We start from the raw sequence: 54,856 nt of genomic DNA, 5'->3' as shown, positions 1-54,856 counted from the left end.
TCGGTGGCCGGGCAGCCGGAATAGGTTGGGGTGAAGGTCACGCGCCAGCCGCTGTCGTCGCGCACCACGTCGCGCACCATGCCCAAATCGGTGATCGACAGCACCGGCAGTTCGGGATCGCTGATCTGCTGCAGGCAGTGCCAAATCTGCGGGATTTCGGCGGGTTGCAAACGAGTGACGTTCATCGCGGCCTCCTACCACTGACTGTTTGGATAGGCGCGCTGCAGGAACTGCATCTCCGCCAGCAGCGGGCCGAGGTGTTCGCTGTGCTGACCTTGCTTGCCGCCGTGACGGAACGCCTGCTCGGCAGGCAGCGTCAAGGTCGCCTGGCGCAGCGTCTCCGCCACCAGCGCCTGCCAGGGGGCCTGCAGCTCGCGCGGATCGACGGCGATGCCTTGTTCTGCCAACGTCAGCTCCAGCGCGTCGGCATGGAACAGTTCGGCGGTGAAACGCCACAGGTTATCCAGCGACTGTTGGATCTTGCGGTGGCTGATATCGTTGCCGTCACCGAGGCGGATCATCCAGCCGCGGCTGAAACGCAGGTGGTAATCGGCTTCCTTCAACGATTTGGCGGCGATGGCGGCGATCTGCGCATCGCGGCTGCGGCTTAGCGCCTGGTGCAGCTGCACGTGGTAGGCGTCGAGCAGGAATTGGCGCACCAACGTGTCGTTGAAACCGCCGTTCGGCTGTTCCGCCAGCAGCAGGTTATGGAACTGGCGCTCGTCACGGCCGAAGGCCAGGCTGTCTTCGCTGCAGGGCGGGCCGGCCAGTTCGGCGGCGTAGCCCAGGAAGTGGCGCGCCTGGCCGAGCAGATCGAGACCGATGTTGGCCAACGCCAGATCGATCTCCAGCTCGGGCGCGTGGCCGCACCAGGCGCACAGGCGCTGGGCGAGGATCAAAGGCGTGTCGCCCTGGCGGAGCAAATAGCTGATGCGCGGATCGTTAACCGTCATGGTCGCCTCTACATGTTCTTGATGCCGTCAGGGATGGTGTAAAACGTCGGATGACGGTAGATCTTGTCTTCGGACGGATCGAAGAACGCGCCGCGATCTTCCGGCTGCGAGGCGATCAGATGGCGCGATTGCACCACCCAGATCGAGCAGCCTTCGTTGCGGCGCGTGTAGGCGTCGCGGGCGTTTTCCAGCGCCATTTGGTCGTCTGCGGCGTGCAGGCTGCCGACGTGGCGATGCGCCAACCCTTGTTTGCTGCGGATAAACACTTCATACAGCGGCCATTCAACGTGGCTCATGATCTCGGTTCCTTATGTTGGCTATGCGGCGGAAGCGGCGTTTTTCGCGGCGTGGGCCATGGCGCCGTCGCGTACCCAGGCGCCGTCTTCCCAGGCGCGGCGTTTGGCCTGCAGGCGTTCGTGGTTGCATTGGCCGCGTCCTTTGATCACTTCATGCAGTTCGCTCCAGTCGATCTCGCCGAAGCGATAGTGGCCGGCGGCCTCGTCCCAGGTAAGACTCGGGTCCGGCGCCGTCATGCCCAGCGCCTCAAGTTGCGGCACGGTGTTGTCGACGAACTTTTGCCGCAGTTCATCGTTGCTGTGGCGTTTGATTTTCCAGGCCATGCTCTGGGCGCTGTGAGGGGAGTCGGCGTCGCTCGGGCCGAACATCATCAGCACCGGCCACCAGAAGCGATCGATGGCGTCCTGCAACATCGCGCGCTGCGCATCGCTGCCGTGGGCCATCGCCATCACCGCCTCGTAGCCCTGGCGCTGGTGGAAGCTTTCCTCTTTGCAGATTTTCACCATCGCCCGCGCGTAGGGGCCGAAGGACGCGCGGCACAGCGCCACCTGGTTGACGATGGCGGCGCCGTCGACCAGCCAGCCGATCACGCCGATATCCGCCCAGTTGAGCGTGGGGTAATTGAAGATCGAGGAGTACTTCATTTTGCCGTCGAGCATCTTTTGGTAGATGTCCTGGCGCGAACAGCCGAGGGTTTCGGCGGCGCTGTAGAGGTACAGGCCGTGGCCGGCCTCATCCTGCACTTTGGCCAGCAGCACCGCTTTGCGGCGCAGCGTGGGGGCGCGCGTCAACCAGTTGGCTTCCGGCAGCATGCCGATGACTTCCGAATGGGCGTGTTGGCCAATCTGCCGAATCAGGTTCTGACGGTAAGCGTCCGGCATCCAGTCTTTGGCTTCGATAGCGATATCCGCCGCGATCTTGGCGTCGAAATGCTGCTGATACTGTGCTTCAGTTGTCATGCTTGCCTCTTGGTGATTCGTATTTTTCACATTGAATATAAAAATGTGAATCACTTTAACTAACCATAAGGCTACAAACTGATAACAAAAAGATCAAACGAGATTCATGTGGTTTTGCGAGCGCACTCACAAGTGAATTGATTATACTGTTGATTTTACTTGATAAATAAAGTCAACAACTCTGTGTTAACGACAGGGAAAGCGGCTTGAACGCGCTTCTTGTTCTCTTTTTGTTAAAATTGAGTTTGGCGTAAACTGGCATTTATGTGATACGTAATTAAGCTGTAGGGTGAAAATTTATGAATTTTGGAGGGCACATGCAGCAGTTACACAGTTATCTTTCTGGCGCCTGGGTGTATGGGCAGGGAGAGAGCCGCGAGATCCGCCACGCCGTGACCGGCGAGGCGCTGTACCAGGTCTGCTCCGACGGCCTGCCGTTAGCGGCGAGCCTGAGCTATGCCCGCCGCCACGGGGGGCCGGCGCTGGCGCAAATGACGTTCCAGCAGCGCGCCCAGATGCTGAAAGCGGTGGCGAAACACCTGCTGGCGCACAAAGAGGCGCTGTATCAGATTTCCTATCAAACCGGGGCGACGCGCAGCGACGGCTGGGTCGATATCGAAGGCGGCATCGCCACGCTGTTCGCCTATGCCGGCATGGCCGGCCGCGATCTGCCGGATGATACCCTGTGGCCGGAGGATGAGCTGATCCCGTTGTCGAAACAGGCGCAGTTCGCCGCTCGCCACGTATTGACCTCGCGCCCGGGCGTGGCGCTGCATATCAACGCCTTCAACTTCCCTTGCTGGGGCATGCTGGAAAAACTGGCGCCGACCTGGCTGGCGGGCATGCCGGCCATCATCAAGCCGGCCACCGCCACCGCGCAGCTGACGCAGGCGATGGTCAGGCTGATCGTCGACAGCGGGCTGGTGCCGGAAGGGGCGCTGCAGTTGGTATGCGGTGGCGTCGGCGACATGTTTGCGCACCTGGATTATCAGGATGCGGTGACGTTCACCGGTTCGGCGCAGACCGGGCAGCGGCTGCGCGCGCACCCGCGGCTGTTGGAGAAATCGATCGCCTTCACCATGGAGGCGGATTCGCTCAACTGCTGCGTGCTGGCGGAAGACGTAACGCCGGAGATGCCGGAGTTTGCGCTGTTTATCAAAGAGGTGTGCCGTGAAATGACCGCCAAGGCGGGGCAGAAATGCACGGCGATCCGCCGCATCATCGTGCCGGCGGCGCAGGTGGTTGCGGTGCGTCAGGCCTTGTTGCAGCGCCTGGCTGGGGTGACGGTGGGCGACCCGCAGCTGGAGCAGGTGCGCATGGGGGCGTTGGTCAGCCACGAGCAGCGTGATGATGTGCAAAGCAAGGTGGAGTTCCTGCTGCGCAACGGCTGCGAGCCGCTGTGCGGCGCGGCGCTGGATAAGCTGGAAATCCTGGGCGACGGCGCGCGCGGCGGGGCGTTTTATCCGCCGACCTTGCTGTATTGCGCCGATCCGTTCACCCATCAGGCGGTGCACGGCACTGAGGCCTTCGGCCCGGTGGCGACGCTGATGCCGTATGCGGATACCGAGCAGGCGATCGCGTTGGCGTTGCTGGGGCAGGGCAGCCTGGCGGGCTCGCTGGTGACCGCCGATCCGGCATTGGCCAAGCGCTTCATTCGCGCGACGGCGTGCGCCCACGGCCGCATGTTGATTTTGGATGAACAGGCGGCGGCGGAGTCCACCGGCCACGGTTCGCCGCTGCCGATGCTGGTGCATGGCGGCCCGGGGCGCGCCGGCGGCGGTGAAGAGCTGGGCGGATTGCGTGCGGTGAAGCACTATATGCAGCGCACGGCGATCCAGGGCAGCCCGGCAATGCTGGCGGCCATCGGCGGCGAATGGGTGCGCGGCGCGCCGGTCGCCGAGCACCCGGTACATCCGTTCCGGAAATACTTCGAGCAGCTGCAGCTGGGCGACAGCCTGTTGACCGCGCGCCGTACCGTGACCGAAGCGGATATCGTCAACTTCGCCTGCCTGAGCGGCGATCATTTCTACGCGCACATGGACAAGATCGGCGCCGCCGATTCGCTGTTCGGCGAGCGGGTGGCGCACGGTTACTTTGTGGTGTCCGCCGCGGCCGGGCTGTTTGTCGATGCCGCCGTCGGGCCGGTGATCGCCAACTACGGCATGGAGAATCTGCGCTTTATCGAACCGGTGAAGATCGGCGACACCATTCAGGTGCGGTTGACCTGCAAGAAGAAGATCCGCAAGCCGCAGAAAACCGCCGAAGATCGGCCGCACGGCGTGGTGGTGTGGGATGTGCAAGTATTGAATCAGGAACAGCAGCCGGTGGCGCTGTACAGCATCCTGACGTTGGTGGCGCGCCAACAGGGGGACTTCGAGGCGTGATGCGCGCTTGCCGCCGCCGGAGCTGCCGGCGGCGGCAATCTATTCAGATCAGCGGCTGACCGCGCAGCTGTTCCAGCACTTTCAGCGGCGAGCGCTGCGGATCCTGCATCTTGTTCACCGGCAGCAAGAAGGTCTGTTCCAGCATAAACTGGCCGCCCATCGCGGCGTGCGGCGTTTGATCCGAGAAGCAAATCCAGCTGCTGCCCGGCGGAAACGCCAGCGCCAGCTGCGGCCCCTGTTGTTGATAATCGCCATCGGCCTTCATGGCGTCATGCAACTGCAGCATCAGGTGGTCATAATGGCTGCGGCGGGTTTTGGTGATGCGTACCCGGTGCTGCAGCCAGCTGCTGAAGGCGGAGTAGCGCGCCAGATGCGGCATGAAGCGTTGCGCCAGCTCAGGGAACGGTTCGCCGACGCGCCATTGGCGATGTTCACCGTGCGGATTGATGTTGGTGAAAATGCGCAGAATACGTTCACCGTAGTTCGGGCGCGACGGGAAAGCATCGACGTGCAGCCGGCTGTCGTCTTTGCGCCAGGAGCTGCTTGCGCGCCAGGCCGAAACCGGATGCAAACGCAGGCTGCCGGTCGGATGGTGCAGCGCCTCCCGATACTCGGGCAACAGCCCGGCGATCAGCTGGCGGCAAGATTGGTAATAACGTTCCAGCAGTTGCTGAACCTGCTGCCGGCGCTCCGCGACGGCGACGCCGGTCAGCTTGCCGGACAGCGGTTGATAGCTGATGTTTTTGCGCTTCGGATCGACCAGCGCCGGATCCAGCAGCGGCATTTCCTGCTCAGACAGGGTGAAGGCCAGTTCGGGCAGAAACAGCACCTTGCCCTGTTCCAGTTCGCTGACCGCGCTGGATGCTTCCGCTGCCGCCCATTGTCGCAACGGCAGCGTCAGGACGGCCTGTTCACGCATAATATCGCCAGTAGGCATGAGATCTCCTCGCAAATCTATATCGCTTTATTCCCGCCTTTCAGGTTGCCGCGTGGTTGGCTGCACTGGCTTGCGCCGTGGCTGGCTGGAGCGACGCCAAAAGTCTTTGCGTCGGTCGCCCAAATGCAACGTGAAATTTATGGGTTCTATTATGGATGTATCAGCAGGGCGCAGTGCGCCGAAGCGTGCGATGGCTTCCTGATATATAGAATAGTCCTGCTAAGGGTATCACCGGCAATGCCAATGAAAAGTAAACGGAGGCTAAACGAGGTTCGGCGTGGGCACGAATAATCAAAAATGGCACGAATTGTTCGCTGAATAGCGCATTTTTTATCTTATTGAATTGTAATGGAAATAAATATGCTGCTTATTTATTGGCGTTATTTCATTCCGAGAGCGGGGCAAATTGGGGAAATAATGTTTCGGCAGGAAATTATTTCATTTTTGTCGTGGGAATAAATCGGGCCGCCCAATTTTGGTGGCCCGATGAGTGATTAAGCGCCGTAAATGCAGTTTTTGCCTTTTTTCTTGGCCTGATACAGCGCGCTGTCCGCCTCATTGATAAAGCTGATCGGCGTATCGTTATACATATGCGGCACTTTGGCGCAGATGCCGATGCTGATGGTGACGATGCCGTGCGGGTTACCCTGATGCGGGATCTTCAGATCGCGCACCGCCTGGATGACGCGTTCGGCGAAAATCAGCGCGCCCTGCACGTCGGTATCCGGCAGGATAATCCCCATCTCTTCACCGCCGTAGCGCGCCAGAATATCGTTGCTGCGGCACGCCAACCCTTTCAGCGTCTGGCCGATCTGCTGCAGGCACTGGTCGCCGGCGACGTGGCCGTAGCTGTCGTTGTACTGCTTGAAGTAGTCGATATCCAGCATCAGCAGCGCCACGCTGCGGTAGTTGCGCGAGGCGCGCGCCAGCTCGTTCTTCAGCGCAATGTCAAACTGGCGGCGGTTGGCCAGGCCGGTCAGGCTGTCCAGCAGCGCCAGTTCTTCCAGCATCTGGTTGATGCTGGTCAGCTGATCGCGGGTGCGCATCAGCTCGGCTTCGGTTTGCATGCTGTGCTTGATTTGCCGCAGCAGCACCGCGCCCATCGCCAGCAGGATCATCAGCAGAGAGAGGCCGCCGGCGGCGAACAGGCCGGCGTCGGTGCGCCAGTCCGCCAGCGCGTCGCGTTTCGACAGCCCGGCGGCGATCACCAGCGGAAAGCGGTTGACCCGCGAATAGCCGTAGATGCGCTCCACTTTGTCGTACAGCGAGGTGATGGTGGCGTTGCCGAATTCCGAATGCGGCAATATTTCGCTGAACAACACGCCCTTGGCGATATTTTTACCGATCGAGGCCGCCGAGTAAGGGCGGCGGTAGAGGATGGTGCCGTCCGCCAGCAGCAGATTTAGCGAGGCGTCGGTGTTGAGGGCGAAACTGTCGTAAAACTGGCGAAAATAATCGACGTACAGCGTCGCCAGCACCACGCCGCCAAAGCTGCCGTCCGGGTTGTTGAAGCGCCGCGAAACGGGGATGATTAGATCGCCGGTGGTGCGGCTGCGGATCACCTCGCCGATATACAAACCGCCGCCATCGCGGTTTTGGTGATATTTGAAGTAATCGCGATCGGCGTTGTTGGCGTTCTTGATGAATTTGCCCGAGGAGGTCGCCAGCCAGCGGCCGCTCGCATCGTAGATAAACATCCCGTGCAGCTGCGGCAGGTTGCCGACCTGGGTTTGCATCACCCGTTGCAGCCGGGTCAATTGCGAGGGCCCCAGCCCGTCGTTCTGGAGACGTTCGGTCAGATCGAGCAGATTGCCGTCTACCTGCATGAAGGTATCGTCGGCATGCTGCGCCAGCGAACGGGCGAGGTTGGCGGATTCATGCTCGGCGCTGCGCAGATCCCGCTGGTGCGCGTTCCAGATTTGCCAGCTGTTAAAGAGGATCAGCGTGGCGGCAACGATGATGACAAACACGCCGGCCTGAAATAATAATGGGGAGCTTTTAACGCTGCGCGGCGCCGCGGCATCCTGTATGGGTTGCTGCTGAGTCATGTCACCCTTGTTGTTTGATTACTATTCAATTTGAGTTAAGAGCAATCTTATATTTTATGCATAAATGCGCCAGACCTCTAGCCCTTAACGTGGCGATAGGGAGAAAGGCGCCTCGCACCCCGCATTTGCGGCGGTGTGAACGCGAAGGAGTAAAAGAGCCATGTCGGATTACATCATTATCGCTTTACTGACGCTGGCGGTGTATTACCCCCTCACACTGGGGGCGCTGGCGGTGATGATGTTCTTCGCCTGGCGGCGGCGACGGTCGCCTTATTGGCGGTTGGGGCTGGCGCTGTTGACGGTGTTGTTCGTGCTGTTCGCCAAAGCGGCGTATGACTGGCACCGCTACAGCTAGCGGCGCCATGCGGGGTTATTCGACGTTGATCATCCAGTTGACGCCGAATTTGTCGGTCAGCATGCCGAAGCCTTTGGCCCAGAAGGTGGCTTGATAAGGCATCGTCACCTGGCCGCCCTGCGCCAGATTATCGAACAGTTTGCGTCCTTGTTCCGCGTCGCTGGGGTTCAGCGACAGCGAGAAGCCTTTGTGGGAAGCGCCGCCGCTGTCATCCTGCGGACAGCCGTCGGAGGCCATCAGCACGCCGTCGCCAATCAGCAGACGCGCATGCATGATCGCTTCAGGATTGACATCCTGCGGCCCGCCTTGGCGGGCTTCTTCGGGCATGTCTTTAAAACGCATGACCATTTCAATTTTGGCATTCAACTGCTGTACATAGAAGTTAATCGCTTGCTCACAGTTACCGCTGAAGAACAAATAGGGTTGTACCAGCATGACATTGACCTCGGTTGTGGTCCGACAGGCAACGACCGGCCCTCGGGCGGGAAGAAATGATTGCTGGCGGCAATAATTGCCGTCGGTGACTTATTAGTGTAGTCCCCCTGACGTAGAATGCTCGTGCTAGGTGAGCGCCTTCGCCGCCGGCAGGGCGGGCGAAGGCGCGAAGGCGGTTAATACAGCGAAGGTTCGCCGGGTGGGCGGGTTTTAAAGCGGCGGTGCAACCACATGTATTGATCGGGCGCCAGCAGCACCTGTTCTTCCACCACGCGGTTCATCATGGCCGCCGCGCGCGTTTCATCGTCCAGCGGGAAGTCCGTCAGCGGCGGCTGCACGATCAGCTCGTAGCCGCGGGCATTCGGTAGACGGCGCGGCACGAATGGCACGATCGACGGCCGCCCCATACGCGCCAGGATATAGGTGCCGGTCGTCGTGGCGGCGTTTTCCACGGCGAAGAACGGCGCGAACACGCTGCTTTGCGGGCCGTAATCGTGGTCCGGCGCGTACCACAGGATTTCACCCTGCTTCAGGTTGCGGATCATGCCTTTGATATCTTTACGATCGATCATGAATTTATTCGAGCGCAGCCGGCCCCAGGTCTGCACCCATTCCATCAGCTTGTTATTGTGTGGGCGGTGTACGCCGATGCCGGGGTTTTGCATGCCGAAGATGCGCGCGCCCAGCTCCAGAGTGAGGAAATGCAGGCCGATCAGCAGCACGCCTTTCCCGTCCTGACGCGCCAACTGCATGTTTTCCATGCCGCTCACCTTAAACCAACGGGCGATGCGCCAGTCAGGCCAGAACCAGGCCATGCCGACTTCGAACAGGCCCATTCCGACGGACTCAAAATTTTTGACAATCAGCGCCTCTCGTTCGGCGGCGGGCATCTCAGGGAAACAGAGTTCTAAATTACGGCGCGCTATTTTTACCCGGCGTTTCATCAGGGGCATGGCGATTCTGCCAAGGCCGTGTCCAAGCCGATAAATGAGCGGGTAGGGCAATAACACCAATAGATAGAGTATTCCCAGCCCTATCCACAGCAACCAATAACGAGGGCGCAAGAATTCGCGCTCAAAGCGTTGGTTTGAAATCATTTTTTCTGTTCTTCCTTTAATTTCGCAATGGGACCTTAACCCAAATTGTTATGTGCGAAATGATAGAGCATTTTTTGTGAGACCGGGTTTTCCATTCATGCTTTTTTTTACGCTTTATTTAAGCGCAGACGGGAAACGGAACGAAATGAGATTTTTACCGAGGGAAGGGCGGATATTCACCGCTATTTCAACCGGCTGGCGACATTGAAAAATAAGGACACAATTCAGCGCATCGCAAAAGTGACAACCGCTATGTAACCTTAGAGAAACAGCAACGCGGCGGAACCGTCCCAAACGGCAGCCAGCGCATACAGCAGCGCGAGAATCAGGACAAAAGGGGCATTGAACATCGGCGTTTCCTCCAGGAGGATGTGTTTAAAGTTTAGCCTGTCCAGATGACAATGGGATGAAATGCGATCGCTTTTGACGCGGTGAAATTCAGACGGACGGAAATGGGTAAACCGCTGATTTTTTACTATAGTCATAGTGTGATGTTGTGCGTTTGTCGCCGTACGCCCCGTCTTGAACGGCTGTGGGCAGAGTGTCCAGAGCAAGATCGCGGAACGGGCGGCGCCGGACGTGAAACAGGTGACGAAGTTCTCAGAGGGCGGGTCTGTAAGGATTTGACATGTCATATGAAAATGACGATCTAAGCGGTGTTGAGCAACCGAGCGACTACGTTAAAACCACCGCCTGCGAAGTGCGCAGCGGCGTAAAGGCAGCGCTCGAGCAATCATGTGCCTGCATCAAGGATAACCCTTGGGCAGGGGTAGGCGCCGGCGCCGTCGTGGGCCTGGTAATAGGATTTCTGTTAGGCAAAAGGCAATAGGGAGAGTAAAAATGGGCATCATTTCCTGGATCATTTTTGGTTTAATCGCCGGTATCCTGGCTAAATGGATTATGCCGGGCAAAGACGGCGGCGGCTTTATTGTTACCGTTATACTGGGGATCGTGGGCGCCGTCGTCGGCGGCTATATCAGCACCTTCTTCGGTATGGGACGCGTTGACGGTTTTAACCTGGGCAGCTTCGTGGTGGCGGTCATCGGTGCCCTGGTGGTGCTTTTTGTCTACAGGAAGATCAAAGGCTAAGCAGCCGTTGCTCAACAGGGTCGCCGCGGCGGCCCTTTTTCGTGAAATCAATCCGGCTGTGCGGCGCGGGCCGCAGCGGCTGAAAGGGGAATATCATGGGTCTGTTCGATAGCGTATTGGGTAACATTCTGGGCGGCGGCGCCAACGGCAAAGGCATCGACTACATCGCCATTATGCAGTGGGTCGAGCAACAAGGCGCCCTGCAGCATTTTGGACAAGTTCCGCCAGGGGCAGTTCGGCGATATCGTCGGTTCCTGGCTCGGTAACGGCGAAAACCAGCCGATTACCGGCGATCATGTGCAGCAGGCGTTGGGCAGCGATGCGATCAATCAACTGGCTGAAAAGCTGGGCGTCGATCCGGCCCAGGCGTCCAGCACCATTGCACAGTTCTTGCCGACGGTAGCGGATGCCGCTTCGCCAAACGGTGAAGTGCAGCAAGACAGCAATGAACTGGGCGACATGGTCGGCAAACTGTTCAAATAATGATTATGCTCCCGGCGTCTGGCCGGGGGCATTCACTCCGCTAATTCCCTCGATCGCCGTCAACGCCTGTTGCAAATGCGCCACCCAGGCGCGCACTTTCTGCGGAATAAAACGTAAAGCGGGATAGACCGCATGCAGCGCCATGGGCGGGTAGCGGTATTCCGGCAAGACGGGAACCAGCGCGCCCGTCGCCAGCTGTTCGCCGATCAGCGGCCGCTGAGCGCCACCGATGCCGGCCCCGGCCTCGATGGCCGCCAGCAGCGATAAGGTATTGTTGGCGCGAAACGTGGGCCGCAGCGCGACCATCTCGGCGCCGTGGGGGCCGAGCAGGGTGAGCGTATCGCCATCGTTTAGGCCGCTGTAGCGAATGTGCGCATGTTTCACCAGATCCGCCGGCGAACGAGGGGCGCCATGCCTGGCCAGATAGGCCGGCGACGCGACCAGCAGGCGTTGCAGCTCACCCAACCGTTTCGCCACCATGCCGGGCGCATGCAATTCGCCGAAGCGCAGCGCCACGTCGATGCCTTCGCCGATGACGTCGGCGCGGCGATCGTCCAGCAGCAGCTCGATGGTGAGATCCGGATGACGTTTTTGGAACGCGATGGCCAAAGGGGTGATATGCCGTTGTCCGAATCCGGTCGGCGCATGCAGGCGCAAATTGCCCTGCAGCTGGTGGTGCTGGCCGTGCAACGCCTCTTCCGCTTCGTCGACCGCCGCCATAATCGGTTTGAGGCGCTGATAGTAATCATTGCCGGCCTCCGTCAGGGTGACCGCACGCGTGCTGCGAAACAGCAGCTGCGCCCCCAACTGCTGTTCCAGACCGGCGATTTGCTGACTGACCGCCGGCTGCGTCAAACGCAGATCGCGCGCGGCGGCAGACAGGCTGCCCAGCTCCGCCACCCGCATAAAGGTTTTCATTGCGTTCAGCTTATCCATGTCGATTTTGCCTATAGATATTTCTTATTAGTGTTAGTGGAAACCCTCCTCTACCGCAAGCATCGCTAATCAATAACACTCAGGGTATCGATAATCCGAGGGGTGACAAAATGAACGCAAAGCGACAGGCGCTGGTGATCGGCGCCAATGGCGTGATTGGGCGCCGATTGATTGAGGAGCTGATTGACCAAGGTTGGCAAGTGGTGGGCGTCTCGCGCCGGGGCGGCGAACCGGCGCCTGGAGTGCGCCACCTGCAGGTTGACCTGCTGGATGCGGCGGCGACGCGGGACGCGCTGCGGCCGCTGAGCGCGATTAGCCACGTTTTCTATGCCGCCTATCAGGATGCTCCGGATTGGGCGGGGCTGGTGGCGCCGAACCTGCAAATGTTGCAACACGTTGTCGAAGGGCTGGAGCCGATTGCGCCGGCGTTGGAACATATCAGCCTGATGCAGGGCTATAAAGTTTATGGCGCGCATTTGGGGCCGTTTAAAACGCCGGCGCGTGAAAGCGATGCCGGGCATATGCCGCCGGAGTTTAACGTGGCGCAGCAGCAGTATCTGGAGCAGCGCCAAACAGGCAAGCGCTGGCGTTGGAGCGCCATTCGCCCGAGCGTCGTGGGGGGCTTCTCGCTCGGCAACCCGATGAATCTGGCGTTAAGCATCGCGGTTTACGCCTCGATCAGTAAAGCGCTCGGGCTGCCGCTGCGCTTTCCCGGGAAGCCGGGCGCTTACCACAGCCTGTTGGAAATGACCGACGCCGGACTGCTGGCGCGCGCCACGCTCTGGGCGGCGACCGAACCTGCGGCAGCCAATCAGGCGTTTAACATCAACAACGGCGATCTGTTTCGCTGGAGCGAAATGTGGCCGAAAATCGCCGCGTACTTCGGGCTGGAATGTGCGCCGCCGTTGCCGATGACGCTGGAAAACATGATGGCGGACAAAGCGCCGCTGTGGCGTGAGCTGGCGCAACGGCACTCCTTGACCGAGCCCGATTACCGGGCGGTGGCCGGCTGGCGTTTCGCCGATTTCGTCTTTTCCTGGGACTACGACATGTTCGCGGACGGCAGCAAGGCGCGGCGTTTCGGTTTCCATCAGTTTGTCGAAACCGAAGCCATGTTTTTCTCGCTGTTCGATGCATTCCGTCGTCGCCGCATCATTCCCTGAATGCGGCATAAATGTCCCCGCAGCCCCGCTGCGGGGAAAGGTCTCAGAACGTCAGCATGATTTTGCCGATGTGCTCGCTGGATTCCATCAGCGCATGCGCAGCGGCCGCCTCTTCAAGCGGGAAGGTTTTAAAGATTTGCGGTTTCAGCACGCCGCGCTCCAGCAGCGGCCAAACTTTCTCGTGCAGCTCGGCGGCAATCTGCGCTTTGTCCGCGACGCTGCGCGAACGCAGCGTCGAACCGGTATGGGTCAAGCGTTTCAAGAGCAGCGGCATCAGGTTGAGCTCTTTTACCACGCCGTTTTGCGTGCCGATTTGCACGATACGGCCTTCCATCGCTGCGGCCTGATAGTTCTTGGCCACATAGTCGCCGGCGATCAGATCGACGATCACGTCGGCGCCTTTGCCGTTAGTGGCGTCTTTGGTGCGGGCGACAAAGTCTTCGTTGCGGTAATTAATCGCCACGTCGGCGCCCAGCGCCAGGCTCGCCTGACGCTTCTCTTCTGAACCGACGGTGGTGATCACCTGGGCGCAGAAGGCTTTCGCCAGCATGGTGGCGACCGTGCCGATACCCGAGGTGCCGCCGTGGATCAACACGGTCTCGCCGGCTTTGAGGTGACCGCGCTGGAACACGTTGACCCAGACGGTAAAGAAGGTTTCCGGCAGCGCGGCGGCCTCGGTCAGGCTCAGGCCCGCCGGAACCGGCAGCGCATTACTTTCATGCACAGCGCAGTATTGCGCGTAGCCACCGCCGGCGATGAGGGCGCAAACCCGATCGCCGATCGCGAAGCGGGTCACGCCTTCACCGATGGCCACCACTTCGCCGGCAATTTCGAGGCCGGGAATATCCGAGGCGCCGGGCGGTGGCGCATAGTTCCCCTGACGTTGCAGCACGTCGGGGCGGTTAACGCCGGCGGCGGCGATTTTCACCAGAAGTTGGCCCGCTTGCGGAACCGGCACCGGACGTTCGGCGACGACCAGAACCTCGGGGGCGCCGGGTTGGCTGATCTCAATCGCTTTCATCGTGTCGGGCAGCGGTGCATTCGTTGACATGGTTACTCTCCTCATCGTGGCGGACGCGGTTATCAGGTGGCGCGTCCACAATAAAGTCTGCTGTTAGCTTAGCGAAATCGAATGAGGTACGCGTGGTCGAATAGAGCGGTTTTGCGAGGAAGAGGAGGAGACGCCGCCGCGATGGGCGGCTGGGCATCAATCGTTAGGGGGGATGCGGAACCCTTTCAATGAAACGATAAAGTGTTCTTTTCCTTTGGAGATCTTGGCGCCTTTATCGCACCACAGGCTGGCAAGCTGGAAGAAATCGTCGCTGCCGATGTCGTAAGCCAGTTCGATTTTCTTGGCTGTGCCGGCGCGGATGAGCTTTTCTGCTTCCTGGTGGTTTGCAGCTTTAATTATGGTCATGGGCGAAATCCTTGGTGTTAAGCCAGAACGGATAATCGCTAATCATCATATGGCCATATTGTGACAGTTTTGTGATGAAAGGATGACGGTAACCGCAGGCGCGGCGTGCGGCGTGCCGCGCCTTTGCGGTGAAAATGCGTTGTCGGTTACCGATCGTGCGGGCGAACGAATGCGCTTTTCTTCTGAGATTTGAAGTGTTTATAGAGCGCATAGCCCGCAATGCCGGCCAAGACGGCCAGGAGGGCAAGAGATCCTGTGGCCATGAACATCACCTCCGAATAAGAATGGCAAGGAGGCGTATTTGTGACATTCATCACTTTGCAGGGCAATGAGACCAATCTGTAATCGGAAAGGCGAGATGCGAGAAGGGCAAAAAAAAGCGCCTATAGGGAGGCGCATAAAGATTTGCAACACAGCTTGTCATGTTCAACACCAGGAGGAGTGGTGAACTGACGCCATTCTAAGCGGCCGTGATTGCGGGAGGTATAGGTATTCTCCGAAAGCGTCATTACCACTCATAGCCTAACTGAATGTTGTAATCGGGATCCTGGTTGGTGGAATAAGGATCGGATTGGCGGCGGCGATCGGTTTTCTTCACCGGGCCGTCATACGCGGGATAAGGTTTGGTGCGCGGCTTGCTGCAGCCCGGATGATCGCACTCGATGTCGACGCGAAAACCGTTTTTATCTCGCGCCTCTGCCCAGGTGATCGGCGGTTTCTCGGCCTTGGGCGCGGGCCCAGGCGACGTCGGCGGCTTGGGCGCGGGGGCGACGCTGGGATCGGGGGCTTGATAATTCAGCTCCAGCGCGCCAAGCGGGGCGCTGTAAGCGGCAAAGGCCAGCAGGGCGGCGGCGCTGGCGGCCGGTAATGTGAGCCATCTCGGCATGGTGAGTCTCCCTGGATGATTACGCCGGGCAACTATAAAACAGTAAAACGAGAATTACTATCATTTGCCTGCGGCGTAATGGGGATTCAGCTGGCGATCCCGTAGGCAGACGGGGTCAAATCCTGTGCGTTTAGCCGAGATTAACGCCCCTGCACGGCGAAAAAGGTTGCTATTGCCGCTCGCTCGTGAGTTAATGATGTCGGCCTGTGGTACAGACCTATTTATGCACGACATTTTGAGTAAAGTAGTTCAAATTTAAAGCGTTATCCCGGATAGCCCTTCTCTGACGAATTTCCTTTCCAGTGCCTCCATAAGTAACTGATGACCGGCTATCTCGCCCATGGCGGCTAACATTATTATTGAAGGAAATTAGACATGTCCAACATGATCAAAGGTCAAGTGAAGTGGTTCAACGAAGCTAAAGGTTTTGGTTTCATCACCCCAGCAGACGGCAGCAAAGACGTATTCGTACACTTCTCTGCTATCCAGGATCAAGGCTTCAAGACCCTGGCTGAAGGCCAGAACGTACAGTTCTCTATCGAGAACGGTGCGAAAGGTCCATCTGCGGCTAACGTTACCGCTATCTAATTGGCGTCTACCGCTGATTGAATAAAACCCGCCGAGGCGGGTTTTTTATGCCTGCAATTTGACGGCGCATAAAAAAAAGCCCGCAAGTCTGCGGGCAAAAGTTCCTTGTTACTTCTTCATTTGCAAGCGCTTCTCTGGGGGGGAAACGCCTGAAGACAGGTTACGCGAGGCCGGCTTAAGATTCTGCGGTCAAACCGTTAAGAAAGTGAAAATCCAGGCGGCTGCTACGCTGATAGCAGAGACCGGCAGGGCTGGGGCGGTGTCCTTCACCTGGGGTTTTGTAATACACTGATGCCAATCGCAAAGAATGGGGAAGGGTATGCAGGTTAACGATCGAGTGACGGTAAAAACAGATGGCGGCCCACGGCGCGAAGGCGTCATTCTGGCCGTAGAGGTCTTCAACGAAGGTACCATGTATCTGGTGTCTCTTGAGGACTACCCGGCGGGCGTGTGGTTTTTTAATGAAATCGACAGCCGTGACGGCACTTTTGTGGAGCCTTGCGGCGCGCCCGGGCAGTAACTTCGAATAATCTCATTAATTTGCTAACGAAACTGTCTATTTTGAGATTATTTCAATGCGGTAAGAATTTTTTTATCGACGACATAAAAATACCCGTTGCGCTAGCGGGGGATAACGCAGCAGGTATTCTTTTGGTTATCCCAGCGTTTGAGAACCGGATTACGTTATCACCGGAAATTAACGATGGGTAAACAAAGTGGGGGCGTTCTCTACGGTTCAGCGGCTATTGACGAATATTCCACTAGTCAATGTGTCGGTCAAACGGACAACGTGGTAAATGATCTGCTTGTTGTGCGTTTTTATTTTCCGCTTGATGTTTCCCTTGTGGGAAGAGACCGTTTTGGCCTTTATTTGCATCTGGTCTGATATCTGGATGGTGCCTTGCCCTGACATCCACATGCGTAACATGTTCGATTCAGTTTGGCTCAGCGTCACCGGCGTTTGATCCAGAGAGGATTTCTCCACCCGTAGGGATTTTTTCTCGAGATAATGACTAAGTAGCTGATTCATAGTCTCTGGTTTGATGGATTTTGACGATATGATGACGTTCTTGCGAACATATAAATAATCGTCGAAATGTACATTGGTAATAGCCATGAAGATGAAGAATAACGTATCCGGGTGCAGTGAAATCACCCGTTTTATTCGCTCCGTGGCGTTTGCTTCATGGATGAAGCAGTCCTCGTTAATAAACACCAGGCTAGGATTCAACTTACTGCATTTTTCATGCAGGCTGTCAATGTCCTCGATGGCATTAATATGGCGCTTCTTCACGCCATGCGAAGTCAGATAGTCGGTTAACCCCAATCTGGTATAGCTACATGAATCCATGATAATCGTTGGCATATCGCACCCCCACTTAAATCCGTTTTACTGCGGTAATATGAGAAAAAGCCTAAAAAGCCGAAAGGCAAAATGGAACAATAATTCAGTGTAGCGAGTGTTCTATCAATAAACACGACGGCACTCAATGATATTTTCATACTAAACTTATTAATCGCATGAATCTATAAGTTTGGCTTAAGTCAGAGCGATCCGCTACTCGCCCGGCGTCGGCATGATGGGCCTGATTCGCGCTTGGCGCCCGCGCCTGCCGGCATTGTCTGCTGATAATCTGTTCATCATGTCACGAAACAAAATTTTAGTTTGCTAGGAAAAGTCTTAAAAAAAATTCATGTGTCTTTTTTTTGAAGTCTTTTAGCGTGCTTTTTAAGTGCTCAAAAAGCACTCGCTTCTAGGCTCTTCTGTTTTTAATCATAAAAATCATTGCGTTATGATTGTCTTGGCACCTTTCGCTAATGATAAGCGCTTCTGTTTTTATCATAACAACAAACAAAAGTTAACATTATTGCTGGAATGTGTAGCTTAATTGTTGCCATAAATCACCATTTTACAATAGGTTATGTGGATATTTATTTCATATGAAATCATTTGTGTGAATGTTTATCGGTGATTGAGTGATTTTTCTAAACTATCGTCTTGCCAGCCGGTCGGCAGGGGCGGCGGCAGGTCGGAGTTGTTTCTGACCCGCGCCGGTTTTAATTTGCTCTTGCACCTTTCAAAAACAGGATGTCGCGGTGAGACAAAATCAATATGGGCAGCCGATAGGCGATGCCCTCCCTCATTGGCAGCCGGCAGGCATGCCCGGGCAAGCGTTACTGTCAGGGCGGTTTTGCCGCCTGGAACCGCTGAACCTCGAACGCTGGGGCGACGAGCTTTATCAGGCTTATCAAACCGCCGAGGACGACCGCGACTGGACCTATCTGTTTTGGGCGCGGCCGCAGACGCGCGAGGATTTTCAGCATTACCTGCAGGCCCTGGCGTCCAGCGCCGACAGGCGCACGATGGTGGTGATCGATCAGGCGAACGGGCGCGCGGTAGGAACCTGCGCTTTTTTGCGCATCGATCCCGCCAACGGTGCGGCTGAACTGGGCACCATCAACTGGTCCCCGCTGATGAAGCGCAGTGCGCTCGGCAGCGAGGCCATTTTCCTGATGCTGCGCCATTTGTTTGACGATCTGGGTTACCGGCGCTGCGAATGGAAATGCGATAGCCTCAATCTGCCTTCGCGTCAGGCCGCCGAGCGTTTTGGCTTTCGCTATGAGGGCACGTTCCGTCAGGCGGTCGTCGTCAAAGGACGCACGCGCGACACCGACTGGCTGTCGATCATCGATGGAGAATGGCCGGCGCTGCGCTCGGCGTTTGCCGCCTGGCTGTCGCCGGATAACATCGGCGACGACGGGCGGCAAGAACGGCGTTTGCAGGCCTTCCAGCCCGGGTGACGCGCCAGGCGTTTAGGCCGTCTCCGCCAGGCAATGGCGCAGCGAGTCCAGCGTCAGGCGAATGTCCTGTTCCTCCGTCATCCAGTTGACCAGCGCGGCGCGGATCCCCGGCTGGCCGTTATAACGCGTAGGGGTGCAACGCGCCACCCCATGCCGGCTAAGGCGTTCGAGAAAGCGATCGCGCGCCGCTTCGCTGTCGCCCTGTGGATGACTGAGGGCAAAGCACACCACGTTCATATTCACGGGCGCCAACAGATGGAAACCGTCCTCGGCCGCTAACGCCGCTCCCAGCGCCTGCGCCAGTTCGACATTGCGCTCGACGATATCTCGTATGCCGCTGCGGCCATAGGCTTTCAGCGTCAGCCAAAGCGGCAGGGCGCGGAAGCGGCGCGAATTTTCCGGCGTCAGATGCAGATAGTTGTCTGGCCGCAGCGTCGGTGCTTCCAGGTAGGCCGAATGGTTCTGAAATACCTGCATCTGCAGATCCAGATGGCGGGTAAATTGGATCGCGCTGTCATAAGGCACGTTCAGCCATTTGTGCGCATCGACGGTGATGGAATCGGCATGCTGCCAGCCCTCGAGCCTTGGGGCGTAGAGCGGCGAGCAGGCCGCCACGCCGCCGAATGCCGCATCGACATGCAGCCAAAATGGATAACGCTCTCGCAGCGCCAGCAGTTGCGGCAGATCGTCGAAAGCGACGGTATTGACCGTGCCGGCGCTGGCCAGTACCAACGTTGGCTGGCCAGCGCCGGCGGCGAGCTGCCGCTCCAGCGCCGCCATATCCATGGCTTCAGACTCCGGCAGGCTGGCGACGATCGTCAACGCCTCGCGGCCGATACCGAGCATGCTGAGCGCCTTCACGCTGCTGGAATGCGGATTGGCTCCCAGAACCCGGATCGGGCCCAGCGCCGCCAGGCCTTGTTGGGCGATATCCACGCCGCGCTGTTGCCCCAGCCACTGCCGACCAATGGCCAGCCCGGTGAAATTGGCCATGGTCGCGCCGCTGACCAGGCTGCCGCTGAACGTTTCCGGCAGGCCCAGCAGGGATTTCAATTGCGTCACGGCCGCCAGCTCGATTGTGGCTGCGATGGTATCATGGCTGAGCAGGCTATTTTGGTCTGTCACGCTAACCAGCCAGTCCGCTGCGACCGCCGCCGGGGTGCCGCCGCCGGTGACGAAGCCGAAATAACGCGGGCCGGCGCTGGCGGAAATGCCGGCCTGATAACGTTGCCAAAAACGCTCCAGCGCCGCCAGGGCGCCTTCGCCGTTTTCGTCGAGCCGATCGTCGCCCGGTTGCAGCTGCTGATGCTCGAGCGGTGGGCAGACCGAGCGTTGCTGCAGCCCAGCCAGGAAATCTTCCGCCAGTTGGCGGGTGTGATCGAGGATCTGCGGAAACTGTGCGAGGTCCTGTTGTAAACGTGGGTGCATGGCGGCTCCGAAAGCGTCAGGGATGATGGGGTAAACATAGAACATTTGCCTGCCGGTCAAAATCGATAAAAAATAACCTTTTTGGATAGCCTGGTTAACCAATAATGAGTGAACGCATTCCCTTGCATGTCTTGCCGACCTTTGCTATCGCCGCCAGGTTGGAAAATTTGCGCGCTGCGGCGCAACAGGTGCATTTGACGCACGGCGCGGTCAGCCAGCAAATTCAGCTGTTGGAGCAGGCGGTCGGCTCTCCGCTGTTTGAACGGCGCGGGCGCGGCGTGCGCCTGAATGCCGCCGGGCGAGAGTTGCTGGCGGCGGTAGAGCCGGCGCTGCAGGCGCTGCAGCAGGGCGTCGCCCGCGCCCGGCGAGCGGCGGCAAGCCAGACGCTGCGCATCAGCGTGTTGCCGTCTTTTGCCCATTACTGGCTGCTGCCGCGTCTGTCGGCTTTTCATGAGGCCTGTGCCGATATTGCGCTGGATATCGATGCGTCGCTGGCGCTGCAGGATCTGTCGCAGCGGGGGTTCGATGCGGCGATCCGCATCGGCAGCGGTCAATGGGCGGGGCTGCAGGCGCAGCGCATCGCCTCGGGGGACGTGTTGCCTGTCGCTTCGCCGGATATGGCGCGAGAATGGGGGGCGGCTTTCGAGAACGGTGGCGATATTCCGTTACTCGAGCACGACGTCAGTCCCTGGCGCGACTGGTTCAACGCGCAGGGGCGCCCGTTATGCGGGCGGCAACAGGCGTTGTTCAACGATGCCGGATTATTGATTCGCGCAGCGGAGCAAGGGTTTGGCATTGCGTTGGCGAAAAAGCTGCTGGTGCAGGATGCCCTCGACGCGGGAAGGCTGGTGGCCTTGGCCGCGCCCTGTCGCCTGAGCGATGACGACGTTTATCTGGCATGGCCGCAGACCGCCGGGTTGACGCCGGCGGTCACCCGCTTGCTGCAGTGGCTTCAGCAGCAGTTGGCGGCGATTTAGCGGCGTAGCCATTCCGGTTGCGAGGTGCCGAGCGTGGTCGCCGGCAGCGCCCATTGCAGCGCCGTGCCCTGCAGACTCAACGGCGCGCGCAGGCGTTGCGCGGCCCCCCAGTAAGTCAGTTCCGTTTCAGGGTTCTCGTCGGCGCTTCCGGCCGGTGTCAGCGGTTCCGGCCGATAATGCGTCGGGTAGGGATGCGCCAGCAGCAGCTGCGCCGTCCGCGCCAGCGACAAGCGCGCGCGATAGCCGGTGCCGCGGCTCAGACGCTGCGTCATACCGGTCAGCACCGCCGCCGCCATCAAATAGCCGGTGGCGTGATCCAGCGCCTGTACCGGCAGCGGCACCGGCAAACTGGCGCTGCGCCAAACCATGCCCGCCTCCGCCAGCCCGCAGCTCATCTGCACCAGACTGTCGAAACCGCGCCGGGTGCGCCACGGCCCGCTCCAGCCGTAGGCATTCAGGCAGACGTCGATCAGGCCCGGCGCCAGCGCGTGCCTTTCCTCCGCGCCATAGCCCAGTTTCTCCAGCGCGCCGGCGCGGTAGCCGTGCACGATCACGTCGGCGTTTCTCAGCAGGTGCTCAAACGTATGGCGATCGCGCGCATTGGTCAGATTGAGGCGCGCGCTGCGCTTGCCCAACATCACTTCGTGTTCGACCCCGGGCTCATCCCACCCGTAAGGGTCGATACGCAGCACGTCGGCGCCCAAGCCGGCGAGAAAACGCGTGGCGATCGGCCCGGCGAGAATGCGCGTCAGGTCCAGCACCCGCACGCCGTGCAGCGGCCGGGCGACGGGCAGCGTCCAGCCGGGCGATGGCGCTTCCGGCTGCAATGCGGTGTGGATCAGCGGTTCGAGCGCCACGCTTTTACCCTGAATATGTTGTCGCCACGCGGCCGCCGAACGCATTTGGGCTGCGCAGCCGCCGGCCGCGATCACCGCTTCCTCCAGCTCGCTTTTTTTCCAGGCCAGCACACGTTCCGCCAGCGCGCCTTTCTTCGATGCCGGGCCCAGCACCTGTTCCACCGCTCGCCGATGGTGTGGCGCATTGGTATGCAGGCGTATCCAGCCGTCCGCCGTGGCGTAGTCGCCGGCCAGCGCGTCCCAGGCGGCGGGCAGCGTCCAACCAAGCGGGCGTAGCGTCCAGCCGAACCAAAGCGAGGCCAGGCGTTGATCGACCCAAACCTGCTGCGCGGCGGCGCCCTCGCGCCGCAGCAGCTCGGCGCAGGCTAAACCTGCGGCGCTCCAGGCGGCGGTGGCCAATTCGGTCACGGGAAAAGCCGAAGGCAATGCGCCGGTGCCGCTTACGGTGAGGCGATCGGCGGGGGCAGGGCATTGCCCGAGGCTTTGCCAAATCTCGTCGAGCAGAGTGTGGATCAGGGGAGTCATCGGCCGCTCCTTGTGGGTAAACGGAAATATAGCCTAGCGTAGCCCACTGTCGGCGGCCTTGCTAAGGTGCGACGTCGAGAGTGCGGCCGTCGGCCAGTTTGGCGTGTACGCTGTGGGGCGCCACGCCGCCGAAAGGTTGCGCGCTGAAATTGGCGGTCAGGGTCGATCCGTCGCTGAACGTCGTCTGTTGCACCCAGCCGTCCCGATCGAGCCAGCGGAAGTCGGTTAACGCTTTATCCCACAAGGCTTGATGCAGCGGCCGGAAGGCGGCATCGGCGCGTTTTATCGCCGGTAAGCGCGCCGCCAGAGTGGTGCGGCTCAGGTGGAACATCGGCGCGGTGTTGTACAGCTGGCTGAGCAGGCTGCGGGTGGTCTGAACGTCGCTGAACTTCAGATTGTCGTAATTCCAGTGGTGGCTGCTGACGATAGCATCGTGGAAAACGGCCTGGTACAGCGGCAGGCGGTAACGCGGATCGAATTCGACGGTACGGTAGGGCTGTTTCACTTTGGCGGGGCGGAAGAAAAACGCCGGTTGGGCGTTGGGCCACCAAGCGCCGAGATAATAGGGCGAGGATTTATCCTGATTCATCTGTTTATCTCCCCAGCCGAATCCCCAGGTTTCCATGCCGTGGGCGAACATCAGGCTGCGCGCGGTCACTGCGTTGCCGTCCTCTGAGCCCAGCGGCAACTTAAGGGTGGCGCCGAACCAGGCGAGCCGGGCGTTGCGGGCTTCGGCCATCTGCGCCGCGCCGGTTGGGTGGTCGGGCTGATAGTCGTCGGACACCATGCCGGTGCCGTCCACATCGAGAAACAGGCTGTTCAACCCGGCCAATTGCACCAGTTCGCGCATGCGCTGTTGAGAATAGGGCAGGACACAGCCTGGATTGAGGTAATAACCCTGTTTACCGAAGCCGGGTTTCCTGCTGCCGTCTGCACGCACGATGGCGCAGGATTCCCGCAGCGTCGTCGGCAACTGCGCGGTGAGCCAGCTGTCGTTGACGCCGCGCGCGATGGCGGTATCGTAGGAGTCGTAGCTGGCGATCAGATAACCGGCCGCTTTGGCGGCGGCTACCGCTTGCGGGTGCAGGAAGGCGGCGGTCCAGTTATCGGTGCCCAACCACAGGCGCGGCAAACCGGCCTGGCGCAGCGCGTCGATCACCGGTTTGGCCAACCCTTGCCCCCAACCGTCCGCTGGGGTTAACCAGCGTCCCAGCTCCCGTTGCGCCAGCGCCCGCACTGCGGCGGCCTGGCGCTGCTGCGCCTGCAGAAAGTCGGCGTCATCCGGCGTCGCGCCAAGCGCGAACTGCGCCGTCAACGCCCGGTTGATGCCGTCGATCAGGGGCTGTTGTTGCCAGCCCTCCGGCGTTTTTCCCGCCAGCCGCAGCAGCAAGCTTCTGCTCTCGGCGTCCATCTTCTGCCGCAGCGCTTCGGCGGCGGGAGAAGCGAAGTAGTGCAGTAATCCCGGCCAATCCTTGACATCTTCCGCCGCCAGCAATTGGTCGCCCCACAGATAGATATGGGTAGCGCCGATCAACTTTTCGCCTTCGGGCGCCTGCTGGATCTTCTCGCGCAGGCTGCTGAACCGGCCGTTTTGTTGCAGATAGTCGCGGTAACGGCGGGCGCCGGACAGCGGGGCGTTGCCGACGTGCAGCAGCACCTCGAATGCCTGTTGTTGATTGAAGCGATTGAATTGGTGGCTGGCGCGCATCGCCAGCTTTTCCTGCGCGGTGGCGAAGGCTATCTGGTTACTGAACGGCGTCAACATCAGCCAGCTGTAGACCTTACCCTGGTGTTGCAGGCTCCACAGCGGCAGTTTCAGATCCCAGTTGGTATCCAGCGGCGTCATTTCCGTCGTCAGGTAATGACGCCAGACCGCGTTGTCCAGCGGGATGCGGCTGCCTTCGCCGATCGGCAACAGCAGCGTTTCCCCCTGCGGCATACGATACCAGTTCAGGGTTTGCGGCCGATCGCTGCTGAAGCTCAGGCGCAGATCGCCGCCTTCCAGACGGGCGCTGACGTTGATTGCGCGTTGCGGCCATCGCCAGCTGGCGCGTCGTGGCGTTGCGGTAAGATCCGTTACCTGCTGCGCAGGCTGCGCCAGATTGATCGGCACCGGGCCTGCGGCGATATGCAGCGTGGCAGGGTCGAGTTCAAATTGCACGTCGCCTTGCTGCAGCAGTAAGGCATCGGCGGGAAAACTGATGAGCAGCGCCAGCGCGAGCGGGGAAAACCGTTGTTTCATCAGGGGCGTCCTTGGAAGATGAAAGAGGGCAGTTTACCGATAAGCGCACTGTCACCCAATGTCGCCATCTTCTATTTGTGACATCGAAATATAAACGCCGTATTCCAGTTTATTTTTCGTTTAATAAATTAGCCTTTACTTCATTACCCGACGTCACTATACTCAGCCAAAATTTCAGTGGAGAAACCCAATTGGACAGTTGTAGTTGTAATAAAACAAATAAGGCAAGCTGACCAATTCTCTTCTGATTTGTTGCTTGCCGTTATCGGCGGGCAGCACCCCTCTCCAGTTATTTCTGAGCTGTGCATACCCGAATAAGAAACGTTTCCTGATGCCTGACGGTTTCAGGTGAATTGAGTTGGACGTTATTATGGTATTCTGCAGCCACAGCCTTTTCCCTCCAGGCACAGCACGCTGATTCGCTGATTTATTTTCAGCGCGATTTCGCGTGTGCTAAACAGCACATGATTTTATCTCCTGCGGTTAATTAAGGGGACAGTCATGGCTATGACTCCTTTCGTTTTGAATTTATTGCTGGCGATGTGCCTGGGCGCGGTCATTGGCGCCGAACGCCAGTGGCGCCAACGCATGGCCGGCCTGCGCACCAATGCGCTGGTGGCGACCGGCGCGGCGGTCTTTATTCTCAGCTCCATGTCCACCGATCCGGCCAGCGCCGGCCGTGTGGCGGCGCAGATCGTATCCGGTATCGGCTTCCTCGGCGCCGGCGTGATCATGCGTGAAGGGCTTAATATTCGCGGCCTCAATACCGCCGCCACGCTGTGGTGTTCGGCGGGGATCGGCGTACTGTGCGGCCTGGGCCAGCATTGGGATGCGGTGGTCGCTACGCTGGTGATCCTGTGCGCCAATATCCTGCTGCGCGAAGCCGCGCAGCGCATCAATCTGCAGCCGCATCAGCAGGCGACCGATCTGGAACTGTGCTATCGCATTCAGGTGACCTGCGGCGAGCAGGACGAAATTCTGGTGCGCACCTGATCCTGCAGGCGCTGAACGGCGTCGCCTTGCGGCTGCAATCCTTGCGCAGCGCCGATATTTCGAGCCCGGGACAATTGGAAGTGTGCGCGGAAATTACCGCTACGCCGGCCGCGCAAAAAGAAATCGAAGGTATTGTCTGCCGCGTCAGTCTGGAAAAAAGCGTGAGCGCCGTTCGCTGGCGCGTCGCGTCCGAATTACCGGTCTGATTAATGATATAAATATTGATTAACTTGATTATATGTTCAGGTTTATTCATGCACGCCTTGAATAACGCTGAGCATTAAGGAGGCGTTATGGACGATGACCCCGGAAGGAAAATGATTCCAGCGTGGCTGACAGGGTAATTCCGCCATTTAGTCACGCTAATAAAAAATTCCAAGCTGCGCATAGTCACCTGTTTATCGGGCGGGGCTTCGCTGTGCGCAGAACTAAAATAAGAGAATAGCGTTATGACTCAGATTAATGAAAGAACGCGTCGCCGTGATAAAGACGCGGTGACCTACGCCATTGCGCAAGAGGCCACCAACAGCATCGCTCAAACGCTGGCGAACCTGAAGTGCAACCGCAACGGCTTGACCCAGGACGACGCCGATGAGCGGCTGGAGCAGTTCGGCGCCAACCAGGTCGCCCATGACAAGGCGCCGCATGCCCTGATCCAGCTGATCAAGGCCTTCAACAACCCGTTTATCTTCGTGCTGATGGTGCTGGCTGCGATCAGTTTCTTTACCGATTATTGGCTGCCGCTCCAGAGCGGTGAAGAAACTGAACTCACCGGCGTCATTATCATCCTGACCATGGTCACGCTGAGCGGGCTGCTGCGTTTCTGGCAGGAATACCGCACCAACAAAGCGGCGGAAGCGCTGAAATCGATGGTGCGCACTACCGCCACGGTGCTGCGCCGCAGCAGCTACAGCGCGCATCCGCTGACGCTGGAAGTGCCGATCCGCGAACTGGTGCCGGGGGATATCATCCAGCTCTCCGCCGGTGACATGGTGCCGGCCGACGTGCGTCTTATCGCCTCGCGCGATCTGTTCATCAGCCAGGCGATTTTGACCGGCGAGGCGATCCCTATCGAGAAATACGATGCGATGGGCAACGTGGCGCAGAAGTCGAGCGAAGGGGAAGTGTCCAGCGAGAACGCGCTGCTTGAGCTCTCCAACATCTGTCTGATGGGCACCAACGTCGCCAGCGGTACCGCTACGGCGGTGGTGGTGGCGACCGGCGGGCGCACCTACTTCGGCTCGTTGGCCAAGTCGATCGTCGGGACACGGGCGCAGACTGCGTTCGATCGCGGGGTGAACAGCGTCAGCTGGCTGTTGATTCGCTTCATGCTGGTGATGGTGCCGGTGGTGTTGCTGATCAACGGCTTCACCAAAGGCGACTGGAGCGAAGCGGCGCTGTTCGCGCTGGCGGTGGCGGTCGGCCTGACGCCGGAAATGCTGCCGATGATCGTCAGCTCCAACCTGGCGAAAGGGGCGATCGCCATGTCGCGTCGCAAGGTGGTGGTGAAGCGTTTGAACGCCATTCAGAACTTTGGCGCCATGGACGTGCTTTGCACCGACAAGACCGGCACGCTGACCCAGGACCGCATCATTCTCGAGCACCACATCGACGTCAACGGCGCCAGAGATAACGAGGTGCTGCACCTGGCCTGGTTGAACAGCTTCCATCAGAGCGGCATGAAGAACCTGATGGATCAGGCGGTGATCCGCTTTGGCCGCGGCAAACCGGGGATTGAAGCCCTGGGGCGTTTCAGCAAGGTGGATGAGCTGCCGTTCGATTTCGTGCGCCGCCGTTTGTCGATCGTGGTGGCGGATGAGAATGGCCGCCAGCAGCTGATCTGTAAGGGCGCGGTGGAGGAGATGCTGGAGATCGCCACCCACGTGCGCGAAGGCGATCAGACGCTGGTGCTGGACGACGCGCGCCGTGCGGCGTTGCAGGCGCTGGCCCGCGAATATAACGAAGACGGTTTCCGCGTGCTGGTGCTGGCGACGCGCGAGCTGGATGCGCAGCGCCCGGCCGAAGCGCTGAGCGTGGCCGACGAGCGCGATATGGTGGTGCAAGGGCTGCTGACCTTCCTCGATCCGCCGAAGGAGAGCGCTCAGCAGGCGATCGCCGCGCTGCAGGAAAATGGCGTGACGGTGAAGGTGCTGACCGGCGACAACCCGGTGATCACCTGCAAGATTTGCCGCGACGTCGGGCTGGAGCCGGGCGAGCCGCTTTCCGGGCTGCGGATTGAACAGATGGATGACAAAGAACTGGCGCGCGAAGTGGAGCAGCGCACGGTCTTCACCAAGCTGACGCCGCTGCAAAAATCGCGGGTGCTAAAAATGCTGCAGGCCAACGGCCATACCGTCGGCTTCCTCGGCGACGGCATCAACGATGCGCCGGCGCTGCGCGACGCCGACGTCGGCATCTCGGTCGACACCGGTACCGATATCGCCAAGGAGTCGGCGGACATCATCCTGTTGGAAAAGAACCTGATGGTGCTGGAAGAGGGGGTAATCAAAGGGCGCGAGACCTTCGGCAATATCATCAAGTACCTGAACATGACCGCCAGCTCCAACTTCGGCAACGTGTTCTCGGTGCTGGTGGCGAGCGCCTTCATCCCGTTCCTGCCGATGCTGGCGATCCACCTGTTGATTCAGAACCTGATGTACGACATTTCTCAGCTGTCGCTGCCGTGGGACAAGATGGACAAAGAGTTTCTGCGCAAACCGCGCAAGTGGGACTCCAAAAACATCGGGCGCTTTATGCTGTGGATTGGGCCGACCTCGTCAATCTTCGATATCACGACGTATGCGCTGATGTGGTACGTATTCGCCGCCAACAGCGTGGAACACCAGGCGCTGTTCCAGTCCGGCTGGTTCATTGAGGGGCTGCTGTCGCAAACGCTGGTGGTGCATATGTTGCGCACCCAGAAGATCCCGTTCATTCAGAGCACGGCGGCGCTGCCGGTCTTGCTGACCACCGGGTTGGTGATGGCGCTCGGCATCTACATTCCGTTCTCGCCGCTCGGCGCCCTGGTTGGCTTGCAGCCGCTGCCGTGGGAATACTTCCCGTGGTTGGCCGCTACGCTGGTCAGCTACTGCGTGGTCGCACAGTTGATGAAGCGTTTCTATATCCGCCGCTTCGGCGAGTGGCTCTAAGCCGCCTCGGCGTTCACTTCGGGGGCGAAATTCTTCGCCCCCGCACCGCTACAGCAGTTTGTTGACCAGCAGGCCGAGCATGATGGTCAGCGTGAAGGAAAACAGCGTGCCGAGCAGCACATACTCGGTACGCATCTTATCGTCACTTTGGCGCAGATCGCCGAAACGGAAGATAGATTTGGCCGCCAGCAAAAAACCGATCGCCGGAATTTGCCCCAGCAGCACAAAGGTCAGGATCAGCGTTCTTTCCAGATAGCCAATCTGTTTGCCCGCGCGCAGCAGCGAATCGTTGTCGGCCTTGGCCGAAGGCGGCATTTGCGGCGTCCAGCGCGCCAGCAGTTGCCCAATCAGCAGGCTCATCGGCAGATAAATCAGGCTGTAGGCCACCAGCACCAGGCCGGTTTGCCAACTCCCCAGTTGCCGTCCCAACGCCGCGAGCAGTTCACCGGCATTCGGCGTCAGCCCCAGCCACAGCAAGGCGATCACCGCCAGATGCAATCCCTGATCGAGCAGAAAGCTGCGGGCCGGGCTCAGGCGGTTCATGGCCGTGACTTTCAGCAAATCGATCAGGTAGTGGCTGACGGCGATAACCAGCAGGCTGACCAGCACCTGCAGTGAAGACAGTCCGCCGTGCAGCAGGCCGAAACCGGCCACCACCCAGGCGGCCAGCACCCCATGCAGCAACGCGTGCAACAGCAGAAAACGCGAACGCGCGCGATGTTGGATTTTATCTTCCACCCAACTCAGCGGCTGCAGTGGAAAATCCGCCAGCAGATGGACGATCAACAGCCAGGCCAGTAAAGGCGCATAGGTCAGATCCATAGTCAGACGATCCTGTTAATGGCGTGAATAAACCGCATGATCTCCTCATAGGCCGCGCGTTTGAGCGTGGCGGAGACCGTGGAAGCGGCTTTTTGCAGCTGCTCGGCTACGGCCGCGCCGCTGTCGGCGAACATTCTCGCCTGGACGATGCGCGCTTCGGTCTGCGACAAGCGGCCAATGACATGATCTAACATCGGCAGCAGATCGCTGACAATGGCGTTTGTCCGATCGTTGTCGGTTTTCAGAGCCAGGCGGCAATTTTTCGTCATGGCGTCCAGCGCGCTGCCGGAGTTGATAAAGGCGCTGCCGTAACCGGCGGCGTCGGGCCGTTGGCTACCCAGCCCGACGGCGATGCGCGCATCCCAGTGCGCGGCGCCCATCGCCCGCAGCGCAGTGCGAACATACACCGCCAGCAACAGCCCGTCCTCCGGCGCGGCCTGCGCCTGGAAGGCATCGCCGCGAAAGATTTCCACCTGTCGCAGCCGCCCGTCGCGCTGCAGCCGATCGAGCAGGCTGTGCAGCCCGTTGAGGTAGTTGACGGTGTCTGACCGGCGAGAATCGACCAGATCGCCGCTGATTACGCTGATTGGCGTCGGCATGGCGTGATCCGTTGTGGATGGGGGATGACTATAAATTCGCACCTGAATACGAATATGTCAACAATTCGTCTCTAAAGGCGAATTTTCCGGGTGTTGGTCGGTGGAGGCGAAACGTCGGGGGCGAAGAGAAAGGGAGAGAGACGGCCGGGAATGCGCGGACCTGTCAGGCCCGCCACCGGCGGCGTAGACGGAAAGAGGCCGGCGACCGGCCGTTCAGAAGCTTTTGACCAGCACGTCACGCGGCATTTCACTGCCGTGTTTCAGCAGGTGCTCAAACGATCTTTCGCTGCTTTTCAGCTGCTGCAAAAACTCCTGCGGCGACAGATCGTGCTTTTTGCCGCTCATGTAAGCCAGCGCCAGTTCTTTTGCCTGATAGCGGGAGAAATTGTACATAGTGTCCTCGATACGGTGAATGTCAGTGCTCACGATTGTAGCGAAAGAGCACATAATGAATAGCCGCTTTGGCGTATGGAATCGATAGCCGAAACTTAACTTGCCGGTTGCAACAGCTCATCGCACAGGCGTTTGATGACCTGGGTTTGCGGCAGGCCGTTGTGCAACATCTGGCGTATATGCTCCGAATCGCTGATGCCCCGGCGCACATGGCGCTCGACCGCCTGCAGCACGGCCCGATCCTCCTGCCGCTCGGCGAAGCCGCTCAGCGAGTCGAGGGTGTGCAGGATATGTGCGGTCAGGCTGCAGCGGCGCAGCGTGGCGGGATCGACGTATTCGGCGGCGAAACCGCTGCGATAGGCGTTGATCTTGTTGTAGTTGGTGAAGGCATCGTACTCCGGCGCGATCGGCGTGCGGTGTTGCAACAGAAAATCGGCCAGCAGACGGCAGTAGCCGACCAGCAGCGTGGCGTGCGCGAGGCGCAGCGGCGTATCGCAGATGCGGATCTCTACCGTGCCCAGCTCCGGTTTCGGCCGCGCATCCCAGTAAATATCCTTGACGCTGTCGATGACGCCGGCGGCATGTAGCCGGTCATAGTAGGCGTTGAATTCGCGCCAGCTGTAGATGTGTTCCAGGCACCCGTAATTGGGGAAAGAATTCTGTGCGCTGAAACGGGAGCTGGCAAAGCGCGTATCGACGCCCTGGTACAGCGGTGACGAAGCGCTGAGCGCGATCAGCTGCGGAAAATAGGGCGTCAGCGCATGGCACAGGTACATCGCCTCGTCTCCGTCGTTGACGCCGAGGTGGATGTGTTGGCCGAATACGCAGGCCAGCTTGGAGAGATAGCCAAAACGGCTGGCCAGCTGCCTGTAGCGCGCGTTGTCGCTGATGACCTGCTTGCGCCAGTCGTTGCTCAGGTGGCGGCCGCCGCCGCAGACGTCACAGCCCTGGCGCCGTGCGCTGCGCCGGACGGTATCGGTCAGGGCGCGCAGCTCGGCGTGCAGCGCATCGAGATCGCGGTGCACCGAGCTGTTCAGTTCCACCATCGACTTGGTGAGCTCATGTTTGACGCGTCGGCGGTCGCCGACCGCGCTGACCACCCGGTCAGCCCGATCCGTAAGATCGTAGTGCTCGTCATCGACCAGCTGCAGCTCTATTTCGGTGCCGATGGAGAGTCTTTCCGACGGTTTGAATGTGAGCGGCATGGCGCCTCCTTCCCATAAAAACAGCGTAAGATAAGTATAAGTTGTTGGTCTGGGGATAACGCCTTGCGTTTTATATTTGCTTTTTCGAATATGAAGGTGATATTTTCACGAGCGATTTGTCGAGCAGATAAAGGTTAACGGGAGTGCGACATGACGTCATTGACGCCGCTGAAGCTGTTTAAAAACTTGTCGGATGAGACGCGTCTGACGCTGGTGCTGGTGCTGCGCCACGCCGGCGAGCTGTGCGTGTGCGAGCTGTCGGGCGCACTGGCGCTGCCGCAGCCAAAAATATCAAGACATCTGGCGATGCTGCGTGAAAGCGGGCTGTTGCTCGATCGGCGCGATGGCAAGTGGATACATTATCGCCTGTCGCCGCATATGCCGGTCTGGGCGGCGGCTATTATTGAGCAGGCTTATCAGTGCCGATCAGAACAGATGATGGAGTTGGCACAACGCGCGGCGAAAGGTTGCCCGTAACGATAAAAAATTTGCCCTAACATATTCGAAAAACCATATATGTAAACTTGAAGAAGCAGCGAGGCGGCGATGATAGTGGCGGGGACAATCTTTATTCTGACGTTGATTTTGGTGATTTGGCAACCGAAAGGGCTGGGCATCGGTTGGAGTGCGTCGATCGGGGCGGGATTGGCATTAGTGAGCGGCGTGGTGCACGTCGGTGATATTCCCGTGGTGTGGCAGATAGTCTGGAATGCGACCGCGACCTTCATCGCCGTCATCATCATTAGCCTGCTGCTGGATGAAAGCGGCTTCTTCACCTGGACCGCCTTGCATGTCGCACGTTGGGGCAACGGCAAAGGTCGATGGTTGTTTACCTACATGTTGCTGCTAGGGGCTGTAGTGGCAGCGTTGTTCGCGAACGACGGCGCCGCGTTGATTCTGACGCCGATCGTGATCGCCATGCTGTCGGCGCTCGGTTTTCGTCCTGCTGCCGTGCTGGCTTTCGTCATGGCGGCGGGCTTTATCGCCGATACTGCCAGCCTGCCGCTGGTGGTGTCCAACCTGGTAAATATCGTTTCAGCGGATTTCTTCCGGCTGGGCTTTACGGAGTATGCGGCGGTGATGGTGCCGGTCAACCTTGCCGCCGTCGCGGCGACGCTGGTGATGTTGCATCTGTTCTTCCGCAAGGATATTCCGCAGCGCTACGCATTGACGCGTTTACCGGTGCCACGGGAAGCGATTCGCGATCGCACGACGTTTCGGACCGGCTGGGCCGTATTGGCGCTGTTGTTGATGGGTTTTTTCGCCCTGGAGCCGCTCGGTGTGCCCGTCAGTTTGGTCGCCGCTTGCGGCGCCCTGGTTTTGCTGGCGGTGGCGAAACGCGGGCGAGCGATCGATACCGGTAAAGTGTTGCGCGGGGCGCCCTGGCAGATCGTCATTTTCTCACTGGGCATGTATCTGGTGATCTACGGGTTGCGCAACGCCGGTTTGACCGATTGGCTTTCCGGTGTGCTGGACGCGTTGGCACGGCAGGGGCTGTGGGCGGCGACGTTTGGCACCGGTTTCCTGAGCGCATTTCTCTCTTCCATCATGAATAACATGCCGACGGTATTGGTGGGGGCGTTGTCTATCGACGGCAGCAGTGCGGAAGGCGTCATCAAACAGGCGATGATTTACGCTAACGTTATCGGCAGCGATCTCGGCCCCAAAATTACCCCGATTGGCAGCCTGGCGACGTTACTGTGGCTGCATGTGTTGGCACAAAAGAACATCGTCATTACCTGGGGCTATTATTTCCGCGTGGGGCTGGTGATGACGTTACCGATTTTGTTTGTCACCCTGGCCGCGCTGGCATTGCGGCTGTCCGTTTTGCCCTGACCGGAGAAACCGTCATGAGCGACATCAAGATTTACCATAACCCGGCCTGCGGCACGTCGCGCAATACGTTGGCGTTGATCCGCAACAGCGGCGTTGAGCCAGAGGTGATTTTGTATCTGGAAACGCCGCCAAGCCGCGAACGATTGATTGCGTTGCTGGCCGAAATGGGCATGACGCCGCGCGCGTTGCTGCGCAAAAACGTCGAGCCTTACGCCGAGCTGAAGCTGGACGAAGCCGACTGGCGCGATGATCAACTGATCGATTTCATGCTGCAACAGCCGATCCTGATCAACCGCCCCATTGTGGTGACCCCGCTCGGCACGCGTTTGTGCCGTCCGTCGGAGGTGGTGTTGGAGATTCTGCCGGATCCGCAGCGCGGCGCCTTCAGCAAAGAGGACGGGGAGCCGGTGATTGATGCGCAGGGCCACAGGATAACCAACGGCTAATCGCTGCGGCCCCGCATTTCATCCAATCAGTGCAGTTCGGCGCCGCTGCGATCGGCCAGCGCTTCCAGCAGCGGGGCGGAAGGCACGAAGAACAGGGTGCCGGTCACCGCGTGGCTAAAATCGAGCAGCCGATCGTAGTTGCCGGCCGGGCGGCCGATAAACATGTTTTCCAGCATCTGCTCGATCGGCTGCGGGGAGCGCGCATAGCCGATAAAGTAGGTGCCGAACTCGCGCAGGCCGGGGCGGCCGAACGGCATGTTGTCGCGCAGAATTTTCACCTCGTTGCCTTGCTCGTCGGTGATGGTGGTCAACGAACTGTGCGACGACGACGGTTTGACCGCTTCATCCAGCTCGATGTTGGACTGTTTATGGCGGCCGATGATCTTCTCCTGCGTTTCCACGCTGAGCGAATTCCAGCCCTGCATGTCGTGCAGGTATTTCTGCACCAGCACATAGCTGCCGCCGCTGAACGCCGCGTCTTCGTCGCCGATCACCGTGTAGTCGAAGGCTTCGTGCCCCTCCGGGTTCTCCGTACCGTCGACGAAGCCGATCATGGCGCGCTGATCGAAATAACGGAAGCCGTGCACCTCCTCGATCACCGTCACGGCGTCGCCGAGCTTGGCGGTCAACTGAGAGGCCAGTTCAAAACACAGATCCATTTCATCGGCGCGGATGTGCAGCAGGATGTCGCCAGGCGTGGCGACCGCAACGCGCTCCCCGCTACCGATCGGGCTGAACGGATGCAGCTGGCGAGGGCGCGGCGCGCCGAACAGCGTATCCCAGGCCTCGGAGCCGAAGCCGCAGACGCAGGTGAGATTGCCCGCCGGCGCGCGTTTGCCGACCGAACGCACCACGGCGGCGATATCGCCGCACCAGGCGCGCACCGCCGCCAGATGGGCGGGAACGGGCGACAGGGTGGCGACGATGAAAATGGCATGGCGCGTGACCGGCGTGAATACGGCTTGCGGCGGGGTGTTATTTGCATTCATTGCATTCGGCTCCAGTGTGTTCGGGTGAAATAGATCAGATCAAATTAAAGTGCTCGTCGGGTTTCATCGGCGGTGGCAGCGGGCTTTGGTCGTTCATTTCCAGTAGGTTGCGCTCGATGGTGTTGCAAATGGCGTTTAACGGCAGATGGTTGGCCGACACGCCGAACGGATCCTCCAGCTCTTCGGCCAGTGAGTCCCAGGATAAGAAGGTATAGGAAATGAACACCGAAACAAACGGTGTCATGTAATGCAGATCGGTCACCAGGGCAAAAGGCAACAGGCTGCAGAACAGGTAAACGGTGCGCTGCAGGATCAGGGTATAGGCGAACGGCACCGGGGTGCTGGCGAGCCGTTCGCAGCCGCCGAGGGTGTGAGACAGTTCGCTCAGCTTATCGTCGATCAGCCCGAAGGTGATGTCGCTCAGCAAGCCCTGACGGCGCAATTTGCCGATTTCCTGGCCCAGCATCAGCAGGATGCGGTTGGTCGGCATCGGGCTGGCGATCACCTCGGCCAGCTCGTTGCCGGTGAGATTGTGGTACAGATCGGCGGTGGGGTCGGTGCCGCGCAGCTGATGCTTCAGGCTCCAGCTAAAGGCGATCAGCAGCTTGGCGACCTTTTGCTGCACCGCCGGTTCGTCCGGCAGCAGGCTTTTGATCTGGCGCAGCAGGGTGCGTTCGGTAATCAGCAGCGAGCCCCACAGGTTGCGCGCTTCGACAAAGCGGCTGTAGCCGGCGTTATTGCGAAAGCCGAGAAAAATGGCGATGGCGATGCCCAACAGGCTGAACGGCGCGATGGTCAAATGCACGCCGAGCTGTTCGTACCATTGGTAGCTGATCACCGCCACTATCGACATCAGCACATTCAGCGACAGGCGAAAGGTAATTTTTGACAGCACGGAACCGTGCCAGGCGAACAGGCGAAAAAACCAGTTCTGGTGCGGGCGAATTATCATAACGTGGGTGCTTCCTGGTGTCCTGCTATTGAGAATAGTCGATTCTTATCCGGCGGCGCTATGCCGCCGTTGTCGATTGCCAGAGCCGTTGCGGGTGCGTATAGATGGTGGCGCGCCCCGGTTTGCTGAAGCCCACCAGCGTCAGGTTGCTGCGCTCGGCCACTTCCACCGCCAGACGGGTGGCGGCGGAGACGGCGAACAGGATCTCGACGCCGCACATGGCGGACTTTTGCACCATTTCATAGCTGGCGCGGCTCGAGACCAGCGCCGCCCCTTGCGACCAGGCCTGTTGGCTGCGGTAACCCAGCAGTTTGTCGAGCGCCACATGGCGGCCGACGTCTTCACATCCGCCGCTGAGCGCGCCGTCCGGCTGGATCCAGGCCGCCGCATGGGTGCAGCCGGTCAGTTTTCCCACCGTTTGCACTTCCTGCAGTTGAGCCAACGCCCGGTCGAGCTGGGCCAAATCGAAACGTTGGGTGAAGGGCAGCGGTGCGATGGGCTGAGCAACCTCCTGCAGCTGCTCGACCCCGCAGACGCCGCAGCCGGTGCGGCCGGCCAGGCTGCGGCGCTTCTCTTTCAGCTGCATAAAGCGGCGGCTCGAGAGCTCTACATGCACTTCAATGCCGTTGCAGGCCGGTTGTTGACGGATGTCGTAGATATCGTCGGGAGAGGTGATGATGCCTTCGGACAGCGAAAAACCGATGGCGAAGGCCGCCAGATCTTTTGGCGTCGCCATCATCACCACGTGGGAAATGCCGTTGTACACCAGGGCGACCGGCACTTCTTCCGCCAGCCAATCCTGCTGCGCCTCAGCCAGATCGGTGCGCTGCCAGACCGCATGGCGAGACAGGCAGGCCTGTTCGATGTCGTCGGTTTCTGCGAGGAGTAGGTGCTTGTTCATAACGTTCTCGTGACCGTCGGTGACGAGGCGCCGACGGGGATGAATGCTTATTGAGCAGGTGTGGACATTATACAGGATTCTGATCCCGCTCGCGTAGGGAATCACGCCCTGCAGGTTATCCACAGTTTTAGTGGATAACGTGTGTGCAAGGCAGCGTGAAACCGTTAGCAGGCGTAAAAAAAAATCGCTCAGAAAATTATTATATTACGCGGCAAAGCGCGATCCGCAGGGGGATAGGGGGTTGCACGCGTTCGCGTTTTGTTTATGCATTACTGTATAAATATACAGTTTGGTTATGATTATGCTGAGTACTTTAAGGTTGTATGCTTTTTCACCAGGTGAGCCCCTAACGTTACCGCTGTTTGCCGATCGCGTGGCCTGCGGTTTTCCCTCCCCGGCGCAGGACTATGTCGAGAGCCGGCTGGATATCGGCAAACTGCTGGTACGGCACCCCAACGCCACCTACTTCGTGCGCGCCAGCGGTGAGATGGAGCGAGCAGGATGGATCAGGCACTGAATTTTTCACTCAGCTATGCGCAGCTGATCCGGGAAGCAGAAGATGCGATTAAAAAATGCAATCTGAACCAGGGCGGGATGGGTTACACCCTAGAGTTGGGTAAGGCTTCTGTCATTCTGAGTTTCTGGTACGGTCTGGCGCTGCAGGGCTATCCGGGCACAATAATGGATGAACGTGTTGATGCCGACCGGCTGCGCCTGCATGTCCTCATCTATAAGAGAGAGGAGTGACATCGTGGCAACGGTTAACGTCCGCCGGCCGTCGCCGCTGTAGCGACGGATGCTGATTGTGCTGGCCGAACCTGCGCGCCCCCTGCCTGCTGCTGTGGCGCGCGGACGGAACGATCAAGTCGCCGCCAACGGCAAAAGCAGGGAATTGAACGGGCGCATACGTTGGGTAGATACCGGGGAAAGCAGGCAGATCAGGAACGACATCAGAAAGTCCTGTACTACCGACAGATTAAGAAACTGAGCATCCGAGAAACAGCAGACGCGACAGGCTACAGTACTTCCCAAGTTTGTCGCATTCAGGCCTTCTATAAAGAAGTTGAGACTGATTAAAAAGCAGCCTTAATGTACAATAATTTTCGATATCCAAACTGACCCCATGAACAATCAATGAGTTAGAGGTGAAAGATGATTTCATACAAAAAAATCATACCTGCTCTTGTCATATTCGCTTTATCTAATGCTGTGGCATATGCGAATGATTTCGACAAATCAAATGAAGCGATGGCAATTTCAGCAATAGGTTTTTCTGGCTCAAATGCTCGTGTTGCACATGATGTTTGTGGGGCAACCAATGAGAAAATTGATAAATATAAAAAACAAATAAAAGACTCATTAACTAGAACATTAAAGTATGAACAGTCAGGATTCGATACGCATTGGGATAATGGTTGGAAAAATGCTGATTTTTTGGTTAAGTCATTAAGTAATGATGAAGCCTATAAAAAAGAATATTGCCGAGAGGTTTTAGATGGAATTAATAATCCTGAAATGAATTAAGGATTATTCCTTATTCGGGGTTCTACGCCGGAACCCCAGATTTTTCCGTCCGCTAAAATTATCCCCGGTTGAGCAGCTTTATACCGTCAGCTCGCAGTGGACCATCAGGGGAAATGTGGCGGTACAGCGTTTGTCGGGTTATCCCAAGCTCCTGGCATAACGTACTGACTTTCGTCTCTGGCCGTCCCATTGATGCCATTGCCAGTCGCAATTTTATTGGCGTCATTTTGTAAGGCCGTCCGCCGTTCCTCCCGTGGGCTCTTGCTGAGGCAAGGCCTGCCGCTGTTCTTTGCGGCGCTGTACGCAGCAGAGACCGACGGCCGCGCGCGACTGGCTCGACTCCCGCTTAGTCCCGCCCTCTGGTCAAATGCAGGCTGACGTGTACAGCCTGCAGGCAGAGGATTTCGTCTGGCAACCGGTATCGCCCGCCGTCGGCGCCGTTCGCAATGACAATCCCTCACTCATCCTGCCCATCGATACGCCAACGGTCTGAGTGCCGCATTATCCACAGTTTTGGTGGATATCATGTGTGCAAACACACGTGAAGAACGCCAAAAGCTGCAGGAAAAATCGCTCAGAAAATTATTATATTACGCGGGAAAGCGCGATCCGCAGGGGGATTGGGGGTTGCACGCGTTCGCGTTTTGTTTATGCTTAACTGTATAAATATACAGTTTGGTTATGATTATGCTGAGCAATTCAAGGTTGTATGCTTTTTCACCAGGTGAACCCCTAACGTTACCGCTGTTTGCCGATCGCGTGGCCTGCGGCTTTCCTTCCCCGGCGCAGGACTATGTCGAAGGCCGGCTGGACATCGGCAAGCTGCTGGTGCGGCACCCCAACGCCACCTACTTCGTGCGCGCCAGCGGCGAGTCGATGATCGACGGCAATATTCAGGATGGCGATCTGTTGATTGTCGACAGCGCCCTGACGCCGGAGCACGGCAATATCGTGATCGCTGCGGTGGACGGTGAATTCACCGTCAAAAAGCTGCAGCGCCACCCCGACGTGCGGCTGTTGCCGATGAATCCCGCCTACGCGCCCATCGTGTTCGACGACGAAGCGCAGCTGGAGATTTTCGGCGTGGTGACCTTTATCGTCTACGCGGCGCTGTAACCATGTTCGCCCTGGTAGACGTCAACAGCTTCTACGCTTCCTGCGAGACCATTTTCCGGCCCGACCTGCGGGGGCGGCCGGTGATTGTGTTGTCCAACAACGACGGCTGCGTGATCGCCCGCAGCGCCGAGGCGAAGGCGCTGGGCGTGCCGATGGGCGCGCCTTATTTCAAGATCAAAGAGGAGATGCGCCGTCGCAACGTCGCGGTGTTCTCCTCCAACTACGCGCTGTACGCCGATATGTCCCGCCGGGTGATGGACACGCTGGAGGAGATGGCGCCGGCGGTGGAGATCTATTCACTGGACGAAGCCTTTCTGCGGCTGGACGGCGTGGCGCGCTGCGAGGCGCTGGAACCGTTCGGCCAGCGGGTGCGCGATCGCATCCGGCGCGAGCTGCATTTGACGGTCGGGGTTGGCATTGCGCCGAGCAAAACGCTGGCCAAGCTGGCCAACTTCGCGGCCAAGAAATGGCGCGGCACCGGCGGCGTGGTGGATTTATCCGATCCGGCGCGCCAGCGCAAACTGCTGGCGTTGCTTCCGGTGGAAGAAGTGTGGGGCGTGGGCCGCCGCCTGACGCGCCAGCTGCAGGCGATGGGCATTCACACCGCGCTGCAGCTGGCGGACTGCGATACCCGGCTGGCGCGTAAAACCTTCAGCGTGGTGCTGGAGCGCACGATACGTGAGCTGCGCGGCGAATCGTGCCTGCAGTGGGAAGATGAGGCGGCCGCCAAAGAGCAGATCATCTGTTCCCGTTCGTTCGGCCAGCGGTTGACGCACTACCCGCACATGCGCGAGGCGATCTGCAGCTATGCCGAACGCGCCGCCGAAAAACTGCGACAGGAAAAGCGCTATTGCCGCAACGTGTCGGTGTTTATCAAAACCAGCCCGCATTCGGCGGGTGAAGGGTATTACAGCAATATGGGCACCGCCCGGCTGCAAACCCCGAGTAACGACAGCCGCGACATCATCGCCATGGCGGTGCGCGCGCTGGAGAGCATTTGGCAGGAGGGGCGGCGTTATCTGAAGGGCGGCGTGATGCTGGGGGATTTCAGCGCCGCCGCCATGGCACAGATCGACCTGTTCGACGACTGCCCGCCGCGCCGCAACAGCGAGCGCCTGATGGCGACCCTCGATCGCCTGAATCAGGAAGGGCGCGGGCGCGTATGGTTCGCCGGGCAGGGGATCGTCAAACCGTGGCAAATGAAGCGCGACATGCTGTCGCCGGCCTACACCACCCGGCTGGCGGACATTCCCGTGGTGCGGCTGGGGGAGCGGGCGCCGCGCGCTGCCGAATCGAAGGAAGAAAAACGCCGCGGGTGACAACCGGCGGCGTGGGTAGGCTGAGTGTTACTTCACCGCAGCGGATCCGGCTTATTGGGGGCGATGCCGTACAGCGCCATGGCGCGGTTGACCTCGCTGCGGGCGATACGGCCTTCGTCTGCCAGCAGTTTCAACGCGGCGAGCGCGATGAAATGGCGGTTGACCTCGAAGAACTCACGCAGCGCCTCGCGGGTGTCCGAGCGGCCAAAGCCGTCGGTGCCCAAGGCGATAAAGGTGCGGTCGGGCAAGAACGGTTTGATCTGATCGCCGACGATCTTCATATAGTCCGTCGCTACCACCACCGGGCCGGGATGCGCCGCCAGCAGGCTTTGTATATAAGGGACTTTCGGCGGATCTTCCGGATGCAGCAGGTTCCAGCGTTCGGCCGCCATGCCGTTGCGGCGCAGCTCGCTCAGGCTGGTGGCGCTCCAGATATCGCTGGCGACGCCAAAGTCCACGGCCAACAGCTCCGCCGCCGCCAGCGCCTCGCGCATGATGGCGCCGCTGGCGACCAGCTGAGCGCGCGGGCTCTCTTGGGTTGTCGCTGCGCTCTGTTTGAGCAAATACGCCCCCTGGATAATCCCGTCCTCTACGCCCGCCGGCATCGGCGGCTGCGGGTATCCCTCATTGAGCAAGGTGATGTAGTAGTAAATATCCTCTTGCTCAACGAACATCCTGCGCATGCCGCTCTGAACGATCACTGCGAGTTCATAGGCATAGGTCGGATCGTAGGAGACGCAGCTGGGGATCACGGAAGACAGCACGTGGCTGTGGCCGTCGTCATGCTGCAAGCCTTCGCCCATCAGGGTGGTTCTGCCGGAGGTGGCGCCGAGCAGGAAACCCTTGGTGCGCGCGTCGGCCGCCGCCCAGGCGAGATCGCCCACCCGTTGCAGCCCGAACATGGAGTAGAAGATATAGAACGGGATCGTCGCGACATCGTGGTTGCTGTAGGCGGTGCCGGCGGCGATCCAGGTCGATATCGCGCCGGATTCGTTGATGCCTTCCTGCAAAATCTGGCCGTCTTTGGCCTCTTTATAGTAGCTGAGCTGCCCGGCATCCTGCGGGGTATACAGCTGGCCGAGCCAGGAATGGATGCCAATCTGGCGGAACAGGCCTTCCATGCCGAACGTGCGCGACTCGTCCGGCACGATGGGCACGATCAGTTTGCCGATGTTGGGGTCTTTGAGCAGCGCGCCGAGGATATTGACGAAGGCCATGGTGGTTGACATGTTGCGCTCGCCGCTGCCCTTAAGGAGACTGTCGAAGCGCGATAACGCCGGTATCGCCAGCGGGGCGGATTGGCCGAAGCGGGCGGGGATGTAGCCGCCCAGCGCGGTGCGCGTCGCGGTGATGTACTTCGCCGCCGCGCTGTCGGGCTCGGGCTTCAGATAAGGGATCGCTTCCAGCTGCGCATCGGGGAGCGTCAGCCCCAAACGATCGCGGAAGGCTTTCACCGCATCCTGGCTCATTTTTTTCAGCTGATGGTTGATGTTCTGCCCTTCACCGGCTTCTCCCATGCCGAACCCTTTGACCGTTTTGGCCAATACCACCGTCGGCCTGCCCGGGGTATGCATCGCCTGATGGTAGGCGGCGTACACCTTTTGCGGATCGTGGCCGCCGCGGTGCAGCGCCCAGATCTCATCGTCGCTCAGATCGGCGACCAGCGCGAGCAACTCCGGGTACTTGCCGAAGAAATGCTCCCGCACATAGGCGCCGCTTTGCGACTTGAAGGTCTGGTAATCGCCGTCGACGCACTCCATCATGCGCTGCATCAGCAGCCCGGAGCGATCTTTTTGCAGGAGTTTGTCCCAGCCGCTGCCCCAGATCACCTTGATCACCTGCCAGCCGGCGGCTTTGAAGGTGCCTTCCAGTTCCTGAATGATCTTGCCGTTGCCGCGCACGGGACCATCCAGCCGCTGCAGATTGCAGTTCACGACGAAGATCAGGTTATCGAGCTTTTCTCGCCCGCCCAGCGCAATTGCCGCCAGCGATTCCGGTTGATCCATCTCGCCGTCGCCGAGAAACGCCCACACCTTTCTCCCCTGATGCGGTTTCAACCCGCGGTATTCCAGATAGCGCATATAGCGTGCCTGATAGGCGGCGGTCAGCGGCCCCAGCCCCATCGAAACGGTGGGATATTGCCAGAAATCCGGCATCAGCCTGGGGTGCGGATAGGAAGAAAGGCCGCGGCGCGCGGATTCGCGGCGAAAGTTGTCGAGCTGCTCCTCGTCGATGCGGCCTTCGAGATAGGCGCGGCCGTAAATGCCGGGGGCGGAGTGACCCTGGATATACACCATGTCACCGGCAAACTCATCGGTGCGTCCGCGGAAAAAGTGCGTGAATCCCACGTCGTAAAGCACCGCGGCCGACTGGTAGGTGGCGATGTGTCCGCCGACGTTGGAATGTTTGCCGGCGCGCAGCACCATCGCCATGGCGTTCCAGCGAATAAACGCATTGATGCGCGCTTCCGCGGCCAGATCGCCGGGATACGTCGGCTGCTTATAGACCGGGATCGTATTCACGTACGGCGTGGTGACCATGCTGAAGAAATCGCCGTGTTTTCGCTGATCGGCTTCGGCCATTCTTTCCAACAAAAAATGCGCGCGTTCACGGCCGTCGATGTCGGCGACACCTTCAAATGCCTCAAGCCATTCAGCCGTCTCTTGTGGGTCAAGATCTGCTTTTACCGCGGGTTGGTTCATAAAAGCTCCAAATGTACTTACCTGATAAGGCGCTGAGCGATACAGGAATTTATTGAATTGCATATGCAAGAGTTGCAAATGCAATAATGGCGAAAGCCACTCTATCCCTTTACAATTGCAATTGCAACTCACCGCTTTTGACGAGAAAACTGACATGACAGATAAACAACCCGACCTGTGGTTCTCCTTCGTGCGCGCGCACCGGGCAATCATCAAAAAGATAGAAACGCAATTGTCGGAGGCGGGGCTGCCGGCGTACGCCTGGTATGACGTGTTATGGGGATTGGAAAGCGGGGAAAACGGCACGCGTCGCATGCATGAACTGGCGGACGTGTTGGTGATTGAGCGTTATAACCTGACCCGCCTGATGGATCGCCTGGAAAAAGAGCGGCTGGTCACGCGTTTTCGTTCGGATGACGACCGTCGGGCCTCCTTCGCCACCATCACCGAGGAAGGCAAGGCCCTGCGGAAAAAAATGTGGGAGATCTACCGCGCGGTGGTCAAAACCCACTTTCTCAATCAGTTCAGCGAAGAAGAGATCGCACGCTTCTCCGATGCGTTGGACAACGCGATGCAGCTGGCCAGAGCGTGATCAGGCATCGGGCGTGATGTGCAGAACGCGCAGCGCATCGGCGATCAGCGTCGAGGGAATTTTCTGCTCGTCGGCCAGCAGTTTGAGGGCGCATAGCGCAATCCATTCCGCCTGCGGATAGTGAATTTCGCCCCGGGTGCGAGAATCCGAACCCACCGCGGCAAAGCGTGCGGGAATGAACCGCTTGAGCTGGTTGGCGAGCAGATGCGAATAGTCGGTGACGGCGACGACGGGGGCATTCCCGGCGCCCAGACACGTTTTCAGATGGCATTCGCCGCCGCTGTCCTGGCGCTGCATGTCGGCGAGTTCGGCATCCTGCGCCAACCGCGTGTAGCTGGGGCAGCTCCAGATTTCGGCCGCGATGCCCCAATTTTTCAACACCTCAACCGCCTGCTGAACGCGGGCGAGCGCTCTGCCTGCGCCGCACAGGCGAACCTGCAACGGCGAGTCCGCCGCCGCCGCGACACGATACATCCCCTTGAACGCCTGCTCTGCGACAAACGGCTCACCGGAAGCGGGGGCATCATTGTCTGCGTTGGTCGCGAGATACACCATCTTTCTCGTTCCCTCCAGATAGAGCGCGTGCAGGGCGTGATGGAGTATCGCGCCGGTTTCCCGGGCATTGGCCGGATCGAAAGGCAGCCAGTCCGGCATGGCGGTGAGCTGGAGCGGGAACCAGGCCTGCACGCCTTTCGGCAAGTCGGTACTGCCGGTATCCGCATCGCTGATGAAAATCCCCTTGCGATTGGTTTCCGGCTCAAGCCCGCGGAGCATGTCTACCGAAGGGGTGTTGACGACGTAAAACAACGGTTTCTCATAACGTTCTGATTGATGGCCAAACCAGAGCGGCCAGGCGGTGGCGTAGCGGGAGCTCGGCGGTTCGGCGCGCCTTCTGCCGTCGATGAGCCAGATGTTGCCACTGGCGTTTAGTTCGCTCAAGGCTTCCGCCGTCCAGGCGGTGGAAGAGGGAAGCGCCGCGCCGGCGTTCTGGCTGACGGAGGCCATCTTGCGGATACAGGCTTCGGCCAGGGTTCTGGTCCTGGCGGAGGCGGCAGGCATTGTTATACGTTGAGGCGACATGCGGAGCATTCCCTTTAAGTTGCAAGTGCGATGATTGTAATTGCAATTCATGGCGTGTGCCAATGACTTCTGAACAGGTCGCAGCCATCCAGGCGTGACCCGCGGCGATATATTCAGGTTATGCCGACGCGATCCTATTTGTTTCACCGACCAGACAGCCGCCATCCGTTGTCCTTATTTCTGCGGTTTTTTATAAATGACGGGCAGCTAAAAACGGTTTGCCGATAGGGATAATGCGCGTGTCAATCCGCGTTAAACGAGAATATCGGCATCTTAAAAATAAAACGAAATAAGGATGAAAGCATATGCCTGGATTTAATTATGGTGGTAAAGGAGATGGGACTAACTGGAGTTCTGAACGCGGTACGGGCCCTGAGCCGGGGGGCGGCGATAAAGGCCATTCCGGCGATCGCGATCGCGGCGGCGCCGGCGTTGGCAACAGCCCGGAACAGCAACAGATAGCGGCGATCCAAAACGATCCGGCGCTGCGCATGAAGCTGGAGGCGGTGATTAAGGCGGCGCGCAGAATTAACCCGGATGCGAAATTGCATATTGAAAGCGTCAGCCCATCCGGCACGCTGAGCCTTTCCGCCACCGGTTTGACGGCCGATCAGGCGAAGCACATTGGCCTGGGGGGGCTGGTGATGGGGGTCAACGCCAAGGGGGGGACAGTGGCGATCGGGGATATCGAAACCGGCCATGCGCGCAAACCCTCACCCCCTGGCAAAGGCGGCAACAATGGCCTGAATGCCGGGCAGATCGGCGCCTCTTCGTTAGGCAGTTTCGTGACAGACTCGCATCGCGATCGGCCCGTCAGCGGCTGGCATGGCAACGGCAAAACCGGCGAATTCTCGACGACCCGCACCACCGGGAGTTACTACGGTTTTCATCATTTGAAGGTGGAAAAGCAAGACGGAGTGGCGACCTACAACCTCTACTATAAGGCCAATAAGAACCGACCCGCGTTTATCGCCGTGGTGAGAGGGGATAACCTGAATGCCATGGAGGTGAAATATGCCAACGGCAAGCCGGTAAAATCACCCGGCTCGGTAAAAACGATCGTTAAGGAATTCGTCGAATATCAAAATGCGGAATTAAAAGCCATCAAGGATGGCGTCAGCCTGGCCGCAGGTATCAATAAAGATATCGCGGAAAAGATCGGCGCGAAATACGCCAAACTCGCCAAGGATTTGGAGGCGGGAATTCAAGGAAAATATATCCGCAACGTGCAAGATGCGGAGAAAACCTACGAGCAATTGACGAAGGGCCTGAACAAAAAGCTCAAGGCGCAGGACAAAGCGGCGATTGTCGCCTGGCTGAAAATGATCGATGCGGAACAGTATGCCCGCAATGCGCGGGTATTGGGCAAGGTCTTCACCGGGGTGGACTGGGCGATCAAGGGCGCGGATCTGGTAAACGCCGCGATTGAAGGTTTCTCAACCGGCAACTGGAAAGCGTTCCGCAACCAGCTCGAAGCGCTCGGGTTGTCGATCGGCGCAGGGTATACGCTTTCCGCTATCGCCGCGTTTTTCGCGCCGACGCTGGTGTCGTCGACGGTGGGCATTTTCGCCTTCGCTTACCTGTTTGGCTGGGCCACCAGCTATATCGATGCGGAACGTGCGGGGGAGCTGGAGAAGTGGGTCGCTGACCTGTAACGGCATGAGGGGGCTAGCCCCCTCATTTTATCCCTCACACCCTCTACCTCTTTCACACCACCGGCGCCACCGTCAGCAGCAGATTGGCGAAGCGGCGCCGTTCGCCGGAGGCGATCACCAGCAGCGTCCGATCCGATTTGACCGCGGCGTAAAACGCCTCGCGCGGCAGGTGCTCGATCGGGCAATGTTTTGGCAGCAGTTGCCGGTATTCGGCTTCGATAGTGTTGGTGAAGTCCGGCGGGCAGGCCATCAGCGCCGCGCTTTCCACGTTGATGCAGGCCAGCAGTTTTTCCAGGATTGGCGGGGCGGCGAGCGTGCCGGGCGCCAGGTTCAGATAGACCACGGTGGCGTCTTTCGGCGCGTGCGTCACGCAGGCGTAATTGCCGTCGGCGATCAGCACCTGGGTTTTATGCCCGCATTGCGCCAGCGCGGCGAGCAGCGGCGGGTGAGTGATGGCGGATTTGATCATAAAGCGATTCCTGAATAGGGGGGCGGCCGTGCCGTCCCCAGCTGAACTACATGCGGAAGATGCCGCCGTTGATGTCGAGAGTGGCGCCGGAGATGAAGCCGTCGTATTCCGCCGCCAGGAAAGCGATGGCGCGGGCCACGTCGTCCGGCGTGCCTGCGCGGCCCAGCGGGATGGCGCGAACGGTTTCCTCCGCCGATGCCTGGGTGGTATGGCGATTATGAAAGCGGGTGCCGAGGATCAGGCCGGGCGCCACCGCGTTCACCCGGATGCCGTGCTCGCCCAGCTCCGCCGCCAGCGAGCGCGTCCAGGTGAGCACCGCGCCCTTGGTGGCGGAATAGACCAGCGAGCCGGCGTGCCCGCCGGCGCGGCCGGCCAGCGAGGCCAGGTTGATGATGCTGGCGCCGTTCGGCGCCGCCTTCAGGTGCGGCAGCGCGCTCTGGGTCACGTTCAGCATGGTGGTCATGTTTACGTCGATCACGGTTTGCCAGAAGGCGCGATCGATCTCGCCCAGCCATTTGCGCCCGACGATGCCGCCGACGTTATTGATCAGAATATCGATGCCGCCGAGAAACTCGGCGCCGGCCGAGACGCAGCGCAGCGTTTCGTCGGTGTCGATGAGATCGGCGTAGCCGTAGGCGGCCTTTTGTCCGAGTGAATGGGCCAGCGCCACCAGCGCCTTGGGGCCGCTTTCGTCGCTGTGGTAGTGAAAATAGATGTCGCACCCGGCCTTGATCAGCCGCTCTGCGGTGGCGCGGCCGATGCCCTGTTCCGCCCCGGTGATAAAGACCTTTTTGCCCGCAAGATCGCCCATGATTGACTCCTTATTGGTTCGTTAAGAATTGATGACGCCTTCACGCTGTTTGGCGCAGTAGAAAATGCAGATCAAACCGGTCGCCAGCAGGCACGAGGCCAGGAAAAACAGCCCCGGCGCGCTGCTGCCGGTCAGATCGTTCAGCACGCCCACCGCATAGGGGGCGACGAAACCGCCGATATTGCCGATGCAGCTCACCACCGCCAGCCCGGCGGCCGCGGCCGCGCCGGTGGAGATATTGGCGGGCATGGATAAGAATGGCGGCACGGCGGTGTAGATGCCGATGGCGGCAATGCACAGGAACGACAGCGCGACGAACGGGTCGTATTTAAAAAACGTCACCGCGCCCATCAGGCCGATGGCGGCAAGCACCATGCTGAGGCCGGCGAACACGCCGAGCTTTTTGGTTTTGCTGGCCCACAGGCTCCACGGATACACCAGCAGCGCGGCCAGGCCGTAGGGAATGAGCGCCAGCAGGCTGACGCGAAAGATATCGCTGCCGGAAATGGCGCTGATGATCGACGGCAGCCAGGTGCCGAAGCCGTAAATGCCGCATACCATGCCGAAGTTGAGCAGCGCGTAGAGCAGGTACTTTCTGTTTTTAATGCCCTTGAGGAAGTCGCCCAGCGTGATTTTTGAGCCGGATTTGGAGCGGCCGGCGTTGCTCATCAGCCAGGCTTTTTCCTCCACGTTCAGATAACCGACGTCCTTGGGCGAATTCTTGATCAGGAAGGGGATCAGCAGGCCGATGACGATCGGCGGCAGCCCTTCGAGGATGAACAGCAGCTGCCAGGGGGCGAAGCCGAACCAGTCATGCTGAATATTGAGAATAAAGCCGGAAATCGGCGAGCCGACCGCGTTGGACAGCGGCTGGACGATGATGAACATGCCGAGAATTTTGGTGCGGTATTTTTCCGGGAAGAAGACCGTGAAGTAATACACCACCGAGGGAAAGAAACCGGCCTCGCACACGCCCAGCATAAAACGGCAAATATACAGCTCCAGCGGCGTGCGCACAAAACCGAGCAGGGTCGCGAAGATGCCCCAGGAAATTAATATTCTGGCGAACCAGATGCGCGGGCCGAATTTAATGGTGCCGGCGTTGCTGGGTATTTCAAACAGGAAATAGCCGATAAAGAAAATTCCGGAAGCGAAGCCGAAAGCCGAGGCGGTCAATCCCAGATTATCTTCCAACGCTTTGGCGGCGTAGGCCATATTGTTGCGGTCGAGAAAGGCCAGGAAATACAACAAGATCATGAGGGGGACAATATGCAGCGTCAATTTCCTGATGGCGCTGCGTTCAATATCCTTTGGCATTGTTTTTTTCATCATGGTTTTTCCCATGTGGTTAATCGGAATAATAGCGGCCCAGCCCAAAGTCATGAGCGGCGTGCTGAATAACGACGTTGCGTGCATAAAGCGTCGCGCCGTTTATTTATTGCGACGACGCTGTTTTTTCTGATTTTGGCTGCGGCGAGCCGGACGATGCTATCTGCGCATCGCCTGGGTAAGCCGTTTTTACCGTATTAACCGGCGGTTTTGACGGAACGCCGGCTGATGACCGTCGGCGGGAAGAGAAACTCGCCGGGCGGTTGTGAATCATTGTTGATGCGGCCGATCAGGCGTTCGACCATCAGCTGCGCCATCTCGGCCAGCGGCGGGCCGATCGACGTCAACCCCGGTTCGGCCAGGCCGGCAAGCGCGATATTGTCGATGCCGACCACCGAAATCTCTGCTGGCACCTGGACGCCGGCGGCGCGCAGCCCCACCATCAGCCCGATGCCCAGCGCATCGTTAATCGCCACGATGCCGTCCGGGCGCGGCGTCAGCTCGAGGATGCGGGATGCCAGCGTCAGGCCCAATTCGAACATCTCCGTGTCGCCGTAGGCGCTGGTGGCTTTGCCTTCGATCACCCGTTGGCGTTCGCTCAAGTTGTGCCCCAGCGCACTCAGAAAACCGTCGATCTTGTGGCTGCGCCCCACGGTCAGCGCCGCTTCGGTGGCGAACACGATATGTCGGCAGCCGCGTTCGAGCAGGTGCTGCGCGGCCAGACGCCCGGCGGCGAGATTGTCCATCGACACGCTGTCGAACAACCGGCTGTCGGCGGCCATCGGCTCGGCGAACGGGCTGTCATAGCTGACGATCTTCATGCCTCGCTCGGCCGCCCGGACAAAATGGGTCTGGCGGATGTCGCTCGCCGCCACGATGATGCCGCGCACGCCATGCAGAAACATATCGTCGATAAACGCGGCTTCCTCCTGTTCCTGCCGGTAGGCGTTGCCGAGCAAGACGCGGTAGCGGTGAGCGCGCGCCGCGCTGTCGACGGCGTGCGCCAGCGCCGAAAAACTCGGGTTAACGATCGACGGCAGCAGCAGGCCGATGATCTTCGCCTGTGGCGCGAGGTTCACTGCGGTGCGCGCCGGACGATAGCCCAGGGTGTCCATCGCCTGTTCGATGCGCTGACGGGTCTGTGCACTCATCTGGTGGCTGCGATTATTCAGCAGGTTCGACACGCTGCTGATGGACACGCCGGCCAACCGCGCGACATCACGAATATTTGCCATTTGCCGATCCCTTGCTGCCTGCCGTTAGCCTGCAATCTATAAGGGAAGGCGGGCGCAGGCAAGCCGCAACCGGGGCGAAACCCGCACGGGATTGCGCATTTGTGAGAGTCGTCAGGCGCAGGGCTGGTTGTTTACTAAACAGCAAAGGGCGGCGGCCATGGGGTGACGCGGATGAGTGAGATCTGCGAAGCATCTCTCGTTTATCGCCCTTCGGGGCGGCGGGTTCTGTACTATTGTTTTCTCTTTGCGGCACGTTCCAGGCCGATGGGGCGCTGGGCGCAACGGAGATCACAGATGAACAAACGGGAATTAGAAAGCGCGATTGTCACCGATTTTTCCAAACGCATGAGCTATGGCGACTACCTGTGCCTGGACCAACTGCTGGACTGCCAGCACCCGCTCTCCAATCCGCCGCATCATGATGAAATGCTGTTCGTGATACAGCACCAAACCTCCGAACTGTGGATGAAGCTGATGCTGCACGAGCTACAGGCCGCGCTGCGGCTGGTGCAGCAGGACAAACTCAGCCACTGTTTTAAAATTCTCGCGCGCGTCAAACAGATCCAGCGGCTGCTGTTCGAACAGTGGGCGGTGCTGGAAACGCTGACGCCGTCGGAATACGTCGAGTTTCGCGATGTGTTGGGCAGTTCGTCGGGCTTCCAGTCGCATCAATACCGGTCAATCGAGTTTCTGCTCGGCAACAAGAACGCCGCCATGCTGGCGGTGTTCAGCAGCGATGCGGAAAAACACGCGGCGCTGAAGGCGATCCTCGAAGCGCCGAGCCTGTACGACGAATACTTGCTGTACCTGGCGCGCCACGGTTTGCCGATCCCGCAGGAGTGCCTCAAGCGCGACTGGACGCAGCCCTATCAGCGCAACCCGGATCTGCTGCCGGCGTTCAAAGTGATCTACGACAACCCGCAGACCTATTGGGAAGCGTATGAAATGGCGGAGAAGCTGGTGGATATCGAAGAGAGTTTCCATCTGTGGCGTTTCCGCCATATGAAAACGGTGGAGCGGATCATCGGCTTTAAGTCGGGCACCGGCGGTTCCAGCGGCGTCAGCTTCCTGAAAAAGGCGTTGGACCTGACCTTTTTCCCCGAACTGCTGGACGTGCGTACCGAAATCGGTGCCTGAGACACTGAGAGGGGGAAGGGCGATGAGCGTGAGGATTATCGATAAGGCGGCGGAGAAGGTGGTGGGGGTAAGAGTGGTGGGGCCGTATCCGCAGACCATCCCGCAGGGTTCGCAGCAACTGCTGGCATGGCGGCAGCGCCACGACGTGCCGTTCGGCAAATGGCTGGTGTTGTACTGGGACGATCCGGCAGAAGTGGCGCCGGAAAAGCTGCGCGCCGACGTGGTGATGAGCGTGGCGGACGATTTCGCGCTGCCGACGGGCAGCGCGGGCGTGACCGTGCAGACGCTGCCCGCTGGGCAGTACGCGGTTTACCGCGTACGCATCAGCGATGGCGATTTCGAGCGGGTGTGGGGCGAGTTCTACCAGAAGCTGCTGCCGGCCAGCGGCTATCAGCCGGTTGAGGGGGTGAGCTACGAACACTATCTCAACGATTGCGAGGCCGACGGCTATTTCGACCTCGAGATTTACCAGACGGTGAAAAAGTGGTGAAGGGGAAATGATAAAGAAGGCTGAATCGATAGGGGATATCGATTCAGCCTGTGATTGTCATTCCTGTTCGGTTTAGGAGCGGTGACAAGAGGAGGGAGTGTCACTCGCACTGACGTATAGGCCGTTTGATATCTATACGGTGTAGGTAGATAGGCCAAGTCTCACTTTAGCGCCTTGGAATCAAGTGCCTTGGAATCACTCGGTGGCGGTTGTGGTGGCTATTTCCCCCAAGTTCCTTTTTGATTCATTAATATCTTACCGTTCTTTATAACTGTCAGTGTGTTATCAATTTTACTGAGCATGTAGGTCGTCGATGCATTTTTAAACTCATAACTGATTATTGGGCATGGGGCTGTATTGCAATCAGCACGTGTCACTTTTCCCTGCAAAGTTACAGCAGCACCATCTTTTTTACGCTCTCCATAATAAGTAGCATCATTACAGTTTCCTTTACTGATGCAAACAGTCATGAGCTTGATAGAGAATGACTGTGTGTCAAAGTATTCTTCCTCAGTCCTCACCTTATTTCTTTTGCTGTCTGAGGAAAAATGCATGTCTTTGAAGCGTGCAGCCCAATGCAGAATATCATTATTAATAGGGGAATCTTTATCAGATGATTTGTAATTTATGATATCAGAATCAGGTACAACCCAGGCGGCATAAATTTTCCCATCGGGATTGATGACCAGAGCAGAGGCATTTTCCAGATAAAGATCTTTTAGCCACCCTTCAACAAATAACCCACCACCTGGGGTTGAATGAGGTTCACCGAACACATCAAAGTTGTTGATGTACTTTTCATAGTCTTGACCCAGTATGCTTTTAAGATTGTCAGTGACCGCTTTATCGTTGACCAGCCCGCTTACTGTGTTGGTTTTGTTATATTGTAACAGGTCTATCGCTGATGTGGATTCAATGGAGCAAAGCAAAGAAGCAGCAAACAATGTAGGTAATAAGATTTTTTTGAACATAAATCACTCGTTTGATAATTTTAAAAATTCTTCTGCTTCCCGGGCATACCGCTTTTGAAGGCCATTACCATAACGTGCCCACCAGTTGTACTGTTTACCACCCTGCGTCGTGATGGTATCTCCATATATTGCTCTATCGTATTCTACCCGAGCTTTAAGTAAATTATCCTGAAAGCTTTCCGCCGACATACTTTCAATTTTGGCTATTGCCTCCGACGTTAAGGTATCAGCCTTAACTATTCGTCCGGACTCCATGGAGTTCAGGATCGCTTGTGCGCCAGATGAGCCACGCATATGTGCCAATGAAGTTATTGCCCCTTGTTTTCCTGGATCAGAAAAGTTCAGTGCACCTGCAGACTTCGCTGATGCGCTCATTGCTTTGGATACTTCCTCAAACTCTTCAGCGCTGCCTTGGCCGTATTGGTTACGAGCAGCAAGGATTTTGTCATAAGCATTGCCATTTCCTTTTCTGAATCCGTATAACTCACGGCGCCCACCTTGTTCTCCAGCACTCCCTTCAGAGGCCATGACCGATTCAACAACCCGATTATCAATTCTGCCGGGTTTTGTTGTCGATTGAGCATTTTGCGTGATAGATGCTGGCGCCGCTGCCGCCGCCCGAGGGGCGGCGTTAACCGGCTTTCCCGGCGTACCAATTACCTACTCTTTAGGGAACAGCTGATCGACGGCGCTCTGGATTGCCGCCTGATGGCCGCCGCCCGGTGCGGCGGTGCGCGCGGCGCCGCCAGGCTGGTTGAGATCCAGCTGGCCGCCGGTGTTGATCGCGCCATCCTCTTTTACCGTGATATTGAAACTGGTGCCGGTGATGTTGATTTGGCCGTCCGCCAGCAGTTCGATCACGCTTTCGCCGCACTCGAGCCGCAGCGATTCGCCGGAGCCGAGGGTAAAGGCATTGACCACGGCGTCGCTGCGCGTTTTGCCGGTCAGCGCGGAGGATTCACCTTTGACGCCGGTCGCCTGATTAAGCACCACCCGTTTGATCTGGTTACCGCCCACCAGATGCGTGTGGTCGTTAGCGATGGTGTGGCTTTCATCGTTTTTCACCTGGGTGTCCATGTTGCGCTCCGCCTGGATCCACACCTGTTCGGCGCCGGCCTTGTCTTCGAAACGCAGGGCGTTGGCGTTGTCGGCGGTGCCGTCCTTGGTGCGGCTCATAAAGCCCATCTGGGTGGCGGCGGCCGGCAGCGCCCACGGCGGCATGCTGGCTTCGTTATAGACGCGCCCGGTGACGATCGGCCGATCCGGATCGCCGTTGATAAAGT

The 54,856-nt window shown here is 58.9% G+C and carries 53 protein-coding genes and 6 pseudogenes (2 of these 59 only partly in view); 26 read left to right on the top strand and 33 right to left on the bottom strand.

The window, feature by feature from the left end:
• The 4 genes in view from paaD to paaA are tightly spaced (at most 21 nt apart) and all read right to left on the bottom strand, a layout consistent with a single transcriptional unit that may run on beyond the window.
• A protein-coding gene (gene paaD, locus ITX55_RS17155; protein WP_042784925.1) for a 1,2-phenylacetyl-CoA epoxidase subunit PaaD crosses the window boundary here: on the bottom strand, positions 1-185 show its start. The gene continues 313 nt to the left of window position 1, outside the view; only the first 185 of its 498 coding nucleotides appear in the window; it begins with the start codon at positions 183-185; the stop codon falls past the left edge of the window.
• Between the two features lie 9 nt (positions 186-194).
• Entirely contained in the window at positions 195-953 is a 759-nt protein-coding gene (gene paaC / locus ITX55_RS17150; protein ID WP_033650808.1) for a 1,2-phenylacetyl-CoA epoxidase subunit PaaC, read from the bottom strand.
• An 8-nt stretch (positions 954-961) separates the two neighbouring features.
• Positions 962-1,249 (bottom strand): 1,2-phenylacetyl-CoA epoxidase subunit PaaB, encoded by a 288-nt coding sequence (paaB, locus tag ITX55_RS17145; protein WP_004935173.1) that lies wholly within the window; start codon positions 1,247-1,249, stop codon positions 962-964.
• Positions 1,250-1,270: 21 nt separating this feature from the next.
• Positions 1,271-2,209: a 1,2-phenylacetyl-CoA epoxidase subunit PaaA gene (gene paaA / locus ITX55_RS17140; protein WP_042784922.1), complete on the bottom strand. Its 939-nt coding sequence runs from the start codon at positions 2,207-2,209 to the stop codon at positions 1,271-1,273.
• Between the two features lie 317 nt (positions 2,210-2,526).
• Here paaA and paaZ point away from each other — a divergent pair, with 317 nt between their 5' ends.
• Complete coding sequence (gene paaZ / locus ITX55_RS17135; RefSeq protein WP_197755868.1) at positions 2,527-4,593, top strand: phenylacetic acid degradation bifunctional protein PaaZ; 2,067 nt, start codon at positions 2,527-2,529, stop codon at positions 4,591-4,593.
• A gap of 43 nt (positions 4,594-4,636) precedes the next feature.
• On the opposite strand, the gene ITX55_RS17130 is transcribed toward paaZ, so the two are convergent.
• The gene (locus ITX55_RS17130; RefSeq protein WP_042784919.1) at positions 4,637-5,530 is read right to left on the bottom strand and encodes a Kdo hydroxylase family protein; all 894 of its coding nucleotides are present in this window, start codon (positions 5,528-5,530) and stop codon (positions 4,637-4,639) included.
• A 494-nt stretch (positions 5,531-6,024) separates the two neighbouring features.
• On the bottom strand, positions 6,025-7,578 hold the full coding sequence (locus ITX55_RS17125; RefSeq protein WP_060660554.1) for a sensor domain-containing diguanylate cyclase: 1,554 nt from the start codon (positions 7,576-7,578) through the stop codon (positions 6,025-6,027).
• 160 nt (positions 7,579-7,738) lie between these two features.
• Between ITX55_RS17125 and ITX55_RS17120 the strand changes: the two genes are divergently transcribed.
• Complete coding sequence (locus ITX55_RS17120; RefSeq protein ID WP_089191962.1) at positions 7,739-7,933, top strand: hypothetical protein; 195 nt, start codon at positions 7,739-7,741, stop codon at positions 7,931-7,933.
• Positions 7,934-7,948: 15 nt separating this feature from the next.
• Here the strand turns inward: ITX55_RS17120 and yjdN are convergent, their stop codons facing one another.
• Positions 7,949-8,368, bottom strand: a complete 420-nt coding sequence (gene yjdN / locus ITX55_RS17115; protein WP_046687369.1) for a VOC family metalloprotein YjdN — start codon at positions 8,366-8,368, stop codon at positions 7,949-7,951.
• Positions 8,369-8,544: 176 nt separating this feature from the next.
• Entirely contained in the window at positions 8,545-9,465 is a 921-nt protein-coding gene (locus tag ITX55_RS17110) for a Kdo(2)-lipid IV(A) acyltransferase (RefSeq protein ID WP_033650814.1), read from the bottom strand.
• Between the two features lie 628 nt (positions 9,466-10,093).
• On the opposite strand from ITX55_RS17110, the gene ITX55_RS17105 reads away from it, so the two are divergent.
• From ITX55_RS17105 to ITX55_RS17095, 3 genes and pseudogenes are all read left to right on the top strand, one after another.
• Positions 10,094-10,294 carry a DUF883 family protein gene (locus ITX55_RS17105; RefSeq protein ID WP_033643599.1) on the top strand — a complete coding sequence of 67 codons (201 nt, stop codon included), beginning with the start codon at positions 10,094-10,096 and terminating at the stop codon, positions 10,292-10,294.
• A gap of 11 nt (positions 10,295-10,305) precedes the next feature.
• Entirely contained in the window at positions 10,306-10,554 is a 249-nt protein-coding gene (locus ITX55_RS17100) for a GlsB/YeaQ/YmgE family stress response membrane protein (RefSeq protein WP_004935146.1), read from the top strand.
• 95 nt (positions 10,555-10,649) lie between these two features.
• Positions 10,650-11,037, top strand: a pseudogene (locus ITX55_RS17095) (YidB family protein).
• Positions 11,038-11,040: 3 nt separating this feature from the next.
• Here the strand turns inward: ITX55_RS17095 and ITX55_RS17090 are convergent.
• Positions 11,041-11,973, bottom strand: a complete 933-nt coding sequence (locus tag ITX55_RS17090; protein WP_033650815.1) for a LysR family transcriptional regulator — start codon at positions 11,971-11,973, stop codon at positions 11,041-11,043.
• Positions 11,974-12,083: 110 nt separating this feature from the next.
• Between ITX55_RS17090 and ITX55_RS17085 the strand changes: the two genes are divergently transcribed.
• Positions 12,084-13,136 carry an SDR family oxidoreductase gene (locus tag ITX55_RS17085; protein ID WP_033650816.1) on the top strand — a complete coding sequence of 351 codons (1,053 nt, stop codon included), beginning with the start codon at positions 12,084-12,086 and terminating at the stop codon, positions 13,134-13,136.
• A 43-nt stretch (positions 13,137-13,179) separates the two neighbouring features.
• Here the strand turns inward: ITX55_RS17085 and ITX55_RS17080 are convergent, their stop codons facing one another.
• The 3 genes from ITX55_RS17080 to ITX55_RS17070 form a co-directional block, all read right to left on the bottom strand.
• A complete protein-coding gene (locus ITX55_RS17080; protein WP_033643596.1) occupies positions 13,180-14,187 on the bottom strand; it encodes an NAD(P)H-quinone oxidoreductase in 1,008 nt (335 codons plus the stop codon).
• A gap of 156 nt (positions 14,188-14,343) precedes the next feature.
• Positions 14,344-14,553 carry a hypothetical protein gene (locus ITX55_RS17075; protein WP_004935132.1) on the bottom strand — a complete coding sequence of 70 codons (210 nt, stop codon included), beginning with the start codon at positions 14,551-14,553 and terminating at the stop codon, positions 14,344-14,346.
• A gap of 508 nt (positions 14,554-15,061) precedes the next feature.
• On the bottom strand, positions 15,062-15,439 hold the full coding sequence (locus ITX55_RS17070; protein WP_033643595.1) for a hypothetical protein: 378 nt from the start codon (positions 15,437-15,439) through the stop codon (positions 15,062-15,064).
• Between the two features lie 375 nt (positions 15,440-15,814).
• On the opposite strand from ITX55_RS17070, the gene cspE reads away from it, so the two are divergent.
• Positions 15,815-16,027, top strand: a complete 213-nt coding sequence (cspE, locus tag ITX55_RS17065; RefSeq protein WP_004935122.1) for a transcription antiterminator/RNA stability regulator CspE — start codon at positions 15,815-15,817, stop codon at positions 16,025-16,027.
• A 319-nt stretch (positions 16,028-16,346) separates the two neighbouring features.
• Positions 16,347-16,547 carry a protein DsrB gene (gene dsrB / locus ITX55_RS17060; protein ID WP_033643594.1) on the top strand — a complete coding sequence of 67 codons (201 nt, stop codon included), beginning with the start codon at positions 16,347-16,349 and terminating at the stop codon, positions 16,545-16,547.
• Positions 16,548-16,763: 216 nt separating this feature from the next.
• Here the strand turns inward: dsrB and rcsA are convergent, their stop codons facing one another.
• Positions 16,764-17,393: a transcriptional regulator RcsA gene (rcsA, locus tag ITX55_RS17055; protein ID WP_019453510.1), complete on the bottom strand. Its 630-nt coding sequence runs from the start codon at positions 17,391-17,393 to the stop codon at positions 16,764-16,766.
• A 794-nt stretch (positions 17,394-18,187) separates the two neighbouring features.
• On the opposite strand from rcsA, the gene ITX55_RS17050 reads away from it, so the two are divergent.
• Positions 18,188-18,829 carry a GNAT family N-acetyltransferase gene (locus tag ITX55_RS17050; RefSeq protein WP_033643593.1) on the top strand — a complete coding sequence of 214 codons (642 nt, stop codon included), beginning with the start codon at positions 18,188-18,190 and terminating at the stop codon, positions 18,827-18,829.
• 12 nt (positions 18,830-18,841) lie between these two features.
• On the opposite strand, the gene ITX55_RS17045 is transcribed toward ITX55_RS17050, so the two are convergent.
• Positions 18,842-20,257, bottom strand: coding sequence for a pyridoxal-dependent decarboxylase (locus ITX55_RS17045; protein WP_033650973.1), 1,416 nt, complete (start codon positions 20,255-20,257; stop codon positions 18,842-18,844).
• Between the two features lie 101 nt (positions 20,258-20,358).
• On the opposite strand from ITX55_RS17045, the gene ITX55_RS17040 reads away from it, so the two are divergent.
• On the top strand, positions 20,359-21,234 hold the full coding sequence (locus tag ITX55_RS17040; RefSeq protein WP_033643592.1) for a LysR substrate-binding domain-containing protein: 876 nt from the start codon (positions 20,359-20,361) through the stop codon (positions 21,232-21,234).
• On the opposite strand, the gene ITX55_RS17035 is transcribed toward ITX55_RS17040, so the two are convergent.
• Both ITX55_RS17035 and ITX55_RS17030 read right to left on the bottom strand, forming a co-directional pair.
• Entirely contained in the window at positions 21,231-22,616 is a 1,386-nt protein-coding gene (locus tag ITX55_RS17035; protein ID WP_108681026.1) for a CoA transferase, read from the bottom strand. The genes ITX55_RS17040 and ITX55_RS17035 overlap by 4 nt on opposite strands.
• A 61-nt stretch (positions 22,617-22,677) precedes the next feature.
• Positions 22,678-24,858 carry a glycoside hydrolase gene (locus ITX55_RS17030; RefSeq protein WP_108681024.1) on the bottom strand — a complete coding sequence of 727 codons (2,181 nt, stop codon included), beginning with the start codon at positions 24,856-24,858 and terminating at the stop codon, positions 22,678-22,680.
• A 501-nt stretch (positions 24,859-25,359) separates the two neighbouring features.
• Between ITX55_RS17030 and ITX55_RS17025 the strand changes: the two are divergent.
• Both ITX55_RS17025 and mgtA read left to right on the top strand, forming a co-directional pair.
• Positions 25,360-26,057 (top strand): annotated as a pseudogene (locus ITX55_RS17025) (MgtC family protein).
• Positions 26,058-26,300: 243 nt separating this feature from the next.
• Complete coding sequence (gene mgtA / locus ITX55_RS17020) at positions 26,301-29,000, top strand: magnesium-translocating P-type ATPase (protein ID WP_108681022.1); 2,700 nt, start codon at positions 26,301-26,303, stop codon at positions 28,998-29,000.
• 48 nt (positions 29,001-29,048) lie between these two features.
• Here the strand turns inward: mgtA and ITX55_RS17015 are convergent, their stop codons facing one another.
• From ITX55_RS17015 to ITX55_RS17000, 4 genes are all read right to left on the bottom strand, one after another.
• Complete coding sequence (locus ITX55_RS17015) at positions 29,049-29,822, bottom strand: DUF3307 domain-containing protein (protein WP_072627404.1); 774 nt, start codon at positions 29,820-29,822, stop codon at positions 29,049-29,051.
• 2 nt (positions 29,823-29,824) lie between these two features.
• Positions 29,825-30,421: a hypothetical protein gene (locus tag ITX55_RS17010; protein ID WP_047025424.1), complete on the bottom strand. Its 597-nt coding sequence runs from the start codon at positions 30,419-30,421 to the stop codon at positions 29,825-29,827.
• A 213-nt stretch (positions 30,422-30,634) separates the two neighbouring features.
• Positions 30,635-30,814 carry a hypothetical protein gene (locus tag ITX55_RS17005; protein WP_004935085.1) on the bottom strand — a complete coding sequence of 60 codons (180 nt, stop codon included), beginning with the start codon at positions 30,812-30,814 and terminating at the stop codon, positions 30,635-30,637.
• Between the two features lie 95 nt (positions 30,815-30,909).
• Entirely contained in the window at positions 30,910-32,019 is a 1,110-nt protein-coding gene (locus ITX55_RS17000) for a YbdK family carboxylate-amine ligase (protein WP_108681020.1), read from the bottom strand.
• Between the two features lie 150 nt (positions 32,020-32,169).
• Between ITX55_RS17000 and ITX55_RS16995 the strand changes: the two genes are divergently transcribed.
• The 3 genes from ITX55_RS16995 to arsC all read left to right on the top strand — a co-directional run bounded on the left by ITX55_RS16995 (position 32,170) and on the right by arsC (position 34,301).
• On the top strand, positions 32,170-32,496 hold the full coding sequence (locus ITX55_RS16995; RefSeq protein ID WP_108681018.1) for a metalloregulator ArsR/SmtB family transcription factor: 327 nt from the start codon (positions 32,170-32,172) through the stop codon (positions 32,494-32,496).
• A gap of 69 nt (positions 32,497-32,565) precedes the next feature.
• Entirely contained in the window at positions 32,566-33,855 is a 1,290-nt protein-coding gene (locus tag ITX55_RS16990; RefSeq protein ID WP_042784908.1) for an arsenic transporter, read from the top strand.
• 14 nt (positions 33,856-33,869) lie between these two features.
• Entirely contained in the window at positions 33,870-34,301 is a 432-nt protein-coding gene (gene arsC, locus ITX55_RS16985; RefSeq protein ID WP_108681016.1) for a glutaredoxin-dependent arsenate reductase, read from the top strand.
• Positions 34,302-34,327: 26 nt separating this feature from the next.
• On the opposite strand, the gene ITX55_RS16980 is transcribed toward arsC, so the two are convergent.
• Genes ITX55_RS16980 through fdhD form a run of 3 tightly spaced genes read right to left on the bottom strand, consistent with a single transcriptional unit; the run spans position 34,328 to position 37,143 of the window.
• Positions 34,328-35,290: a Dyp-type peroxidase gene (locus tag ITX55_RS16980; protein ID WP_033643584.1), complete on the bottom strand. Its 963-nt coding sequence runs from the start codon at positions 35,288-35,290 to the stop codon at positions 34,328-34,330.
• A gap of 34 nt (positions 35,291-35,324) precedes the next feature.
• Positions 35,325-36,242, bottom strand: coding sequence for a bestrophin family protein (locus ITX55_RS16975; protein ID WP_033643582.1), 918 nt, complete (start codon positions 36,240-36,242; stop codon positions 35,325-35,327).
• A gap of 58 nt (positions 36,243-36,300) precedes the next feature.
• Positions 36,301-37,143 carry a formate dehydrogenase accessory sulfurtransferase FdhD gene (fdhD, locus tag ITX55_RS16970; protein WP_108681014.1) on the bottom strand — a complete coding sequence of 281 codons (843 nt, stop codon included), beginning with the start codon at positions 37,141-37,143 and terminating at the stop codon, positions 36,301-36,303.
• A 295-nt stretch (positions 37,144-37,438) separates the two neighbouring features.
• Here fdhD and ITX55_RS16965 point away from each other — a divergent pair.
• The 4 genes and pseudogenes from ITX55_RS16965 to ITX55_RS16950 form a co-directional block, all read left to right on the top strand.
• Positions 37,439-37,630: pseudogene (locus tag ITX55_RS16965) on the top strand (DNA polymerase V); the annotation flags it as partial.
• 14 nt (positions 37,631-37,644) lie between these two features.
• On the top strand, positions 37,645-37,890 hold the full coding sequence (locus ITX55_RS16960; RefSeq protein WP_016927225.1) for a hypothetical protein: 246 nt from the start codon (positions 37,645-37,647) through the stop codon (positions 37,888-37,890).
• 117 nt (positions 37,891-38,007) lie between these two features.
• A pseudogene (locus tag ITX55_RS16955) lies at positions 38,008-38,220 on the top strand (resolvase); the annotation flags it as partial.
• A 75-nt stretch (positions 38,221-38,295) separates the two neighbouring features.
• A complete protein-coding gene (locus ITX55_RS16950; RefSeq protein WP_126502249.1) occupies positions 38,296-38,667 on the top strand; it encodes a hypothetical protein in 372 nt (123 codons plus the stop codon).
• Between the two features lie 58 nt (positions 38,668-38,725).
• Here the strand turns inward: ITX55_RS16950 and ITX55_RS24095 are convergent.
• Positions 38,726-38,959 (bottom strand): annotated as a pseudogene (locus ITX55_RS24095) (resolvase); the annotation flags it as partial.
• 21 nt (positions 38,960-38,980) lie between these two features.
• Between ITX55_RS24095 and ITX55_RS24220 the strand changes: the two are divergent.
• The 3 genes and pseudogenes from ITX55_RS24220 to umuC all read left to right on the top strand — a co-directional run.
• Positions 38,981-39,160, top strand: a pseudogene (locus ITX55_RS24220) (hypothetical protein); the annotation flags it as partial.
• A gap of 188 nt (positions 39,161-39,348) precedes the next feature.
• Positions 39,349-39,783: a translesion error-prone DNA polymerase V autoproteolytic subunit gene (gene umuD / locus ITX55_RS16945; RefSeq protein ID WP_047574693.1), complete on the top strand. Its 435-nt coding sequence runs from the start codon at positions 39,349-39,351 to the stop codon at positions 39,781-39,783.
• 2 nt (positions 39,784-39,785) lie between these two features.
• Positions 39,786-41,102, top strand: a complete 1,317-nt coding sequence (gene umuC / locus ITX55_RS16940; RefSeq protein WP_033643578.1) for a translesion error-prone DNA polymerase V subunit UmuC — start codon at positions 39,786-39,788, stop codon at positions 41,100-41,102.
• Positions 41,103-41,134: 32 nt separating this feature from the next.
• Here the strand turns inward: umuC and aceE are convergent, their stop codons facing one another.
• A complete protein-coding gene (gene aceE, locus ITX55_RS16935) occupies positions 41,135-43,804 on the bottom strand; it encodes a pyruvate dehydrogenase (acetyl-transferring), homodimeric type (protein ID WP_223085228.1) in 2,670 nt (889 codons plus the stop codon).
• A 154-nt stretch (positions 43,805-43,958) separates the two neighbouring features.
• Here aceE and ITX55_RS16930 point away from each other — a divergent pair, with 154 nt between their 5' ends.
• On the top strand, positions 43,959-44,396 hold the full coding sequence (locus ITX55_RS16930) for a MarR family winged helix-turn-helix transcriptional regulator (RefSeq protein WP_033643576.1): 438 nt from the start codon (positions 43,959-43,961) through the stop codon (positions 44,394-44,396).
• Here ITX55_RS16930 and ITX55_RS16925 read toward each other — a convergent pair whose 3' ends face one another.
• Positions 44,397-45,476 carry a pyruvate dehydrogenase (lipoamide) gene (locus ITX55_RS16925; protein ID WP_072627414.1) on the bottom strand — a complete coding sequence of 360 codons (1,080 nt, stop codon included), beginning with the start codon at positions 45,474-45,476 and terminating at the stop codon, positions 44,397-44,399.
• 305 nt (positions 45,477-45,781) lie between these two features.
• On the opposite strand from ITX55_RS16925, the gene ITX55_RS24170 reads away from it, so the two are divergent.
• The gene (locus tag ITX55_RS24170; RefSeq protein WP_033643573.1) at positions 45,782-47,131 is read left to right on the top strand and encodes a colicin-like pore-forming protein; all 1,350 of its coding nucleotides are present in this window, start codon (positions 45,782-45,784) and stop codon (positions 47,129-47,131) included.
• A gap of 52 nt (positions 47,132-47,183) precedes the next feature.
• Here the strand turns inward: ITX55_RS24170 and ITX55_RS16915 are convergent, their stop codons facing one another.
• The 4 genes from ITX55_RS16915 to ITX55_RS16900 form a co-directional block, all read right to left on the bottom strand.
• On the bottom strand, positions 47,184-47,600 hold the full coding sequence (locus ITX55_RS16915) for an RbsD/FucU domain-containing protein (RefSeq protein ID WP_108681010.1): 417 nt from the start codon (positions 47,598-47,600) through the stop codon (positions 47,184-47,186).
• A gap of 46 nt (positions 47,601-47,646) precedes the next feature.
• The gene (locus tag ITX55_RS16910; RefSeq protein WP_042784898.1) at positions 47,647-48,411 is read right to left on the bottom strand and encodes an SDR family NAD(P)-dependent oxidoreductase; all 765 of its coding nucleotides are present in this window, start codon (positions 48,409-48,411) and stop codon (positions 47,647-47,649) included.
• Between the two features lie 21 nt (positions 48,412-48,432).
• Positions 48,433-49,668, bottom strand: a complete 1,236-nt coding sequence (locus ITX55_RS16905; RefSeq protein ID WP_232092545.1) for an MFS transporter — start codon at positions 49,666-49,668, stop codon at positions 48,433-48,435.
• Between the two features lie 269 nt (positions 49,669-49,937).
• The gene (locus ITX55_RS16900; RefSeq protein WP_108681008.1) at positions 49,938-50,975 is read right to left on the bottom strand and encodes a LacI family DNA-binding transcriptional regulator; all 1,038 of its coding nucleotides are present in this window, start codon (positions 50,973-50,975) and stop codon (positions 49,938-49,940) included.
• 294 nt (positions 50,976-51,269) lie between these two features.
• On the opposite strand from ITX55_RS16900, the gene kynA reads away from it, so the two are divergent.
• Positions 51,270-52,112, top strand: a complete 843-nt coding sequence (gene kynA, locus ITX55_RS16895; protein WP_033643569.1) for a tryptophan 2,3-dioxygenase — start codon at positions 51,270-51,272, stop codon at positions 52,110-52,112.
• 22 nt (positions 52,113-52,134) lie between these two features.
• Positions 52,135-52,602, top strand: coding sequence for a DNA gyrase inhibitor SbmC (gene sbmC / locus ITX55_RS16890; RefSeq protein WP_108681006.1), 468 nt, complete (start codon positions 52,135-52,137; stop codon positions 52,600-52,602).
• Positions 52,603-52,820: 218 nt separating this feature from the next.
• On the opposite strand, the gene ITX55_RS16885 is transcribed toward sbmC, so the two are convergent.
• The 3 genes from ITX55_RS16885 to ITX55_RS16875 form a co-directional block, all read right to left on the bottom strand.
• Positions 52,821-53,573, bottom strand: a complete 753-nt coding sequence (locus tag ITX55_RS16885; RefSeq protein ID WP_033643567.1) for a hypothetical protein — start codon at positions 53,571-53,573, stop codon at positions 52,821-52,823.
• 3 nt (positions 53,574-53,576) lie between these two features.
• Entirely contained in the window at positions 53,577-54,101 is a 525-nt protein-coding gene (locus ITX55_RS16880; protein ID WP_146035835.1) for a hypothetical protein, read from the bottom strand.
• Between the two features lie 132 nt (positions 54,102-54,233).
• Positions 54,234-54,856, bottom strand: partial view of a type VI secretion system Vgr family protein gene (locus ITX55_RS16875; protein ID WP_108681004.1) — the final stretch only. 1,306 nt of this gene lie beyond the right edge of the window; 623 of the gene's 1,929 nt are visible here — the last part of the coding sequence; its start codon lies beyond the right edge, outside the window — the gene reads right to left on this strand; the stop codon is at positions 54,234-54,236.

The organism is Serratia sp. EWG9 (genome assembly GCF_019913725.1).
Taxonomy (GTDB): domain Bacteria; phylum Pseudomonadota; class Gammaproteobacteria; order Enterobacterales; family Enterobacteriaceae; genus Serratia; species Serratia ureilytica.
This window is presented reverse-complemented; position numbering and strand designations above follow the sequence as displayed.

Excerpts from the sequence above, each read along its gene's own strand:
- paaC (WP_033650808.1), bottom strand. The coding sequence starts at position 953 with ATGACGGTTAACGATCCGCGCATCAGCTATTTGCTCCGCCAGGGCGAC.
- paaB (WP_004935173.1), bottom strand. The coding sequence starts at position 1,249 with ATGAGCCACGTTGAATGGCCGCTGTATGAAGTGTTTATCCGCAGCAAA.
- paaA (WP_042784922.1), bottom strand. The coding sequence starts at position 2,209 with ATGACAACTGAAGCACAGTATCAGCAGCATTTCGACGCCAAGATCGCG.
- paaZ (WP_197755868.1), top strand. The coding sequence starts at position 2,527 with ATGCAGCAGTTACACAGTTATCTTTCTGGCGCCTGGGTGTATGGGCAG.
- ITX55_RS17130 (WP_042784919.1), bottom strand. The coding sequence starts at position 5,530 with ATGCCTACTGGCGATATTATGCGTGAACAGGCCGTCCTGACGCTGCCG.
- ITX55_RS17125 (WP_060660554.1), bottom strand. The coding sequence starts at position 7,578 with ATGACTCAGCAGCAACCCATACAGGATGCCGCGGCGCCGCGCAGCGTT.
- ITX55_RS17120 (WP_089191962.1), top strand. The coding sequence starts at position 7,739 with ATGTCGGATTACATCATTATCGCTTTACTGACGCTGGCGGTGTATTAC.
- yjdN (WP_046687369.1), bottom strand. The coding sequence starts at position 8,368 with ATGCTGGTACAACCCTATTTGTTCTTCAGCGGTAACTGTGAGCAAGCG.
- ITX55_RS17110 (WP_033650814.1), bottom strand. The coding sequence starts at position 9,465 with ATGATTTCAAACCAACGCTTTGAGCGCGAATTCTTGCGCCCTCGTTAT.
- ITX55_RS17105 (WP_033643599.1), top strand. The coding sequence starts at position 10,094 with ATGTCATATGAAAATGACGATCTAAGCGGTGTTGAGCAACCGAGCGAC.
- ITX55_RS17100 (WP_004935146.1), top strand. The coding sequence starts at position 10,306 with ATGGGCATCATTTCCTGGATCATTTTTGGTTTAATCGCCGGTATCCTG.
- ITX55_RS17090 (WP_033650815.1), bottom strand. The coding sequence starts at position 11,973 with ATGGATAAGCTGAACGCAATGAAAACCTTTATGCGGGTGGCGGAGCTG.
- ITX55_RS17085 (WP_033650816.1), top strand. The coding sequence starts at position 12,084 with ATGAACGCAAAGCGACAGGCGCTGGTGATCGGCGCCAATGGCGTGATT.
- ITX55_RS17080 (WP_033643596.1), bottom strand. The coding sequence starts at position 14,187 with ATGTCAACGAATGCACCGCTGCCCGACACGATGAAAGCGATTGAGATC.
- ITX55_RS17075 (WP_004935132.1), bottom strand. The coding sequence starts at position 14,553 with ATGACCATAATTAAAGCTGCAAACCACCAGGAAGCAGAAAAGCTCATC.
- ITX55_RS17070 (WP_033643595.1), bottom strand. The coding sequence starts at position 15,439 with ATGCCGAGATGGCTCACATTACCGGCCGCCAGCGCCGCCGCCCTGCTG.
- cspE (WP_004935122.1), top strand. The coding sequence starts at position 15,815 with ATGTCCAACATGATCAAAGGTCAAGTGAAGTGGTTCAACGAAGCTAAA.
- dsrB (WP_033643594.1), top strand. The coding sequence starts at position 16,347 with ATGCAGGTTAACGATCGAGTGACGGTAAAAACAGATGGCGGCCCACGG.
- rcsA (WP_019453510.1), bottom strand. The coding sequence starts at position 17,393 with ATGCCAACGATTATCATGGATTCATGTAGCTATACCAGATTGGGGTTA.
- ITX55_RS17050 (WP_033643593.1), top strand. The coding sequence starts at position 18,188 with ATGCCCGGGCAAGCGTTACTGTCAGGGCGGTTTTGCCGCCTGGAACCG.
- ITX55_RS17045 (WP_033650973.1), bottom strand. The coding sequence starts at position 20,257 with ATGCACCCACGTTTACAACAGGACCTCGCACAGTTTCCGCAGATCCTC.
- ITX55_RS17035 (WP_108681026.1), bottom strand. The coding sequence starts at position 22,616 with ATGACTCCCCTGATCCACACTCTGCTCGACGAGATTTGGCAAAGCCTC.
- ITX55_RS17030 (WP_108681024.1), bottom strand. The coding sequence starts at position 24,858 with ATGAAACAACGGTTTTCCCCGCTCGCGCTGGCGCTGCTCATCAGTTTT.
- mgtA (WP_108681022.1), top strand. The coding sequence starts at position 26,301 with ATGACTCAGATTAATGAAAGAACGCGTCGCCGTGATAAAGACGCGGTG.
- ITX55_RS17015 (WP_072627404.1), bottom strand. The coding sequence starts at position 29,822 with ATGGATCTGACCTATGCGCCTTTACTGGCCTGGCTGTTGATCGTCCAT.
- ITX55_RS17010 (WP_047025424.1), bottom strand. The coding sequence starts at position 30,421 with ATGCCGACGCCAATCAGCGTAATCAGCGGCGATCTGGTCGATTCTCGC.
- ITX55_RS17005 (WP_004935085.1), bottom strand. The coding sequence starts at position 30,814 with ATGTACAATTTCTCCCGCTATCAGGCAAAAGAACTGGCGCTGGCTTAC.
- ITX55_RS17000 (WP_108681020.1), bottom strand. The coding sequence starts at position 32,019 with ATGCCGCTCACATTCAAACCGTCGGAAAGACTCTCCATCGGCACCGAA.
- ITX55_RS16995 (WP_108681018.1), top strand. The coding sequence starts at position 32,170 with ATGACGTCATTGACGCCGCTGAAGCTGTTTAAAAACTTGTCGGATGAG.
- ITX55_RS16990 (WP_042784908.1), top strand. The coding sequence starts at position 32,566 with ATGATAGTGGCGGGGACAATCTTTATTCTGACGTTGATTTTGGTGATT.
- arsC (WP_108681016.1), top strand. The coding sequence starts at position 33,870 with ATGAGCGACATCAAGATTTACCATAACCCGGCCTGCGGCACGTCGCGC.
- ITX55_RS16980 (WP_033643584.1), bottom strand. The coding sequence starts at position 35,290 with ATGAATGCAAATAACACCCCGCCGCAAGCCGTATTCACGCCGGTCACG.
- ITX55_RS16975 (WP_033643582.1), bottom strand. The coding sequence starts at position 36,242 with ATGATAATTCGCCCGCACCAGAACTGGTTTTTTCGCCTGTTCGCCTGG.
- fdhD (WP_108681014.1), bottom strand. The coding sequence starts at position 37,143 with ATGAACAAGCACCTACTCCTCGCAGAAACCGACGACATCGAACAGGCC.
- ITX55_RS16960 (WP_016927225.1), top strand. The coding sequence starts at position 37,645 with ATGGATCAGGCACTGAATTTTTCACTCAGCTATGCGCAGCTGATCCGG.
- ITX55_RS16950 (WP_126502249.1), top strand. The coding sequence starts at position 38,296 with ATGATTTCATACAAAAAAATCATACCTGCTCTTGTCATATTCGCTTTA.
- umuD (WP_047574693.1), top strand. The coding sequence starts at position 39,349 with ATGATTATGCTGAGCAATTCAAGGTTGTATGCTTTTTCACCAGGTGAA.
- umuC (WP_033643578.1), top strand. The coding sequence starts at position 39,786 with ATGTTCGCCCTGGTAGACGTCAACAGCTTCTACGCTTCCTGCGAGACC.
- aceE (WP_223085228.1), bottom strand. The coding sequence starts at position 43,804 with ATGAACCAACCCGCGGTAAAAGCAGATCTTGACCCACAAGAGACGGCT.
- ITX55_RS16930 (WP_033643576.1), top strand. The coding sequence starts at position 43,959 with ATGACAGATAAACAACCCGACCTGTGGTTCTCCTTCGTGCGCGCGCAC.
- ITX55_RS16925 (WP_072627414.1), bottom strand. The coding sequence starts at position 45,476 with ATGTCGCCTCAACGTATAACAATGCCTGCCGCCTCCGCCAGGACCAGA.
- ITX55_RS24170 (WP_033643573.1), top strand. The coding sequence starts at position 45,782 with ATGCCTGGATTTAATTATGGTGGTAAAGGAGATGGGACTAACTGGAGT.
- ITX55_RS16915 (WP_108681010.1), bottom strand. The coding sequence starts at position 47,600 with ATGATCAAATCCGCCATCACTCACCCGCCGCTGCTCGCCGCGCTGGCG.
- ITX55_RS16910 (WP_042784898.1), bottom strand. The coding sequence starts at position 48,411 with ATGGGCGATCTTGCGGGCAAAAAGGTCTTTATCACCGGGGCGGAACAG.
- ITX55_RS16905 (WP_232092545.1), bottom strand. The coding sequence starts at position 49,668 with ATGATCTTGTTGTATTTCCTGGCCTTTCTCGACCGCAACAATATGGCC.
- ITX55_RS16900 (WP_108681008.1), bottom strand. The coding sequence starts at position 50,975 with ATGGCAAATATTCGTGATGTCGCGCGGTTGGCCGGCGTGTCCATCAGC.
- kynA (WP_033643569.1), top strand. The coding sequence starts at position 51,270 with ATGAACAAACGGGAATTAGAAAGCGCGATTGTCACCGATTTTTCCAAA.
- sbmC (WP_108681006.1), top strand. The coding sequence starts at position 52,135 with ATGAGCGTGAGGATTATCGATAAGGCGGCGGAGAAGGTGGTGGGGGTA.
- ITX55_RS16885 (WP_033643567.1), bottom strand. The coding sequence starts at position 53,573 with ATGTTCAAAAAAATCTTATTACCTACATTGTTTGCTGCTTCTTTGCTT.
- ITX55_RS16880 (WP_146035835.1), bottom strand. The coding sequence starts at position 54,101 with ATGGCCTCTGAAGGGAGTGCTGGAGAACAAGGTGGGCGCCGTGAGTTA.